The organism is Pedobacter sp. R20-19 (assembly GCF_000708265.2).
In the GTDB taxonomy this organism is placed as follows: Bacteria; Bacteroidota; Bacteroidia; order Sphingobacteriales; family Sphingobacteriaceae; genus Pedobacter.
Genome location: NZ_JCKI01000010.1, coordinates 1 through 57,671, shown reverse-complemented (window position 1 = coordinate 57,671; position 57,671 = coordinate 1). Strand labels below are relative to the sequence as shown.

At 36.8% G+C, this 57,671-nt stretch carries 54 protein-coding genes (1 of these 54 running past the window's edge); 25 read left to right on the top strand and 29 right to left on the bottom strand.

The genetic code is table 11. The annotated features are described in order from the left end of the window. The 5 genes from AN34_RS20670 to mdh all read right to left on the bottom strand — a co-directional run. Positions 1–421 carry the 5' portion of a response regulator transcription factor gene (locus tag AN34_RS20670; RefSeq protein ID WP_029288863.1) on the bottom strand. The gene continues 257 nt to the left of window position 1, outside the view, so only the first 421 of its 678 coding nucleotides appear in the window; its start codon is at positions 419–421; the stop codon falls past the left edge of the window. Between the two features lie 185 nt (positions 422–606). Beyond that, positions 607–1,143 (bottom strand): SRPBCC family protein, encoded by a 537-nt coding sequence (locus AN34_RS20665; RefSeq protein ID WP_029288861.1) that lies wholly within the window; start codon positions 1,141–1,143, stop codon positions 607–609. A gap of 55 nt (positions 1,144–1,198) precedes the next feature. Then, entirely contained in the window at positions 1,199–1,591 is a 393-nt protein-coding gene (locus AN34_RS20660; RefSeq protein WP_029288859.1) for a group III truncated hemoglobin, read from the bottom strand. Positions 1,592–1,664: 73 nt separating this feature from the next. After that, complete coding sequence (locus AN34_RS20655; RefSeq protein WP_029288857.1) at positions 1,665–2,090, bottom strand: aspartyl protease family protein; 426 nt, start codon at positions 2,088–2,090, stop codon at positions 1,665–1,667. A gap of 281 nt (positions 2,091–2,371) precedes the next feature. Continuing rightward, the gene (mdh, locus tag AN34_RS20650) at positions 2,372–3,310 is read right to left on the bottom strand and encodes a malate dehydrogenase (RefSeq protein ID WP_029288855.1); all 939 of its coding nucleotides are present in this window, start codon (positions 3,308–3,310) and stop codon (positions 2,372–2,374) included. Between the two features lie 228 nt (positions 3,311–3,538). Here mdh and dnaE point away from each other — a divergent pair, with 228 nt between their 5' ends. From dnaE to AN34_RS20615, 7 genes are all read left to right on the top strand, one after another. After that, positions 3,539–7,972, top strand: a complete 4,434-nt coding sequence (gene dnaE, locus AN34_RS20645; protein WP_029288853.1) for a DNA polymerase III subunit alpha — start codon at positions 3,539–3,541, stop codon at positions 7,970–7,972. Between the two features lie 167 nt (positions 7,973–8,139). Continuing rightward, on the top strand, positions 8,140–8,460 hold the full coding sequence (trxA, locus tag AN34_RS20640; RefSeq protein ID WP_010602362.1) for a thioredoxin: 321 nt from the start codon (positions 8,140–8,142) through the stop codon (positions 8,458–8,460). 99 nt (positions 8,461–8,559) lie between these two features. Next, complete coding sequence (locus AN34_RS20635; protein WP_029288850.1) at positions 8,560–9,774, top strand: PQQ-dependent sugar dehydrogenase; 1,215 nt, start codon at positions 8,560–8,562, stop codon at positions 9,772–9,774. Positions 9,775–10,005: 231 nt separating this feature from the next. Continuing rightward, positions 10,006–10,923: a DUF58 domain-containing protein gene (locus AN34_RS20630; protein ID WP_029288848.1), complete on the top strand. Its 918-nt coding sequence runs from the start codon at positions 10,006–10,008 to the stop codon at positions 10,921–10,923. Positions 10,924–11,053: 130 nt separating this feature from the next. Beyond that, complete coding sequence (locus AN34_RS20625) at positions 11,054–12,790, top strand: thiamine pyrophosphate-dependent enzyme (protein ID WP_029288845.1); 1,737 nt, start codon at positions 11,054–11,056, stop codon at positions 12,788–12,790. 20 nt (positions 12,791–12,810) lie between these two features. Continuing rightward, on the top strand, positions 12,811–13,272 hold the full coding sequence (locus AN34_RS20620; protein ID WP_029288843.1) for a redoxin domain-containing protein: 462 nt from the start codon (positions 12,811–12,813) through the stop codon (positions 13,270–13,272). 6 nt (positions 13,273–13,278) lie between these two features. Further along, positions 13,279–13,797 carry a thioredoxin domain-containing protein gene (locus AN34_RS20615; RefSeq protein ID WP_029288841.1) on the top strand — a complete coding sequence of 173 codons (519 nt, stop codon included), beginning with the start codon at positions 13,279–13,281 and terminating at the stop codon, positions 13,795–13,797. Between the two features lie 178 nt (positions 13,798–13,975). Here AN34_RS20615 and hppD read toward each other — a convergent pair whose 3' ends face one another. Further along, positions 13,976–15,106 (bottom strand): 4-hydroxyphenylpyruvate dioxygenase, encoded by a 1,131-nt coding sequence (hppD, locus tag AN34_RS20610; RefSeq protein ID WP_029288834.1) that lies wholly within the window; start codon positions 15,104–15,106, stop codon positions 13,976–13,978. Positions 15,107–15,213: 107 nt separating this feature from the next. Then, positions 15,214–16,371 carry a homogentisate 1,2-dioxygenase gene (locus AN34_RS20605; protein ID WP_029288832.1) on the bottom strand — a complete coding sequence of 386 codons (1,158 nt, stop codon included), beginning with the start codon at positions 16,369–16,371 and terminating at the stop codon, positions 15,214–15,216. A gap of 365 nt (positions 16,372–16,736) precedes the next feature. On the opposite strand from AN34_RS20605, the gene AN34_RS20600 reads away from it, so the two are divergent. The 3 genes from AN34_RS20600 to AN34_RS20590 all read left to right on the top strand — a co-directional run bounded on the left by AN34_RS20600 (position 16,737) and on the right by AN34_RS20590 (position 19,691). Further along, on the top strand, positions 16,737–17,732 hold the full coding sequence (locus tag AN34_RS20600) for a fumarylacetoacetate hydrolase family protein (RefSeq protein WP_029288831.1): 996 nt from the start codon (positions 16,737–16,739) through the stop codon (positions 17,730–17,732). A 446-nt stretch (positions 17,733–18,178) separates the two neighbouring features. Beyond that, positions 18,179–19,066 carry a flavin reductase family protein gene (locus AN34_RS20595; RefSeq protein ID WP_029288830.1) on the top strand — a complete coding sequence of 296 codons (888 nt, stop codon included), beginning with the start codon at positions 18,179–18,181 and terminating at the stop codon, positions 19,064–19,066. A gap of 22 nt (positions 19,067–19,088) precedes the next feature. Beyond that, complete coding sequence (locus tag AN34_RS20590; RefSeq protein WP_029288828.1) at positions 19,089–19,691, top strand: YdeI family protein; 603 nt, start codon at positions 19,089–19,091, stop codon at positions 19,689–19,691. A 2-nt stretch (positions 19,692–19,693) separates the two neighbouring features. Here AN34_RS20590 and AN34_RS20585 read toward each other — a convergent pair whose 3' ends face one another. The 11 genes from AN34_RS20585 to AN34_RS20540 form a co-directional block, all read right to left on the bottom strand. After that, positions 19,694–20,242: a C40 family peptidase gene (locus tag AN34_RS20585; protein WP_029288826.1), complete on the bottom strand. Its 549-nt coding sequence runs from the start codon at positions 20,240–20,242 to the stop codon at positions 19,694–19,696. Between the two features lie 112 nt (positions 20,243–20,354). Next, the gene (locus tag AN34_RS20580; RefSeq protein WP_029288824.1) at positions 20,355–20,717 is read right to left on the bottom strand and encodes a hypothetical protein; all 363 of its coding nucleotides are present in this window, start codon (positions 20,715–20,717) and stop codon (positions 20,355–20,357) included. A gap of 69 nt (positions 20,718–20,786) precedes the next feature. Then, positions 20,787–21,488 carry an SDR family oxidoreductase gene (locus tag AN34_RS20575; protein ID WP_029288821.1) on the bottom strand — a complete coding sequence of 234 codons (702 nt, stop codon included), beginning with the start codon at positions 21,486–21,488 and terminating at the stop codon, positions 20,787–20,789. Positions 21,489–21,588: 100 nt separating this feature from the next. Further along, positions 21,589–21,951, bottom strand: a complete 363-nt coding sequence (locus tag AN34_RS20570; protein WP_029288817.1) for a type II toxin-antitoxin system VapC family toxin — start codon at positions 21,949–21,951, stop codon at positions 21,589–21,591. Then, a complete protein-coding gene (locus AN34_RS21745; RefSeq protein ID WP_157263375.1) occupies positions 21,938–22,105 on the bottom strand; it encodes a hypothetical protein in 168 nt (55 codons plus the stop codon). The genes AN34_RS20570 and AN34_RS21745 overlap by 14 nt, the downstream gene beginning before the upstream one ends. A gap of 95 nt (positions 22,106–22,200) precedes the next feature. Then, a complete protein-coding gene (locus AN34_RS20565) occupies positions 22,201–23,979 on the bottom strand; it encodes an aromatic amino acid hydroxylase (protein ID WP_029288815.1) in 1,779 nt (592 codons plus the stop codon). Between the two features lie 134 nt (positions 23,980–24,113). After that, positions 24,114–24,626 (bottom strand): GtrA family protein, encoded by a 513-nt coding sequence (locus AN34_RS20560; RefSeq protein WP_029288813.1) that lies wholly within the window; start codon positions 24,624–24,626, stop codon positions 24,114–24,116. Positions 24,627–24,736: 110 nt separating this feature from the next. Beyond that, a complete protein-coding gene (locus AN34_RS20555) occupies positions 24,737–25,435 on the bottom strand; it encodes a CAP domain-containing protein (RefSeq protein WP_029288811.1) in 699 nt (232 codons plus the stop codon). A gap of 129 nt (positions 25,436–25,564) precedes the next feature. Beyond that, a complete protein-coding gene (locus AN34_RS20550; RefSeq protein WP_029288810.1) occupies positions 25,565–26,329 on the bottom strand; it encodes an SDR family NAD(P)-dependent oxidoreductase in 765 nt (254 codons plus the stop codon). 65 nt (positions 26,330–26,394) lie between these two features. Then, complete coding sequence (locus AN34_RS20545) at positions 26,395–26,799, bottom strand: AraC family transcriptional regulator (RefSeq protein ID WP_029288809.1); 405 nt, start codon at positions 26,797–26,799, stop codon at positions 26,395–26,397. 344 nt (positions 26,800–27,143) lie between these two features. After that, positions 27,144–28,787 (bottom strand): glycine--tRNA ligase, encoded by a 1,644-nt coding sequence (locus tag AN34_RS20540; RefSeq protein WP_029288808.1) that lies wholly within the window; start codon positions 28,785–28,787, stop codon positions 27,144–27,146. 290 nt (positions 28,788–29,077) lie between these two features. On the opposite strand from AN34_RS20540, the gene AN34_RS20535 reads away from it, so the two are divergent. The 9 genes from AN34_RS20535 (at position 29,078) to AN34_RS20495 (ending at position 37,559) form a co-directional block, all read left to right on the top strand. Then, positions 29,078–29,998, top strand: a complete 921-nt coding sequence (locus tag AN34_RS20535; RefSeq protein WP_029288806.1) for a glycerophosphodiester phosphodiesterase family protein — start codon at positions 29,078–29,080, stop codon at positions 29,996–29,998. A gap of 98 nt (positions 29,999–30,096) precedes the next feature. After that, entirely contained in the window at positions 30,097–30,804 is a 708-nt protein-coding gene (locus AN34_RS20530; protein WP_029288804.1) for an ATP-binding cassette domain-containing protein, read from the top strand. A gap of 97 nt (positions 30,805–30,901) precedes the next feature. Continuing rightward, on the top strand, positions 30,902–31,603 hold the full coding sequence (locus tag AN34_RS20525; RefSeq protein WP_029288802.1) for an outer membrane beta-barrel protein: 702 nt from the start codon (positions 30,902–30,904) through the stop codon (positions 31,601–31,603). A 122-nt stretch (positions 31,604–31,725) separates the two neighbouring features. Then, positions 31,726–32,454, top strand: a complete 729-nt coding sequence (gene gldF / locus AN34_RS20520) for a gliding motility-associated ABC transporter permease subunit GldF (RefSeq protein WP_029288800.1) — start codon at positions 31,726–31,728, stop codon at positions 32,452–32,454. Beyond that, positions 32,451–34,136 carry a gliding motility-associated ABC transporter substrate-binding protein GldG gene (gldG, locus tag AN34_RS20515; RefSeq protein WP_029288798.1) on the top strand — a complete coding sequence of 562 codons (1,686 nt, stop codon included), beginning with the start codon at positions 32,451–32,453 and terminating at the stop codon, positions 34,134–34,136. Before gldF ends, gldG begins: the two co-directional genes overlap by 4 nt. A gap of 33 nt (positions 34,137–34,169) precedes the next feature. Then, positions 34,170–35,294, top strand: a complete 1,125-nt coding sequence (gene dnaN, locus AN34_RS20510) for a DNA polymerase III subunit beta (RefSeq protein ID WP_029288796.1) — start codon at positions 34,170–34,172, stop codon at positions 35,292–35,294. A gap of 80 nt (positions 35,295–35,374) precedes the next feature. Further along, positions 35,375–36,052 carry a DUF4397 domain-containing protein gene (locus AN34_RS20505; RefSeq protein WP_197285574.1) on the top strand — a complete coding sequence of 226 codons (678 nt, stop codon included), beginning with the start codon at positions 35,375–35,377 and terminating at the stop codon, positions 36,050–36,052. A 102-nt stretch (positions 36,053–36,154) separates the two neighbouring features. Continuing rightward, positions 36,155–36,808 carry a DUF4397 domain-containing protein gene (locus AN34_RS20500; protein ID WP_157263374.1) on the top strand — a complete coding sequence of 218 codons (654 nt, stop codon included), beginning with the start codon at positions 36,155–36,157 and terminating at the stop codon, positions 36,806–36,808. A 67-nt stretch (positions 36,809–36,875) separates the two neighbouring features. Continuing rightward, entirely contained in the window at positions 36,876–37,559 is a 684-nt protein-coding gene (locus AN34_RS20495; RefSeq protein ID WP_036677761.1) for a DedA family protein, read from the top strand. A gap of 46 nt (positions 37,560–37,605) precedes the next feature. Here the strand turns inward: AN34_RS20495 and AN34_RS20490 are convergent, their stop codons facing one another. The 4 genes from AN34_RS20490 to hscA all read right to left on the bottom strand — a co-directional run bounded on the left by AN34_RS20490 (position 37,606) and on the right by hscA (position 42,778). Then, the gene (locus tag AN34_RS20490; protein ID WP_029288788.1) at positions 37,606–38,562 is read right to left on the bottom strand and encodes a zinc dependent phospholipase C family protein; all 957 of its coding nucleotides are present in this window, start codon (positions 38,560–38,562) and stop codon (positions 37,606–37,608) included. 36 nt (positions 38,563–38,598) lie between these two features. After that, positions 38,599–39,720, bottom strand: coding sequence for a suppressor of fused domain protein (locus tag AN34_RS20485; RefSeq protein ID WP_051666768.1), 1,122 nt, complete (start codon positions 39,718–39,720; stop codon positions 38,599–38,601). Between the two features lie 111 nt (positions 39,721–39,831). Then, positions 39,832–40,863, bottom strand: a complete 1,032-nt coding sequence (locus tag AN34_RS20480; protein ID WP_029288784.1) for an Atu2307/SP_0267 family LLM class monooxygenase — start codon at positions 40,861–40,863, stop codon at positions 39,832–39,834. 58 nt (positions 40,864–40,921) lie between these two features. Then, a complete protein-coding gene (gene hscA / locus AN34_RS20475) occupies positions 40,922–42,778 on the bottom strand; it encodes a Fe-S protein assembly chaperone HscA (protein WP_029288782.1) in 1,857 nt (618 codons plus the stop codon). Between the two features lie 261 nt (positions 42,779–43,039). On the opposite strand from hscA, the gene AN34_RS20470 reads away from it, so the two are divergent. Further along, positions 43,040–45,772 (top strand): TonB-dependent receptor domain-containing protein, encoded by a 2,733-nt coding sequence (locus AN34_RS20470; RefSeq protein WP_029288780.1) that lies wholly within the window; start codon positions 43,040–43,042, stop codon positions 45,770–45,772. 45 nt (positions 45,773–45,817) lie between these two features. Here AN34_RS20470 and AN34_RS20465 read toward each other — a convergent pair whose 3' ends face one another. The 3 genes from AN34_RS20465 to AN34_RS20455 all read right to left on the bottom strand — a co-directional run bounded on the left by AN34_RS20465 (position 45,818) and on the right by AN34_RS20455 (position 50,873). Continuing rightward, positions 45,818–46,963 carry a PepSY domain-containing protein gene (locus tag AN34_RS20465; protein ID WP_029288778.1) on the bottom strand — a complete coding sequence of 382 codons (1,146 nt, stop codon included), beginning with the start codon at positions 46,961–46,963 and terminating at the stop codon, positions 45,818–45,820. Between the two features lie 4 nt (positions 46,964–46,967). Next, positions 46,968–49,448: a TonB-dependent receptor gene (locus AN34_RS20460; protein WP_082468485.1), complete on the bottom strand. Its 2,481-nt coding sequence runs from the start codon at positions 49,446–49,448 to the stop codon at positions 46,968–46,970. 201 nt (positions 49,449–49,649) lie between these two features. Beyond that, positions 49,650–50,873 carry a glycosyltransferase gene (locus AN34_RS20455; RefSeq protein WP_029288774.1) on the bottom strand — a complete coding sequence of 408 codons (1,224 nt, stop codon included), beginning with the start codon at positions 50,871–50,873 and terminating at the stop codon, positions 49,650–49,652. 159 nt (positions 50,874–51,032) lie between these two features. Here AN34_RS20455 and AN34_RS20450 point away from each other — a divergent pair, with 159 nt between their 5' ends. Continuing rightward, complete coding sequence (locus AN34_RS20450) at positions 51,033–51,614, top strand: tRNA-(ms[2]io[6]A)-hydroxylase (RefSeq protein ID WP_029288772.1); 582 nt, start codon at positions 51,033–51,035, stop codon at positions 51,612–51,614. A gap of 55 nt (positions 51,615–51,669) precedes the next feature. Here AN34_RS20450 and AN34_RS20445 read toward each other — a convergent pair whose 3' ends face one another. From AN34_RS20445 to AN34_RS20430, 4 genes are read right to left on the bottom strand one after another with little or no spacing between them, the layout of a single operon-like run. Beyond that, positions 51,670–52,746, bottom strand: coding sequence for a DUF3810 domain-containing protein (locus tag AN34_RS20445; protein ID WP_029288770.1), 1,077 nt, complete (start codon positions 52,744–52,746; stop codon positions 51,670–51,672). Further along, positions 52,746–53,006: a Txe/YoeB family addiction module toxin gene (locus tag AN34_RS20440; protein WP_029288769.1), complete on the bottom strand. Its 261-nt coding sequence runs from the start codon at positions 53,004–53,006 to the stop codon at positions 52,746–52,748. Before AN34_RS20440 ends, AN34_RS20445 begins: the two co-directional genes overlap by 1 nt. A gap of 3 nt (positions 53,007–53,009) precedes the next feature. After that, positions 53,010–53,207, bottom strand: coding sequence for a DUF2683 family protein (locus AN34_RS20435; protein WP_029288768.1), 198 nt, complete (start codon positions 53,205–53,207; stop codon positions 53,010–53,012). A gap of 33 nt (positions 53,208–53,240) precedes the next feature. Beyond that, on the bottom strand, positions 53,241–54,575 hold the full coding sequence (locus AN34_RS20430) for a dihydroorotase (protein ID WP_029288767.1): 1,335 nt from the start codon (positions 54,573–54,575) through the stop codon (positions 53,241–53,243). Between the two features lie 228 nt (positions 54,576–54,803). On the opposite strand from AN34_RS20430, the gene AN34_RS20425 reads away from it, so the two are divergent. The 4 genes from AN34_RS20425 to AN34_RS20410 all read left to right on the top strand — a co-directional run bounded on the left by AN34_RS20425 (position 54,804) and on the right by AN34_RS20410 (position 57,478). Beyond that, positions 54,804–56,150, top strand: coding sequence for a DEAD/DEAH box helicase (locus AN34_RS20425; protein WP_029288766.1), 1,347 nt, complete (start codon positions 54,804–54,806; stop codon positions 56,148–56,150). Positions 56,151–56,155: 5 nt separating this feature from the next. Next, the gene (locus AN34_RS20420; protein ID WP_029288765.1) at positions 56,156–56,428 is read left to right on the top strand and encodes a hypothetical protein; all 273 of its coding nucleotides are present in this window, start codon (positions 56,156–56,158) and stop codon (positions 56,426–56,428) included. Between the two features lie 106 nt (positions 56,429–56,534). Continuing rightward, positions 56,535–56,870 carry a gliding motility protein GldC gene (gene gldC, locus AN34_RS20415; protein WP_029288764.1) on the top strand — a complete coding sequence of 112 codons (336 nt, stop codon included), beginning with the start codon at positions 56,535–56,537 and terminating at the stop codon, positions 56,868–56,870. A 185-nt stretch (positions 56,871–57,055) separates the two neighbouring features. Then, positions 57,056–57,478 (top strand): hypothetical protein, encoded by a 423-nt coding sequence (locus tag AN34_RS20410; protein ID WP_029288762.1) that lies wholly within the window; start codon positions 57,056–57,058, stop codon positions 57,476–57,478. The last annotated feature ends 193 nt before the right edge of the window (positions 57,479–57,671 follow it).

Genomic DNA, 57,671 nt, shown 5'->3' with positions numbered 1-57,671 from the left:
TTGCGCTGAGGTTGATTTGTAAATCAGCAATGCTTATAATTTGATCGAGGTTAACCGTGCCATGATAACGCCTCAAAAGCATTCTGATTCTGGCAAAAAGCTCGGCAAATTTAAAAGGCTTAATCAGGTAATCATCTGCACCATTGTCTAATCCATTAACTATATTTTCAGTAGTGCCTAAAGCGGTAAGCATGATTACTGGCGTGGTGGGTTTAAGATCTTTAATGATTTTACAAAGTTCAAGACCATTTATGCCGGGTAACATAATGTCTAGAATAATCAGATCGAAATGATTTTCAGTGGCCATTTGTTTACCAATTAAGCCGTCGGGAGCAATACTCACGGTAAAACCTTCATCAGTTAAACCTCTTGAAATTACTGAAACCACACTTGGTTCATCTTCTACTACTAATAAATTCATCTAGGGCAAAATAATTGTAAAAATTGCGGATTTACAAAATTTAAATTCACGTAATTTTTCAATATAATCGTTTTTGATGAAAAGAAGGCATAATCACTTGCCATTTTATATTAAACTTTTGAATAAAGCCCTCTTGATTCTACCATTCTCTAATTTTGCTTAAATTTTAAATTCTGAAAAATAGATCAAATGCCTTTTTCTGATTTGTTTTTTAAAGATTTTAATCCGTTTTCAAAATCTTTACCAATCATGGTATCCATACTCACAAAAACACACATCCATTTACTGATCATATTATGGTCTCCGCTCATTGTCCAGGTTACTTTGTTGCTATTTCCTTCTGGTGTGATCTCGAATTTAGTATCGGCAATACTCTCAAAAGGCTCTAAAAATTTAAGTTCCATATCAACCAGTCTATTTGGTGTAACGGTTAAGATTTTCATGTAACCTGATCCAGTCTCTTTACCCTTCCATTCGTATAGGTGATTTGGTAACATAGGTTTTCCGGAAAACTTTACTTTTGCTGATGGTTCCATTTTTGCCCAGGGATTCCATTTATAGAATTCATTAAAATCGGCAATGTTTTTATAGATAATATGATCAGGTGCATTGATGACTATAGTGCGGTTAACCGTGTAGTTTTTCGGGAGGAAGAACGAACCTACCACAAATACAACAGCCAATACAATAACAATGCAGAGCAGGACTTTTAAGAATTTCATATTAAGTTTATTTGGTTAAATAAATTTAATATAAAGCGCTCAAAATCAAAGCATTTTAAATAATGTTAATTTTTGATTGAGGAGAGTTAATTTTGAAGTGCATCAAATCAGCAATAGATTGTGCTTTTTGCTTAATTGTTTCGGCATTTGCGCCTGCGAATAATTCATCAACGGTATTAAAGAAAATCATCTTCCAGGTCTTAAATTCTTCTTCTTTCAGCGGTGCTTGCTGATTTAAAGAGAAGTGCGTCAACATCGGGTTGCCTTTATAAATGGCTTTGCCAAAGAGAATGCTTTCCCAAAAATCGTACATTTTAGGCAAATGGTGAGACCAGTCTACCTGCGCCACCTGGGTAAAGATAGGGCCAATGGTTTGGTTATCTTGTACTTTACTGTAAAAGCGATCAACTAAAAGGATAATGTCAGTTCTGTTTTCAATGTCTTTCATGAGGCCAATTCTGCTGTAACAAATATCCTGTAAAATGAGGTTTAAAAAGTGATGTCCATCATTATGGTATAAACTATTTATAAAGCCTCAATAAAAGTTTACTATAGTGAATAATGGCTTTATATTGCATTAGGATATCGCCGCCAATAATACCAATGATGGGTGGGTGGCCAAATTGCTGGTAAGTTTCAGTAACCGATTGCAAATCAAAAGCAACCGTTTCGTAATTTTTTATTTTTAAAGTGCCAATTCTAATTTCGGGGATAGTTGCTTGTATTGTAGTAGTAGTGGTAAAAAGTGTTGCAGCGTTTATTTCTTCTGATACCTGAAGTGTTTCGGAGAGGTGTTTTTCTATGATGGCTTTATCAAATACGCTTCTGGATGCACCTGTATCTAATACTGCGAAGTGCGTTTCGTTAAAAACAATAATTTCCACCAGAAGGTGGAAACCATCATCTTGTAGGTTTATGAGTTTAAGTGGTATGGATATTGATTTCATTTACGATTTTTACCATATAAGGCGCCTAAATTTTAATCATCTGGTATTCTTAGATTTCTGAGGTGTTTGATTTATATTTTTTTACCATATAAGGCGCCTAAGTTTTAATCATCTGGTTTATTCTTAGATTTCTAAGGTGCTTGATTTATATATTTTTACCACCTAAGGCGCCTAAGTTCAATCCTTTGGTATTCTTAGGTTTCTAAGGTGGTTGATTTAGTTTTTAACAACTAAGGCGACTAAGTTTTATAACTTAATTACTTAGGTAGTTAATCATGAGATCAAACTAATTTCATTTCTGAGAGTACACTATTCATATTTCTAACAGCGTCTGCGCTTTTATTAAATGCTGCTTGTTCGGTTTCTGTTAATTTAAAATCGATAATTTTTTCCCAACCATTTCGTCCGATGATTACGGGAACACCCAGGCAAATATCTTGCTGGCCATACTCACCTTCTAAAGAAACACAGCAGGTAAATAGTTTTTTCTCATCGTGAACAATGGCTTCTACTAAAGCTGCACCTGCTGATCCGGGAGCATACCAGGCCGAAGTGCCAATTAATCCGGTTAGTGTTGCGCCACCAATCATCGTATCAGCTGCTACCTGATCAAGCGTAGCCTGATCTAATAAGTTACTTACTGGTAAACTTTGGTAAGTTGCCAGGCGGGTTAAAGGGATCATTGTTGTATCACCGTGACCACCAATTACGAAGCCTTGCAAATCATTTGGATTACAATCTAAGGCCTGTGACAAATAAAATTTGAAACGGGAGCTATCTAAAGTTCCGCCCATACCAATAATACGGTTTTTAGGTAGTCCTAATGATTTTAGAGCCAAATAAGTCATTGTGTCCATCGGATTACTGATCACTATAATAATCGCATCCGGAGAAAATTTCAGGATGTTTTCTGCCACACCTTTTACAATGCCTGCATTAATTCCGATTAAATCTTCACGGGTCATCCCTGGTTTACGAGGCAATCCCGAAGTGATCACCACAACATCCGAACCAGCCGTTTTACTATAATCATTAGTTACACCGCTGATTTTTGTATCGAAACCCAACAGCGTAGCCGTTTGCATCATGTCAATTGCTTTACCTTCGGCAAAACCTTCTTTGATATCGAGTAAAACGAGTTCATTTGCTAATTCCTTCCGGGCAATATTATCTGCACAGGTAGCACCAACAGCGCCTGCACCTACAACCGTTACTTTCATATAGCTATATTTTAATGGTTTGCTTAAATATTAATCGAAGGTAGAAATAAATATAAGGTTAAAGAATCCTTTTAGAAAACTTTATTGCGCTAAACCTTACAGGTTTTAAAAACCTGTAAGGTTTATTTAGAAGTTTTGTTGATAATTTGCTGACAACATCCGCCTTCAAATTTCCTATTTTTGAAAAACCGTTATAAATCCCGAACGGCTAATTCTTGACAATACAATATGTACTTAATTTTTGATACAGAAACCACAGGTTTGCCCCGCAATTACAATGCGCCAATTACCGATACCGATAACTGGCCACGTTGTATTCAGATTGCCTGGCAACTGCATGATGAGATGGGGAAGATGGTTGAACATCAGGATTATTTAGTTAAGCCAGAGGGTTTTAATATTCCTTATGATGCGGAACGCATTCACGGAATATCTACTGAACTTGCCGATGAACAAGGAATTACTTTAGCTGAAGTGTTGGAGAAATTCAATACTGTGTTATCCAGAGCCAAGTTTATCGTAGGTCAGAATGTTGGCTTCGATGTAAATATTATGGGCTGCGAGTTTTACCGTTTTGGTATAGAAAACCGCATGGCAGAAATGCCTGTGTTGGATACTTGTACAGAAGTTACTGCCGATTTATTAAAGTTGCCTGGAGGTAGGGGTGGAAGGTTCAAATTGCCAACACTAACGGAGTTACATGCTTATTTATTTGGTGTTCCTTTTAATGAAGCGCACAACGCAACTGCCGATGTGGAAGCCACTACACGTTGCTTTCTGGAGCTGATCAAAAAAGAAGTTTTTAAAAAGGAAGAGTTACTGGTTGATGCAGAATATTTTCCACGTTTCAGAGAAGTCAATCCGGAGTCAATCCCGAGCTTTGGTATTCAGCATGTCAATCTAAAATCAGCATCTGATGAGATTCGCAAGCGACTTCAGAAAACTGAAGGTGGTGGTGTTTCTAAACAGGAAATTGAACGAAACAAGCATGAACTTGAATCAGCAACTTTTGTACACCTGCATAACCACACTCAATTTTCAGTTCTGCAAAGTACCATCAGTATTCCGGCATTGATTAAGGCTGCTGCATCGTTAAAAATGCCTGCCGTAGCCATGACAGATCATGCCAATATGATGGGTGCCTTTCATTTTGTTAACAATGTTTTAAACCATAATAAAGCTGCCGAGGCCAAAAATGCTGCTGCGATTGAGGCTGGTGAAAGACCAACAGAAATGGTGATGACACCGATTGTTGGTGTAGAGTTTTTCGTATGTAACAACCACTTAGATAGAACTACAAAAGACAATGGCTACCAAATGGTGCTGCTGGCGAAAAATAAAGCGGGATACCATAATTTAGCTAAAATGTCATCCATTGCCTATACCAAGGGGTTTTATTACGTTCCCAGAATTGACAGGGAAGTGATTGAGCAATATAAAGATGATATCATTGTGCTTTCCGGAAACCTTTCTGGTGAGATTTCTAATAAAATCTTAAACATGGGTGAAAATCAGGCAGAGGAAGCTTTGATCTGGTGGAAGGAACAGTTTGGAGATGATTTTTATATCGAGGTGATGCGCCACAGTCAGGAAGATGAAGATCGCGTAAATGCATCCTTAATTTCATTGGCTAAAAAGCATGAAGTTAAATTGGTTGCAACCAATAACACCTACTATATTAATAAGAAAGATGCTAACGCCCACGATATTTTATTGTGTGTAAAAGACGGCGAAAAGCAGGCTACACCAATTGGTCGTGGACGTGGCTACCGTTATGGCTTACCTAACCAGGAGTATTATTTCAAATCGGGAGCGGAAATGAAAGCTCTTTTTGCTGATTTACCAGAGGCCATTTTGAACATCCAGGAAATTGTTGATAAGATTGAAACCTATAAGCTTGCCCGTGAGGTATTGTTACCGAAATTTGATATTCCTGAACAATTTTTGGTAGCAGAAGATGAGGTTGATGGTGGAAAACGTGGAGAGAATAAGTTTTTAAGGCACCTTACCTATGAAGGTGCAAAAATCAGGTACGGTGAACTTACACCGCCAATTATTGAACGTTTAGATTTTGAGCTGGCTACCATTGAGAAAACTGGTTATCCGGGTTATTTCCTGATTGTGCAGGATTTTATTGCTGAAGCACGCCGCAGAGATGTTTCGGTTGGCCCAGGCCGTGGTTCGGCAGCAGGTTCGGTGGTAGCCTATTGTTTATGGATTACCAATATTGATCCAATTAAATATGATTTGCTTTTTGAGCGTTTCCTGAATCCGGATCGTGTATCCATGCCCGATATTGATATCGATTTTGATGACGAGGGCCGTGGCCGTGTAATGGAATACGTAATTAATAAATACGGTTCCAGTCAGGTGGCGCAAATCATCACTTACGGAACAATGGCGGCTAAGTCATCTATTCGTGATACAGCCCGTGTGTTGGATTTGCCACTGTTTGAAGCTGATAAAATTGCGAAGCTGATTCCAAATATGAAGCTCGCTAAAATCTTTAACCTCGACGAAAAGAGTTTAAAGGATGCTTTGAGACCTGATGAATACGAGCGTGTTCAGGAGTTAAAAGCGATGGGCTTGCTGAAAGACTTAAGTGCCGAAACCATTCAACAGGCACAGGTTTTGGAAGGCTCATTAAGAAATACAGGGATTCACGCCTGCGGAGTAATCATCACCCCGAGTGACATTACCAATTTCGTTCCGGTAGCAACCGCTAAAGATTCTGATTTATATGTTACCCAATTTGATAACTCCGTTGTAGAAAGCGCTGGTTTATTAAAGATGGACTTCCTGGGGTTGAAAACCCTAACCCTCATCAAGGATACGGTTAAGCTGGTGAAGAAAAGGCATGGGATTGACCTTAATCCGGATAATTTCCCGATTGATGATGTGATGACTTATGAACTCTTCCAGCGCGGTGAAACCATTGGTATCTTCCAGTACGAGAGTCCGGGGATGCAGAAGTATATGAAGGAATTGAAGCCAACCGTTTTTGACGATTTAATTGCCATGAATGCATTATATCGCCCAGGGCCAATGGAGTATATTCCGAGTTTTGTTCGCCGTAAAAATCGAGAAGAAGACATTCAATACGATTTAGATGCCTGCGAGGAATACCTAAAAGAAACCTACGGGATTACCGTTTATCAGGAGCAGGTGATGCTTTTATCGCAAAAGCTGGCAGGTTTTACCAAAGGTGAGGCCGATGTTTTGCGGAAAGCTATGGGTAAAAAACAAAAGGATGTTCTGGATAAGATGAAGCCTAAGTTTGTGAAACAGGCAGCAGAAAAGGGCCATAATGCAGCAACTTTAGAAAAAATCTGGAAAGATTGGGAAGCGTTCGCTTCTTATGCCTTTAATAAATCTCACTCTACCTGTTATGCCTGGATTGCTTATCAAACAGCCTATCTAAAAGCGCATTATCCGGCAGAATATATGGCTGCGGTGCTTTCCAACAACATGAGTGATATTAAACAAGTGGCTTTCTTTATGGAAGAATGTCGCCAGATGGGCGTAGTTGTTTTAGGCCCGGATGTAAATGAATCTGACCTTAAATTTTCGGTAAACGCCAAAGGAGAAGTCAGGTTTGGTATGTCTGCAGTAAAGGGTGTTGGTGAGAAAGCAGTAGAAAGTATCATTGAAGAAAGAACCTCAAATGGCGCATATGCTACAGTATATGATTTTGCCAAACGTTCCAATACCCGGATCGTAAACAAAAAAGCTTATGAAAGTTTTGTGTATAGCGGTGCATTTGATGCCTTTGGCGGACATCGGGCACAATATTTTTACATCGGACCAAATGATAAGATGAATGGCATCGAAAAAATTATCAAGTATGCCAACGATTTCCAGAATAATGAAAATACCTCACAAGGGTCGTTATTTGGGGGCTCTAAAGCAGATCTGATTCTGGAACCTTCGTTACCGGTTTCGCCAGAGTGGGCATTAATGGATCGCTTAAAATATGAGAAAGATGCGATTGGAATTTTCCTTTCCGGGCACCCTTTGGATAACTACAAACTAGAACTTGATAGGTTTTGTACACATGGTGTTAAGCAATTAAGCATCATTAATAAGGTGCGAATGGGAGATACTAATGAAGATATTTTAGCGGAGTTTGCTAAACTGCAAAACCGTGAACTATGTGTTGGTGGATTGGTGGTAGCAGCTTCACAAAGAATAACTAAAACAGGTAAACCATTCGGAACATTTGTATTTGAAGATTATGATGATGCTTGCGAAATGGCATTATTTGGTGAAGATTTTCTTAAATTCAAATCATTTCTTACGGAAGGATATTTCTTGCAAATAAGAGGCCGTGTTGGAGAAAGGTTTGGAAAAGCGGGTGACTGGGAATTTAAAATCACGGCAATCAATCTGATGTCTGAATTAAGAGATAAATTAACCAAAAGTTTAACCATACAGGTGCCAATTGAGCGGGTAAATGAGGAACTCATGAGGGAAATTGAACTTATTTTAGCAGACAATAAGGCAAATTCTGATCAGCAGAACTGTCAGCTAAATTTTGCAGTTTTTGATAGTGAAAAGCAAATTATGCTGGATTTGTCATCGAAGAATCTAAAAATAAATCCTAACAATAAGTTTCTAGAACAATTGCTGGGACTTAATGTTGTTAATTACAAATTGAACTAGGTTTCTGGTTGATTAGTTGGTTGTTGCTTAGGTGTATACCTATTATGGAATATATTCCATCATCCAATTCACTAAAAAACCAACAAACCATAAGAGTGTCAAATTGACATTACGTTATAGCTGGTATAACAATTGAATACATATATTTGAACATAAAAAAAATAATTATGGCATTAGAAATCACCGATGCAAACTTTGAGGAGCTTGTATTAAAATCAGATAAACCCGTGTTAGTAGATTTTTGGGCAGAATGGTGTGGCCCTTGTCGCATGGTTGGTCCTGTTGTAGAAGAAATCGCTAAAGAATACGATGGTAAAGCAGTAGTTGGAAAAGTAAACGTTGATAACAACCCTCAAATTTCAATGCAGTTTGGTATTCGTAATATCCCGGCCTTATTATACTTTAAAGACGGTCAGGTTGTAGATAAGCAAGTTGGTGCAGTTCCAAAATCAGTATTGGCTGATAAATTGAACAAACAATTAGCTTAATTATCATTTAAGTTATTTAAATATACCACCCGAATTCGTTACAGAGTTCGGGTTTTTTATTGCGTTATTTTTTTGTTTATTTAATAAAAATATTGAATCATGCCTATTAATCTATTCAACAACAAAACATTAGGAGTTATAATTGCAGGTTTAGCCTTAAACAGCATGAACATCGCCTGCGTTTCTGCTCAAAATCCGGTAGAAACAGGGAAGCCTACTGCAGATTATAAACCAGCCTTTGTAGGGCAAACCAGAATTGCAGGTGTAAAAACAGAAACACCTTTATCTGTTTCAATCATCAATGAGAAACTAGAAAATCCCTGGGCCATTTCGGTTCTTCCTAATGGCGGATTTTTAATTACCCAAAAGCAAGGATCAATGGTGATTTTAAGTGCTGATGGAAAACTGAGTAAAAAGATTGACGGGTTACCAAAAGTAGATGCCTCTGGTCAGGGTGGATTATTGGATGTTACTTTAGATCCAGATTTTGCTAAAAACAGAATGCTATATTGGGCCTATGCAGAACCTCAGGCCAAAGGTTCATTGTTAGCCATCGCTAAAGGGAAATTATCTGCCAGTGAGACGACGATAGAAAATCAAAAGGTAATTTATCGGGCTACACCTGCCCACACAGGTAAACTTCAGTATGGTTCAAGAATCGTTTTTGATAAAGATGGAAATCTGTTTGTGAGCACTGGGGAACGGTCTGATAAAGAAATCAGGGTTCAGGCACAACAACTAAATTCTGCTCTTGGTAAAATTTTGCATTTAACTACAGATGGTAAACCTGTACCCAATGGGCCATTTGCTGGTAAAGGGGATGCAAGACCAGAAATTTATGCTTATGGACTGCGTAATCCTGATGGGTTGGCGATTAATCCACAAACAGGAGATCTATGGGAAGCTGAGTTTGGACCACGTGGTGGTGATGAGATTAATTTAATTAAGCCGGGTAGAAATTATGGTTGGCCAGTAATTACGTATGGAATTGAATACAGTGGCAAAGCTGTAGGGGATGGTATTCAGCAAAAGGAGGGAATGGAACAACCTGTTTATTATTGGAATCCAGTAATCTCACCAGGTTCGATCACTTTTTACAATAGCGATAAAATCCCGGCCTGGAAAGGCAATTTGTTTGTTGGTGGCTTAAGTGGCTCGCATATTATACGCCTGGTGATTAAGGACAATAAAATTGTTGGCGAAGAAAGGCTATTGGAAGGAAAAGGCGAACGCTTCCGCGATTTAGTCGAAAAAGACGGTGCGCTATATGCCGTAACCGATAATGGAAAACTTTATAAAATAGCAGCAAAATAAGTTTCGGCAGGTGAAGACACCAGCCGTTAGAATCTAAGGAACCAATCTTTTTCTTTTTCTATTGGTTGGTGTCTCGCCGACCAAAATATTAAGGTGAAGACACCAGCCGTTAGAATCTAAGGAACCAATCTTTTTCTTTTCTATTGGTTGGTGTCTCACCGACCAAAATATTAAGGTGAAGACACCGGTCCTTAGCATCTAAATAACCAATCTTTTTATTAGCTTTATCCTATGCAAGCTGTAAAATATGATCAAGAAACTAGTTTTGGAAACCTGGAACTGCTGGCAAGCCAGGTGGTAGAAGGTTTTATTACCGGGTTGCACAAAAGCCCGTTTCATGGTTTTTCTGTAGAATTTGCAGAGCATCGCCAATACAATAATGGTGACAATGTGAAAAATATCGATTGGAAACTCTACGCCAAAACAGATAAATTATATAGCAAACGTTTCGAAGAAGAAACCAATCTTCGCTGTCAGTTCGTGGTTGATGTTTCATCCTCCATGTATTTTCCTGAACCGAAATTTAATAAGCTAACTTTCTCCATTCAAGCTGCTGCATCACTCATGTACTTGCTGAAAAAACAAAGGGATGCTTTTGGGTTAAGCCTTTTTTCAGATGAAATCTTATTAAACACCCCTGCTAAATCAACAACGGTTCATCAGAAATTCTTGTTTGCCAAACTTGAAGAATTGTTGGAAACACCAAAAGTTAATGCTAAAACAAATTTAAGTGAAGCACTTCATCAGGTTGCTGACCTCATTCACAAACGGTCGCTGGTGGTTATTTTTAGTGATTTGTTTAATACACAAACCAGCCCCGAGCAAACCGATCAGTTTTTTGCTGCACTGCAGCACCTTAAGTTTAATAAACATGAAATTGTAGTTTTCAATGTGGTTGATCAATCTAAAGAAGTAGCTTTTGAGTTTGAAAACCGCCCCCATCACTTTATTGATATGGAAACAGGCGATACCATTAAAGTACACACCAATCAGGTAAAAGAAAACTATATTACAGCAATAGCTTCTTACAGGCAACAAATATTTTTAAAGTGTGCACAATATAAGGTAGACCTGATTGATGCAGACATTAACGAAGGTTTTTATCCGGTACTTCAAGCTTATTTAATCAAAAGACAAAAACTTGGTTAGTTTTTTGAACCTCAACCAGATCAAAAATTACATAACATTGTAAATCCATCCAAACAATAGCATCATTTTTAAAGTATAAATAGTAATCATATTTAACTGAGGTATTACCTCAACTTTAAGAATAAAACATATGGCTAAAAATGTTGCAGAACAGCTGGTAGAGATGCTGGTTGAAGCTGGCGTAAAAAGAGTTTATGCGGTTACAGGCGATAGCTTGAATTATTTTAACGATGCTGTTAGACGAAATGGAAAAATCAAATGGATTCATGTTCGAAATGAAGAAGTAGGGGCATTCGCTGCCGCTGCTGAAGCCGAATTAGATGGATTAGCTTGCTGCGCAGGCAGTTGCGGACCCGGACATGTTCATCTGATTAATGGTTTATATGATGCACATCGATCTCACGTTCCGGTAATTGCAATTGCCTCAACTATTGATACCGGACAGTTTGGGATGGACTATTTTCAGGAAACCAATACCACCAGATTATTTGATGATTGCAGTTCTTACAACCAGATTGCCACAACCGCAGCTCAGGTACCCAGAATGTTTCAGGCCGCTATCCAGCATGCTGTTCATCAAAAGGGTGTAGCCGTGTTTGGTTTACCAGGTGATGTGGCTCAAATGGATGCAATAGAAAGTGAAACTTCTATGCAACTCTTTAAAAGCAGACCACTAATGAGACCACAGGACAGTGATCTCGATTTATTAGCCAACTGTTTAAATCAAGGAAAAAAAATCACCATTTACTGTGGTATTGGTGCCGCTGAAGCCCACGATGAAGTAGTTGCCCTGGCAGAAAAATTAAAAGCCCCTGTTGGTTTCTCCTTTCGGGGAAAGATGGGCATACAATATAATAATCCTTACGAAATTGGAATGACTGGTTTATTGGGGCAACCATCTGCCTATCACAGTATGCATGAATCAGATGTTGTATTACTGTTGGGGACAGACTTTCCTTACCAGAACTTCATGCCAGAAAAAAATAAAATTATTCAAATTGATGAAAGCCCGGAAAGATTAGGCCGAAGGGCGAAACTTCATATGGGTTTGTGTGGCGACATTAAAGATACTTTATCCGCTTTGCTTCCATTGATCAGCTTGAAAACAGATGATAGTTTTTTAAAGGCACAGCTCGATTTTTATGGAAAAGTGAAGGAAAACCAATTGAGCTATGTGAAAGACAGGGGAGAAGAAAATAAAATTCAACCTGAATTTGTAGCAGATACCATTAACCGTTTAAGTAACCAGGATGCGATTTATACAGTAGATACGGGTATGTGTTGTGTATGGGGAGCCAGGTTTATTGATGGTACCGGACAAAGGAAGATGTTGGGTTCTTTCAATCATGGATCAATGGCCAATGCTATGCCGATGGCTATTGGTGCGGCGCTTGCACATCCAGGTAGGCAGGTGATTGCACTATGTGGTGATGGAGGTTTATCAATGTTGCTGGGCGATCTGGCTACCATTAAACAATATAATCTGCCTATTAAAATTATTGTTTTTAATAACCGTGCCTTAGGCATGGTGAAGCTCGAAATGGAAGTAGACGGATTGCCTGATAATGAAACAGACATGATCAATCCTGATTTTGAGTTAGTGGCACAGGCTATGGGGTATAAAGGTGTGACTGTTAGTCAGCCAGATGATGTTGAAATTGCCATTGCAAATGCTTTTGCAGAAGATGGACCTGTTTTATTAAATATTATGACTAACCCAAATGCTTTGGCAATGCCACCTAAAATAGAATGGGAACAAATAAAAGGTATGACCGTTTCTATGACGAAGTTAATGCTGGGCGGGAAAATGAGTGAGGTATTTGACACCATAAAATCTAATTATAAACATTTAAGTGAAGTTTTATAACCTTAAATAAACATAAAATAATGTTAGAAAAAGGAACGGTAGCACCAGATTTTGAATTGAATGCTACACCAGATCAAAAAATAAAATTAAGTGATTTTAAAGGCAAGAATGTGATTCTAGCTTTTTATCCGGCAGATTGGAGTCCGGTGTGCGGCGATCAAATGGCGCTCTATAATGAAATGCTGAAGTATTTTAGTAAGCACGATGCACAGATGATTGGTATATCTGTAGATAGTACCTGGTGTCATAATGCATTTCAGCAGGATAGAAAACTGCATTTTCCGCTTCTGGCTGATTTTGAGCCGAAAGGCGAGGTTTCGAAAGCCTATGGTGTTTATGATGATGAAGTAGGCGAAAGTAAAAGGGCACTTTTTGTTATTGATAAGGATGGAAATATTGCCTGGAGTTATTTATCTCCAACAGCGGTGAACCCGGGTGCAGATGGAATACTGGATGCTTTGGAAAATATAGACAAAAAATAAAATATCATGAGCACATTAAAACCAGAAGTAGGAAGTAATGATCACGTTACAGGGGCTGCTTCGGCAGCAATAACCATTGTAGAATTTGGCGATTATCAGTGTCCGCATTGTGCGCATGCTTATCCCATTATAAAGGAAATTGAGCAAACCTTTGGTGATCAGATCAAGTTTGTATTCAGGCATTTTCCTTTACAAGAATCTCATGAATTTGCATTTCAGGCAGCTGTGGCAGCTGAGGCAGCAGCACTTCAGGGTAAATTCTGGGAAATGCATGATGCCATTTATGATAATCAGTATCGCTTAAGTGACGACCTTTTTTCGGAACTTGCAGAAACCATCGGATTGGATATTGAGCAATTTGAAAAGGATATTCAAACCGAGACTGTAAAGCAAAAAGTAGAAGATGATTTTGAAAGCGGTGTGAGAAGTGGTGTAAATGGAACACCATCTTTCTATGTAAATGAAACCAAATTCGACGGCGGTCCTGAAGATTTATTTGAAATGCTGAAAGAGAGCGCTGAATAAAAACAAAAAACCTCATGTATTTTGCAATACATGAGGTATCAGATAAGGGTAACCGGAAAACTAAAAAACTAATTATGAAGTTTTTAGAATTTAACAAAACGGAAATCGCTTCTGGTGTTTTGTTATATCAAAGGTGCACTTCATTTATGAAGTTTTAGTGAAGAATTGATTTTACAATTTATAAATTCCCTCTTAACTCCTGTTCGCGTTCTAATGACTCAAATAAGGCTTTAAAATTACCGGCACCGAAGCTTTGTGCGCCTTTCCGCTGAATAATTTCGAAAAATAAGGTAGGCCTGTCTTCTACTGGTTTAGTGAAGATTTGTAGTAAATAGCCTTCTTCATCACAATCAACTAAAATACCCAGGCTTTCTAATAAAGAAATTTCTTCATCTATTTTGCCCACACGTTGTGGCATCATATCATAATAAGCTTCAGGTGGGGCACTTAAAAATTCCACACCACGAGATTTTAATTCTTTAACTGTTTTTACAATATCTTTAGTGGCTACGGCAATGTGCTGAACGCCCTCACCTTCATAGTATTCTAAATATTCTTCAATCTGCGATTTCTTTTTGCCTTCCGCAGGCTCATTAATCGGGAATTTTGAAAAACCATTACCGTTGCTCATCACCTTACTCATCAATGCAGAATATTCAGTATTGATTTGTTTATCATCAAAAGATAGAATATTTACAAACCCCATTACATCTTCATACCATTGAACGGCTTCGTTCATCCGGTTCCAGCCTACATTGCCTACACAATGATCAATGTACTGCAATCCGGCATCTGCTGGTTGGTAATCACTTTCCCAAACCCGGTAACCAGGCATAAATGTACCGCTATAATTTTTCCTTTCTATAAACATATGAATCGTTTCGCCATAAGTGTAGATGCCACTCATTCTTACTTCACCCTGCTCATCTGTCAGCGTTTTTGGCTCCATGTAAGGTTTAGCACCCCTTTTTACTGTTTCTTCAAACGCACTATAGGCATCATCTACCCAAAGGGCCAGCACTTTAACACCATCTCCATGTTTTTTTACATGCTCCGAAATCGGGTGATCTGATTTTAAAGCTGTCGTCAAAATCAGTTTGATTTTTCCTTGCTGTAAAACATATGATGCCCGATCACGAACACCAGTTTCCGGACCAGCGTATGCTAGGCTTTGAAAGCCAAATGCGGTTTTGTAATAATGAGCAGCTTGTTTGGCATTGCCAACATAAAACTCAATATAATCTGTTCCGTTAATGGGCAAAAAATCTGGTGCCTTTGATATTTTTTCTGCGAAAGTTTGTGTTTCCATTTTTGTGCTATTTTCTAAGATCGACTTTTCGATCCCTAATAATGTTTTTAATTAATGTGTCGCCATATCGTAAAACAGACTCACGACTTTTGATTGACAACTAACGACTAAATCTGCCAGCTTTTATGGTAATTTTCGTCTTCAATATCCAAGGCCTCCTGCGTTAGCATCAGCGGTTTAAAAGGGTCAATCATAACGGCCAACTCATCTGTACTTTCCTTACCTATTGATTTTTCAACCGTTCCGGGATGCGGTCCATGTGGGATACCACCCGGATGAAGTGTAATTTGTCCCTTCACTACACTTTTTCTGCTCATAAAATCACCGTCTACATAATAAAGTACTTCATCGCTATCTACATTACTGTGGTTATAAGGTGCGGGGATAGAATCAGGATGGTAATCGTATTTACGTGGCACGAAAGAACAAACAACAAAATTGTGCCCTTCGAAAGTTTGATGTACCGGAGGCGGCTGATGCAAACGCCCGGTAATTGGCTCAAAATCATGAATAGAGAAGGCATATGGATAATGATAACCATCCCATCCCATATAATCGAAAGGATGAGTACCATAGATATATGGATAGATTAAGCCTTGTTTTTTAATCAGGACTTTATAATTGCCATATTCATCATGTGTTTGCAGGTTTTCAGGTAATCTTAAATCGCGTTCGCAATATGGCGAGTGTTCCATTAATTGCCCATATTGATTTAAATAGCGCTTAGGGGGGCGTAAGGGACTGAAGCTTTCTACAATAAATAACCTGTTTTGTTCCTGATCGAACTCCATTTGATAGATGGTGCCACGGGGAATAATCAGGTAATCACCATAACCAAATTTAATTTCCCCAAAGCCAGTTTTCAATTTCCCTGAGCCTTCATGGATGAAGATCATTTCATCTGCCTGACTGTTTTTATAGAAATAATCCGTCATGGATTTTCTTGGTGCAGCCAACACGATATGTAAGTCGCTATTTACTAAAACAGGCTTCCGGCTTTGAAGATAATCATCTTCTGGCTTAATTTTGAATCCAATTAAGCTTGTATGTTTCAAGTGTTTTTCACGGGCGATTGTCGGCTCAACACTGTAGGGTTCACCTAAATGTTTTACAATAGTTGGCGGGTGGCAATGATATACAAGCGAGTATAAACTTGAAAAGCCTTCAGTAGAAACCAGTTCTTCAGCATAAAGTTTTCCGTCTGGTTTGCGAAAAACCGTGTGTCGTTTTGCGGGTATCTGCCCTAATTTATGATAAACAGGCATATGAATTGATGTTAGGTTAGAAATAAAATCTAAAAAGAACTAATAATTAAAAACGTGATGGCGTTTAATTAAAAAGAAAGGTGCTGGAAGCTTACAAAGAATATTGGGCCATGATTAATTTAGATAGCATTTTATAGCGACGTGCAGCGATGGCATCGTTTACTAAATTGATATGTAATGCTTTTAAAATCATGGTTTTGATGTTGCTAAAATAAGTATATTCTTCAACAGGAAGAAATATTTGATCATTTATTTAAGATGATAATCAATCACTTAAAATTGATGAGGGATATTTTAACCTAGCTGAGTTCATTTTGAACGCAGTACCTTTTTACTATATTTACCCCATATTTTAACCAAATCATATGAAATTCGTATCCTATAAAACTGAAGACATTGTTCATTTAGGCCTTTTTATAAACGGACATATTTATAACCTGAATAGCTGTGATAAGTTGCTGCCAGATAATATGAATGAATTTTTGCAGGGTGGAGAGGTATTAATGGAAAGGGCAAAAAAAGTAGATGCTCAGATAAAAGACGGAAGTTTGGAAGCAAAAGAAGAAATCTTTTATGAAATTTTAGCACCAGTACCTAACCCCACCAGTTGCCGTGACGGATATGCATTCAGACAGCATGTTGCAGCAGCTCGCCGTAACCGTAAAGTAGACATGATTCCGCAGTTTGATGAATATCCGATTTTCTATTTCACCAATCATAATGCTATTCAAGGTACGGGAGAAATTGAATGCATGCCCGATCATTTTGAAAAACTCGATTTTGAACTGGAACTGGCCATTGTAATTGGTAAAAAAGGAAGAAATATTAAAGCTGCAGATGCAGATGAATATATTGCAGGTTATATGGTGATGAATGATATGAGCGCCAGAACCCTGCAAATGGAAGAAATGTTGTTAAATTTAGGCCCTGCAAAAGGAAAAGATTTTGCAACGGTAATTGGTCCATGGCTGGTTACACCAGATGAATTGGAACCCTATAAAGTTTCGGCAAAGGATGGCCATGTTGGGAATGCTTATAATTTAAAAATGACGTGTAGGGTAAACGGCATTGAAGTATCTAAAGGCAATGCCGCAGATATGGATTGGACTTTTGCAGAGATTATTGAGCGTTGTGCTTATGGCGTAGATATTCTCCCAGGTGATGTAATCGGATCTGGTACGGTAGGAACAGGATGTTTCCTTGAGCTTAATGGCACAGGGTTATTACACGATCCAAATTACCAGGTACAATGGTTGCAACCCGGAGACGTTGTAGAAATGGAAATTACAGGCTTGGGTGCCTTAACCAATACCATAACTAAAGTTGATACTGATTTTTCTATTTTAGCTTTAAAAAAATAGTTTTTTTGGAAGAAGAAAAGTAAATAACACAGAAAATAGAGAATAGATAGTAAAAAATGGATTGGAAGGAAATGAGAAGTAAAAACTTTGCTACATTGTTAGAAATAGATTCACTTTTATATTGAACAAATTTATTGTCTAAAATAGAAATAATCCTAAACACTCTTATTCATTCTAAACTTCTAATCCCATATCAATACTAACCTCTTTATAATAAGAAGAAAGCAAAAAAAATAAACTAGAGATGTGGAAATAGAAAAAAATAAGGAATCGTTTAAAAGACAATACCGAGTATGGAGTAGAAGGGGTTGTCAGGAGTAAATTTCATATTTATTTTTAAGAAATGCATAGCTAACAACACTCTTTATGCTAACCACTTTAGCTGTGTTCCATTTTTACCCCTAACCCACACTAACCTCTAACCCATACTAACCCCTTTAATAGAAATGTTAACTTTAAAAACTGAAGATTTATCTGCCGTACAACTACAGGATTATCTGCAGTATGCCATTGCACCAAGACCAATTTGTTTTGCATCAACCATAGATCATGACGGAAACATTAATCTGAGTCCGTTCAGTTTTTTTAATATGTTTAGCACCAAACCGCCCATTTGTGTTTTTTCACCAGCACGGCGGGTACGTGATAATACTACCAAGCATACGCTTGAAAATGTACTGCAGGTTAAAGAATGTGTCATTAATATTGTCAACTATGATATGGTGCAGCAGATGAGTTTGACGAGTACAGAATATGCGAAAGGAATAAATGAATTTGAAAAAGCTGGTTTTACCATGCTAAAATCTGATTTAGTTAAGCCACCAAGAGTAGCAGAAGCACCAGTACAATTTGAGTGTGTGGTGAATCAGGTTATTCCATTGGGTGATCAACATGGTGCCGGAAACTTGATTTTAGCCGAGATCAAGCTCATCCATATCAATGAAAATATTCTGAATGGCGATGGTAAAATAGATCAACACAAAATAGATTTGGTTGCCCGTTTAGGTGGGGATTGGTATTGCAGGGTTACCGAAGATAATTTATTTAAAGTAGCGAAACCTCTTGCAAAGCTAGGTATCGGTGTAGATGCCTTACCTAAATCTGTACGCCTATCCAAAGTGTTAACAGGTAATGATCTGGGTATGTTAGGAAATGTAGAACATCTGCCAGGTGATGATGATGTTGATTTGATCGCACTAAAGCCAGAAGTTAAAGAAGTTTTAGATGCCACAATTGGTGATGCTACAAACAGGGAACGTGAGCTCCATGAATTGGCTAAAAGCCTTTTAAAGCAAGGAAACATTGAGTTTGCATTAAAAGTTGTTTTGCTTTAAATTTATTTTAAAATCCAGGTCTATGCATACTACCGTTCAAGTTGATCAATACATCATCAAATCTGCACCATTTGCTATCCCAATACTAGATCATTTGAGAAATTTGGTTCATCAGGCTGATGCCAGGATAGAGGAGAAGATAAAATGGGGAATGCCATTTTTTGATTTTAAAGGTCCGGTGTGCCATATGGCGGCCTTTAAAAATCATTGTGCTTTTGGCTTTTGGAAGGGAGCTTTAATTGAAGATGAATTCAATATTTTTAAAGAGCGTACCAACGCTATGGGGATGTTGGGTAAAATCAAAAGTTTTGCAGATTTGCCTGCTGATGAAATCTTGATTGCCTATATCCAGCAAGCCATTCAGTTAAATGAAGATGGGATTAAACTTCCTGCTAAACCTAAAGCAAGCCCACAACCACTTGTTATTCCGCAATACTTTATTGATGCTTTGCAAGAAGATTTTGTAGCGATGGATGTGTTCCAAAACTTTAGTATTTCCAATAAAAAGGATTATATAATCTGGTTAGAAGAAGCTAAAACTGAAAGTACGAGACAAAAAAGACTAGCTACAGCAATAGAATGGATGAGCGAAGGTAAAACAAGAATGTGGAAATATAAAAAGTAGGGCTAGATTATACTTACAATTTTCATAAAACGATTTCTGTAATGGCCATTTAGTTCTGTAATGGTTACACTGTGCGCTTTTCCTGAAGAGGCATGGATGAATTTAATTCCGTTTTCATCGATAGAATAAACAATTCCAACATGGCCAATTCTTCTTATTTTAGAATTGCTTCCCGTAAAAATCAATACATCGCCAACTTTAGCATTTTCTAAAGTAGTTTCTGTTCCAGCTCCACTAAATTCTCTTGATGAGCGTGGAACTTTAAAGCCAAAGTTGCTAAAAACATAACTTACAAAACCAGAACAATCAAAACCAATTTTAGGGTTGCTGGTGGCATAGCGATAACGTATTCCCAGCATGCTTTTGGCAAAATCAATTAAAGATTCTGAATTTGCTGAAGCACCATCTTTAAATGTTGTTGAAGTATTTCTCGGTAAAGTGGCAACTAATTTTTTAACGAGATCCTGATATTGGGCAGGGATGATGTTTTGAGCATTCACTGCGCTTGCAGACAAAATGAAAAACAGAATGGCAAATGTTATTTTCTTCATATGTTGGTTGGCAAGATATAAAAAAAATATAATGCAGCCTTCAAATGTGGAAAACTCGTTAAAACAAAAAGCCCGGATGAAATGTCCGGGCCTGATTAATTATTTGTTTTAATTAAATGCTTGGGAAAAAACCTTGAGCTTTATCTCCGATTACCGGAAGTGGTTTTAACTGATTATTATTTGCACTCACTGCACCTAAAATAATAAAGATGATGTAGACAATATAAATCATATAACTCAAATAACCTAAAAGCGCTACCGGAAAAATAGCCAACAGAATAGTGATAACTATATTAACTACAATAATAGCTAAATGCAACAATAGCGATTGCCTTAGGTGGTAACTAGATAAAGCCGTTTTATTGTCTTTATACATGGCGAAGTATGAAATAAGCCAGCCAATTAGAAAGATGTAACTTACAATTGCGGCACTTTTACCCGTGTCAGTTGGATTGAATTTTGTGTTTGTTTCCATGATTTATTTAAATTAGATTTTAGTCAGTAACAAATAACTAGCGAAACTGTTGTAAAAACTTAAAAATATTTATGGAGTACTTACAGCGACCGGTAAAACCTTTCCATTAAAATATTTATGTCCGGTTTTTGCAAAATCGGCAACATATTTTCCCATTTCAAAAGCCATTACAGGACTTTGGTAGCCAGGAAATGCAGCTTCGAGCATTTCTGTCTGCGCTGATCCTAAGGCTAAGCAATTTAATTTAATTCCTGAATCAGCGAGTTCAAAAGCAAGGCATTCTGTTAAGGTATGAAGTGCAGCTTTACTTGCAGAATAAGCTGAAAGCCCTGGGAATTTTACGCTACCCTGAAAACCACCCATGCTTCCGATGTTTACAATATGGCTACCACTTTGCATTAATGGAAATACATGCTGAATCATTCTGAAATGACTAATTACATTGCTTTGCAGCATTTCGGCTAAATCTTGTTCTGTTGTTTCTAAAAAAGGCTTATTTATTAAAGCACCTGCATTGTTGATCAACATATCGATTTTACCCAAATGTTCTTTTAAAAATGGAATAAGTGCAGCATAATCATCGTTAACAATGTCAAATTCTACTGGCAAAAGCGTACAATCAGGATTAATCCCCTTAGCAATTTCCAGGAGTTTACGCAATTTATCTGCCGAACGGGCAATGGCAACAATCTTATTTTCTTTCTGTAAACTAAACTCTAATGCAGTTTCAAATCCTATTCCGCTACTCGCTCCGGTAATTATAATGTTCATTGGTAAGGTATATTATAGATAAAAATTTAATGTTCTTGAATTTTATGAGGCATTGATATTAACCCTTTTAAATCGTTGAAGCTTAAATTACTATGGTATTTTAAATCAGAATTAATTCAATATCATTGATAGATTTGAATCCCTGATCAGAAGTTACTAAAGGTATCTGCAAAAACTTTGAAGTAGCAGCGATGATTGCATCAGGGATTTTAACCTTAAAGCGCTGTCTAATGCTTATGGCGATGTTCTTAATTTCAGAGTTCAATTCCATGATAACACAATCTTCAAGAAGAGATTTTAAGCTCAATTTATCTTCTTCCTTTAATAAATGCCAGCCAAGTAGTTCAATTTCTGAAATCACGGATACGATTGCAGTACCGTCTAAAAAGGGTTCAGTTTTTTCAAGTCCTTCATGAACATTAATCAGGAAGTTTGTATCTGCTACAAAACTAAATGAACTCATTTCTTATTTTTTTCTGGTAGTCTACTCCATCTAAACCACGTTGTAACTTACCAAAGTGCTTACGTAAGGTCTTTTTCACACCCATTTCAGATACTTTTTTTATTGCATCTTGAACTTTTTCTTTCGTAACAGGTTGTTGGATTTCAATTATCATTCTCAAATTTACTTAAATAATATCAAATTTCACAGATTGATATTTGGGCAGACTATTAACCTTTTTTAGTTTTATTGATGTTTATATCCTCAAAATTAATTGGTTAATAATTGGCTCACTGGATTTTTAATCACATGCAAACCATCGTTAATAAGTTTTTTATGATCTGATTCTTTTCCCGCTTTTATTTCCAGATAAACCTGGATTTCCTTTTCCAGCTGATGATAAATCTTCTTATGAAAAACAATCTCTAAAATCTCCAAAGCACAGAGCCAGTCTTGCCGGTGATTTCGTTTTAACTGATCGAAAATTTCAGTGAGTGCTTCCAGGTTTTCGCCACTTTCACGAATCTCTCTTACCTTTTTATACAATCGATGCAGTTGCAAAGTCTTTTCATCGTAAACAATTTGATGTGTTTTTTCTTCGCTGATTAATGTGATCTCTTCAAAAGCATCTTTATCTGCTGCACCATTAAATACAGAAACAATAGTCTCACCAACAGCCATGTCATAATTGCCCCACTCAGGTTTAAAAAGAATATTACCGTTGCGCTCGTTTACTGTACAATCTATAAATGTGATTAATATAACCTTTCCGTTTTCTCTTAAAATATCAGTAATTCTGCCATCAACCATGATGCCACTGTTAAAAACCATTTGGGTTCTACTGTCATTCTTGTTTCCTAATGTCCTGATTTCCTCATCGCTATAATCCTCTAATCGCTTTTTTGAGTCCTTTAGCTTTCCAACCGGAGAAGAAAACCCATCTGCATGATATTGTTTTCCATGACCAGGAAGCTGTTTGCCATTAAAGGCAAGGGCCGATGCGCCTGTTGTTTTGATAAAAGTAACATCGTCTGATAAACCAATACCCATATCAGTAATCACACCACTCACTTGTAAACCTGAGGAGTAAACAGCCGTTGTTACATTTTTACAGGCAATGGCCTTCATAATGCTTTCTGCTCCGCCACGGCGAAAGGCCATGGTATCAGCAAATTGTTCCAATACATCAATTAGGTTCTGGAAAGTTTCTGTAACGAAAAGTTGAGGCTGCGTTTTAGTGATATCGTATTGATAATTGATGGTATCTATGTTGTACCATAATTTTTCAACTTCCTTGTTCATACAAGAAGCACTTTCTCCAATGGATGAAAGCAAACCTGCACCATAAATCTTTGGATCTTCCAGCGTCCCAATTAAACCGTATTCAACAGTCCACCAGTGTAATCGACCAAGCAAAGCCATTTCAGAAGGCTCACCCATATTTTCGCTGATCATACGCAACGCCTTTTCTGCCTTAGCTATTTGATATTCATCTGCATCAATTGCCTCCTTTAATATGGATAACTTTCTAATGGCTTCATATAGTTCAAAATCTTTTGCAGAAAACATCGCTTTAGCACCAATAGAGCCAAAATAGCTTAAGTAACTATTGTAATCCGTATCTGCAATAATAGGGGCATGGCCGGCACTTTCGTGAATAATATCCGGTGCTGGTGTATATTCAATGTGGTTAATTTGCCGGATATCTGCTGCAATAACCAGCACCCGATAGGCTTGATACTCCATAAAAGCAGCTGGTGGTATAAAGCCATCAACTGTAACGGCACCCCAACCAATTTTACCCAGGTTATCATTCATGGTTTGCAAATCGGGAATAAATTCGATGCTTAAACCTGCTCGCTGTAAACCTTTAATATATGGATAATAAGCCACATCCTTTAAATAGCTATAATTCTGACGCATGACGTAGCGCCATACGGCCTGATCTATCGGGGTGTATTTTTCGTAATTCTGATTAACAATAAATTGCTTTAAATGATTAGGTAATTTTGCTACCTGCGCATTATTAAAATCATTAAAATGGCTCATCGTGTTCATGAAAATAAGTTGGTTAATAGCTAAGTTATGATGTTAACCTTACCTAAACAAGAAAGCTGTTGCCAAAATTAACAGCCTGGCGTAATAAATGGTTTAAGCAGAATTTAAAGTATTAAAAATCTGGTTTAATGCTTCGGAGACTTTGGACTTTGGCCAAGTTTTTTTACACTAAAAGTGAAATAATGTTGGTATAAATAGCTAAACAAGGCCATTAATACCGAAACAGCTATTCTGGAAAGCATGGCCAGCGTTGGGTAATCCCTTAACAGTTCCAGTAAAAACTTAAGCAAAACATAGTTGGCAAGGATATTAATAAACTGAAGATTTAAAAAACGGAACAATTGAACACGTCCCTTTAATTCGCTATGTGTAAAAATGACATACTTGTTCAGCAAGAAACTTGTTGGAATGGCCACTGCATAATCTACCAGAAGAGATGCGGTTTCCCTTTGTAGTACGATAATCCCAAAGTTTACTTCTGACGTTTTAAAAATAAAAAAGTATGCAAAATAATAACTTAAAATGCCTAGTAGCAATGTGCCGCCGCCAGTTGCCAGATACCTGAAATTATGTGTAGAGATAAAACTTTTAAAAGGGGGATGAAAAAAATCTATAAAGGCGAGAATAACTTTACGCATTATGGTTTCAGGTAGTTTGGATGCAAAGGTAAATTAATTTTTATACTGTTGCTTTTACAAAATAAAAAGTATAACATTAGAATTACTCATTTGGCTAAAATCATTGTAATTTAAAAGTTTTCATTGGAAGGAAGATTCATTTTCGGGTTTGCAACATAATCAATCACTGCACACCAATGATAAGATGGATGTTGTTGGATGCTAATGCCCACAATGTTCAATTTGCTTTTCTGATCAAGAATAGTAAATCGATGGCCGAGCGATGGCACACCACAATCTAAAAGTAAATGACAAACAATGTCTAAACCATCTGAATAACCAAAATCGATATTTTCACTCATGGTTTTGTTTGGGTAATACCTGGAAATTCTTTTTGAAAACTTGTCGCCGTTACTGCTTTCATGTGTATCCAAATTATTTTTGTTTAAATCCATTGCATGGTTACGACTTACCGTTGATAATTTCTCATCTGAATAAAACATGGGCAGATTTTTTATGCCACGCAAATGCGTGAGTAACGATAAATAATAAGGGTTGTTTTTCGAAATTTTAAGGTCATTGTAATTGCGGTACTTGCGGACTTTTGAATTATAATCGCTGATGTAATCTTCTAAAAAAGTATCGTAAAATTTTTCCCCGTCAATGCGTACTAAATTCATATACAGCACAATGTTTTTCTCTTCATAAGTTAAATAAGGAGCATTTGCTGCGGTATTAGCTTTTCGGAACTCAGCATCGGTCCATTTTTGAGCCATTGCCCCGTTTACAAAACATAGGGATAAAAATATAGGGAGAAGTATTTTTCGCATCGCATGGCTTTGGTGGATAACGCCATTTGATTTTATTTATTTCCTCTGCTTCAAAATAACCACCAAGCTACAGCGCATTAGGTATAGAATGATGCTTCCGTATCTTGGTGGTTAATTTATGGGAAATGTTTATAAAAACATACCACCAGAAGCTTCAATGCGCTGTGCATTAATCCATCTGGCTTCTTCCGTACAAAGAAATGCAACTACACCACCAATATCATCTGGTAAACCAACCCGACCTAATGCTGTTTGAGCTGCAATTCCGGCATTCATTTGTTCGTTATCTCTAACTACACCGCCGCCAAAGTCAGTTTCTATGGCACCAGGAGCAATAATATTTGATCTGATTCCTCTTGCACCCAATTCTTTTGCCTGATATCGGGTTAAGGTTTCCATAGCACCTTTCATTGCCCCGTAAGCTGCATAGCCAGGTAAAGAGAAGCGGGCTAATCCTGATGATATATTAATAATCGCACCACCATCATGCAGAATAGGTAAAACTTTTTGTGTCAGAAAAAACGGACCTTTAAATTGGATATTAACCAAAGTATCGAATTGATCTTCTGTAGTTTCTTCAAATGATGCATGGATACCAATACCTGCGTTATTTACGATGAAATCAATTTTATCAGCATTAAAAACAGTATTCAATGTTGACTTTACTTCAGTAATAAAAGGATTAAAAGTTTTACTGTCTGCTACATCAAGTTGCAATGCTGCTGCATTTACGCCGAGCTGCTTAATTTCCTCAACAGTATTTTCAGCATCTTCTTTTTTGGTTTGATAGGTAACAATCACATCAATACCTTTTTCGGCGATTTTAATCGCAGCATTTTTTCCTAGTCCACGGCTGCCGCCAGTAACCAAAGCAATTTTATTTTGTTTTTCCATGTTCTTTTAATTTGATAAACAAAGTTAAATGGAAAGTGATGGAAAAAATGGTGACAGCTTAAGTATTATGCAGTAATTATTTCTTTATCTAACAAAGACATTAAATATGCTTCCCGGTATTGCTTAGGTGTTTGGCCGGCAAAATGTTTAAAAAACTTAGTGAAATTTGAAGGATCGTAAGTTAAACTTCTGGCGATTTCTGAAATGGGCGTGTTTGCATTTTGTAACATGGATTTCGAAATTTCCATCAAACGTTCTTCGAAAAAAAAACATGGAGAATATCCGGTAGCTTCTTTTATGGTATTACTGAAGTGGGTTGGATGAACATGAAGTAATTCAGCAAAATCCCTAACCTCGAACATTTCTGTTGTTCTGCCAGAAACAATATCATCAAGATGTTTATCTAATTCTTTCAAATAATCAGCCGTAATTTCATGGCGGCGGGCAAAGAATTTTTGAGGAAGTTTCATCTAACTATATAATTAAGGACGAAACAAAGGTAATTTACAAATAATCAGTTTAAACACTAAAAATGTAATCATAGCCTTTTTGACTTTTGAATTACCGCTAAAAATCAGATTTAGTTTTAAAACAATTTATGAAGGCCACTAATCATGGAATTCATCAACTTACGAAATTTCGGAGACCTGAGCGCAGAAGAATTTCGTCAGTTTAACGATAAAACCTTATTGGACATCATTGGTTGGCGAGCCAACAAACAAAAAAAAGTCGCAGGTTTTGACCTGCGACTAAATATAATAACCTAACTAAGGTATCCTTAGGTTTCTAAGGTGGTCAAAGTAAGGTGGTAAAATTATGCGAGTAACGTCTTCCAGCTTACTGCCTTACCAATAATATCGCCTAAATCTGCAATAGCTACACGTTCTTGCTCCATGCTGTCGCGATGACGGATGGTAACGGTATTGTCTTCTAAACTCTGGTGATCTATCGTTAAACAAAATGGTGTACCAATGGCATCCTGACGGCGGTAACGTTTACCTATGGCATCTTTTTCTTCATAAATACAATTGAAATCGAATTTTAAAGTATCCATAATTTCTCGTGCTTTTTCTGGTAAACCATCTTTCTTGGTTAGCGGGAAAACAGCCACTTTATATGGTGCAAGAGCAGGGTGCAGGCGTAATAGTGTACGGCTGTCCTGTTTATCTGCTGTACTCAAATCCTGCTCCTCAAAAGCATTAATCATGGTTAGCAAAAACATCCGATCTAAACCAATTGAAGTTTCGATTACATAAGGAACATAATTTCCATAAGGTTTACCCTCTTCGTTTAAATCATTATCGAAGTATTGCATTTTCTTACCCGAAAACTCCTGGTGCTGTGTTAAATCGAAATCTGTACGGCTGTGAATACCTTCTACTTCTTTAAATCCAAAAGGGAATTCAAACTCAATATCAGTTGCCGCATTAGCGTAATGTGCCAATTTAACGTGATCATGATAGCGGTATTTCTCAGGAGATGTTCCTAAAGCTTTATGCCATTTTAAACGGGCATCTTTCCAGTATTCAAACCATTTTTTATCCTCACCAGGGCGAACAAAAAATTGCATTTCCATTTGTTCAAATTCACGCATGCGCATAATGAACTGACGGGCAATAACCTCGTTTCTGAAAGCTTTACCAATTTGTGCAATTCCAAAAGGAATTTTCATCCTTCCTGATTTCTGCACATTCAAAAAGTTTACAAAAATACCCTGCGCTGTCTCCGGACGAAGATAAACTTCATCGCTTCCTTCTGCCATGGCACCAAATTGTGTGCTAAACATCAGGTTAAACTGGCGAACATCTGTCCAGTTAGACGTTTTAGAAATTGGGCAAATAACTTTATAGCCAACAATTAAATCCTTCAACTGCGCTAAGTTTTCTGATTTAAGCGCTAAGTTCATTTCTACTTCAAGTGCTAAACCTTTTTTAACAAATCTCCAGCTGGCTTCATCTACAAATGGATATTTTGCATTATCCAAAATTCCATCTTCATCCTTAAAACTTGGAATCCAACTGGCTTGTCCTTCATCACTTAAACCTAATATTTCTTGTTGAAATTCTTCAAATTTGGCCTTGTTTTCTGCACTGAAATTTGCCAATTCTGAATATAGTTCATCAATTTTGTTTTCCAGCAACTGGTCTGCACGGTAGCGTTTGTTGGAATCCTTGTTATCAATCATCGGATCGTTAAATCCATCTACGTGACCACTTGCTTTCCAAACTTTAGGATGCATAAAAATTGCAGAATCTATCCCTACAATATTTTCATGCATCTGTACCATGGCTTTCCACCAGTAAGATTTAATATTATTTTTTAACTCGGCACCCAATTGTCCGTAGTCATAAACAGCACTTAAGCCATCATATATTTCGCTGCTTTGAAATACGAATCCGTATTCTTTTGCATGTGAGATTACATTTTTAAATTGTTCGTCGTTATTCTTTTGAGCCATAATGGAGGCAAATATAATAAATAAGGTAAAAGGTGAGCGGTAAAAGGTAAAAGGTTTTTGAGTGAGATGTTTATGTGGTTTAGAAAAGCCCTTTAAGAAATTTAGGGATAAAGCAATTTTAATGTTAATCGTTTTCTACGGCCCCGCTGTACACTTTACTTCGTTGCACTTCATGTTCGCTGCCATCGGGTTTAGGTGGCAAAAATTGTAAATCTCTTTGCGTTTTAACGCATGGAGTTAAGAATTCCATTTCACACTCTACATCATCCATTTTTTCCTATTTTTGAAACATGAAATTCCATCATCTCCTTTTACTCGTTTTCACATTCTTATTTGCTTCATGCAAACAGGATGAAAAAGTTTATCACTATATTAAATTTAAAAATACCGCACAATTATATCAGTTTTTGAAGTGGACACCAGAAAATCGATACCCATTAATCAGTGCGCACCGGGGTGGGCCAATGCCTGGTTTCCCGGAAAATTGCATTGAAACTTTTGAAAACGCAACACAGTATAATCCAATGGTAATTGAATTTGATATTGCTTACAGCAAAGATTCAGTGATGGTGATTATGCATGATGATCAACTAGACAGAACCTCAACAGGAAAAGGACCGATTGGAAATTATACTTATGAACAACTGAGAGCACTTAACCTGAAAGATAATGATGGTAAAGAAACCAGTTTCAAAATCCCTACTTTAGATAGCGTATTGAGCTGGAGTAAAGGAAAAGTGCTGCTCACAATCGACTTAAAAAAGGGCGTTTCTTATGCTAAAGTGATTGAAAAAGTAAGGCAATATAAAGTAGAAAGCAATTCAATTATTATCACTTATAATGCGAATCAGGCGCAGGAAGTTCATCGCCTTGCACCTGAACTCATGATTTCTGCATCAGTTCAGAAAAAATCAGATTTAAAAAGACTTAACGATTTAGGGATACCGAATAATAGAATTGTTGCCTTTGTGGGGGTTTCAGCTCCCGATAAGGAATTTTATCAGTTTCTGCATGGTAAAGGAATTACTACGATATTAGGAACAATGGGTAATATTGACAAAAGCGCAATAGCCAGTCCAGCCAGAAACATATACTATCATTTAATTAATAATGGAGCAGATATTTTATCAGGTGATAATTTGTCTCAGGCATCAGAACAGTTTAATAAATTTAGGTACAACAAAAAGCTGAGTTCAGATTATATAAACTAAATCTCTTGTCATTGTGGCGCAAAGCAATTACTGCTTTGTTACCAGGATCAAGACTGATTTAAAATTTTAAGGCCTTTAGGGTTAAATAAAAAACAAAAATGAGCATTTCAGTAAAGAATCTTTCCAAACATTACGATCAGCAAAAAGCTGTTGATTCAATTAGTTTTGAAGCACATCCTGGACGTATTTTAGGATTTCTTGGTCCGAATGGTGCAGGTAAATCTACCACCATGCGCATGTTAACTGGTTATTTGATGCCAACATCTGGCAATGCCGAAGTTTCAAATCAAAATATTATTAGCCAGCCTATTGAAGCTAAAAAGCATATTGGTTATTTACCCGAAAATACACCGCTTTACACTGAAATGTATGTTAAAGAGTTTCTCCGTTTTGTTGGAGAGACCTATAAATTAAATAACATCGCAAATCGGGTTAATGAGGTGATTAAACTCGTTGGTTTAACGCCCGAACAACACAAGAAGATAGGGATGCTATCTAAAGGTTATCGCCAAAGGGTAGGGCTGGCACAAGCCATTATTCATAATCCTGATGTTTTAATCCTGGATGAGCCTACTTCCGGGCTTGATCCTAACCAATTGGTGGATATTCGTGCTTTAATTAAAGAATTAGGAAAAAATAAAACCGTAATTATTTCTACGCACATTATGCAAGAGGTTGAAGCCATTTGTGATGACATTATCATTATCAATAAAGGTAAAATTGTAGCCAATGATTCACTTAAAGGCATTAAAAAAGCATATCATCAAGACTCACTGGAAGAAATTTTCAGAAAACTTACTGCCTGATTTAGATTTAAGTTAACTAATAGATTTTTATTTATTAATCCAGTGTTGATCTGCTTTTAAGGTTTTTTTCATAACTTTCTTTCCTCTAAAATAACTTATGAAAAAGCTCTTCACTACACTATCTATCCTGGTAATATCTTTTTGTGCATTCTCCCAAACCAATCAGGTTAAATTTGGCATCAAGGCTGGCGTTACTTTTCCAACCATATCTGCTAATGGCGGTGCATCTGCCTATGATGGACCTGAACCTCCGGATTATAAAACGAATACATCTTTTTATTTAGGTGGTACAGTTGATATACCTGTTTCGGCAGTATTTTCTATTCAACCAGGTTTAACATTAATTGGAAAAGGAGGTAAAGCCCAGGTTTATAATTCAAATTTTGAACCTGGATCAAATCTATATATTTTCGAAGGTTCCTATAAATTAAATACAATGTATTTAGAAATTCCTGTAAATGCAGTTTTTAGTTTTAATATTGGTGATGGTAATATCTTTTTTGGAGCTGGCCCGTATTATGGATTTGGAATAGGCGGTAAAATAAAATTAGATGGTGTTGAAACTAGGGGAGATATTAAGGCAAATGAAAAATCAGCGCGAAACGTTAAATTTGGAAATGATGAAGATTTTAAAAGAGGAGATTTTGGACTTAACTTTTTAGCAGGTTATCAATTAAAAAATGGATTTAATATTCATGCGGGTTATGGCTTGGGTTTAACGACAATAACTGGCGAAAATATCAGGTTTTACCAAGAAAAAAACAGGGTATTATCAGTTGGTATTGGCTTCTCATTTTAAGAAGTACAAATAAATGTTATCGGTTAACAATGATACCTATAGTAAAGTTCTTTAACACGATTACCAACTTCGCTTCATTAATATGCCCGAATATTTAATTAACTTCGGCGTTTTAACGTGGTATGTACGCAGTTTTTAGACGCGAATTATTCAGTTTTTTAAGTTCAATGGTGGCTTACATCACCATTGGTATTTTCTTGCTTATTTCCGGGCTGTTGCTCTGGTTTTTTCCAGATACTTCAATTTTGGATTATGGCTATGCAGAAATGGGTGGTTTCTTTAGCCTGGTGCCCTATTTGTTTATGTTTTTAATTCCAGCCATTACCATGAGATCCTTTGCCGAAGAACGTAGGGAAGGAACATACGAACTACTGATCACCAGGCCCATTACAGTTTCTCAGATTATTGTTGCGAAGTTTTTAGCCAGCCTGGTGTTGGTGTTTTTCTCTTTGATTCCAACATTGGTTTATTATTATTCCATTTCAAAATTAGGTTTTCCTGAAGGAAATATTGATACAGGAGCAGTAATTGGTTCCTATATAGGTCTATTTTTTCTAGGAGCAGCTTTCACCGCGATAGGTATTTTTGCTTCTGCGCTAACCAAAAACCAGGTGATTGCTTTTGTCATTTGTGCAGCTTTATGTGCCTTTGCATTTTTAGGTTTTGATTATACCAGTCAGTTGCCCTTTTTGCAAAATTTCCAAAATAGTATTTTAAGCTTCGGAATAAATCAACACTACACCTCAATGAGTAGGGGGGTATTAGATACCCGAGATTTAATCTACTTCATTACCCTTACCATGCTTTTATTAGTGTTCACTAAAGTGATAATAGGAGGGAAACGATCATGAAGAAAGGGAATAAATTACTGAATTTATTATGGGTATTGGCCATTATTGTTGCAGTTAACATTCTTGGGCAATATTTTTTTTATCGTTTTGACTTTACTACTGATAAACGATTTACTTTAAGCGATAAAACGAAATCCATACTGGCTAAAAATAAAAAGCCTATCGTGGTTACTGTCTTTTTAGATGGTGAGTTGCCACCAGCTTTTAAGCGCCTTCAGGCTGCTGTAAATGATATCTTAACAGATTATAAGGCCTATTCAAATGCAGATTTAAAAATTGTTTTTGTAGATCCGCTGGCTGGACTGAATCAGTCAGATCAGGATACGGTGATCAATAATCTTTATGAAAGGGGAATTGAAGCGACCAATTTAAGCGTTAAAACTGATGCAGGGCTCACACAAAAATTAGTGTATCCCATGGCCATGATCGAAACAGACAATAAGGAGTTTCCCGTTAAGCTATTCCAGAATTTAGATACACGTGGCAGTTATGAAGACAACATTAACCGGGCCATTGAAAACCTGGAATATGTTTTCACTGCAAGTTTAAAAAAAGTGATTGATGGAAGAAATCCACGGATTGGATTTACCGAATCAAACGGAGAACTGAATGATTTACAAGTTGGGGATGCCATTCGTTCGCTTTCTACGAGCTATGAAGTTGGCCGTGTAGATTTAAATACCATTGATAAGGCGGGTTTGGATAAGTTGAACATGATGATTATTGCTAAGCCGACCAAGCCATTTTCGGAAACTCAAAAATACAAAATCAATTATTTTGTGATGAATGGGGGGCGTGTACTATGGAGTATTGATCAGGTAAAAGCAGAGCTGGATAGTTTGAGGCAACATAGTGGACAGATGGCCACCAATAGTAACCTAAACCTTGATGACATGCTTTTTATGTATGGAGCAAGAATTAACTATAACCTGATTGCTGATCCGGCAAATTGTGCCGAAATTCCAGTTTCGACAGGTATGGTGGGGGGACAAAGCCAAATGAATTTATTGCCATGGATTTATTATCCCATTTTACTGCCGGATACGAGCCAAAGCGTGGTGAAAAAGTTAGATGGGGTGAAGTCTGAATTTCCAAGTACAGTAGATAGTATCGGTGTTAAAGGATTAAAAAAGTCATTCATTCTTAATACTTCCGCCTTTAACAAGGTTTATACTACACCCAAACCGTTTAGTTTACAAATGATCAGCGAGCAATTAGACCCAAGGGCATTTCAAAGTGTGCCACAGCATGTCGGTTTAATAATGGAAGGTAGTTTCCCATCTGTATTTGCTGGCAGGCCATTGCCGGATGGAATCTCTGCACCGTTTACCTCAGATTTAAAAAGTAAACTAACAAAAATGATTGTTATTGGCGATGGTGATGTTTTTAAGAACCAGGTATCAGAAAGAGATCATTCGCCTTTTCCTTTAGGATTTGATCGCTTTAGTCAGAGAACTTATGGCAACAAGGCATTGCTGTTAAATATTGTTGATTATTTTACAGATGAAGATAACCTGATCGTTCTTAGAAATAAGGAAGTAAAAATAAGGTTGCTGGATAAATCTAAAATAAAACTTGAAAAAGCCAGGTGGCAATTCATTAATATTGTAGTTCCTTTGTTATTGTTAATATTCTTTGCGATTTTTCAACATTATTACCGCAAATACAAGTACGCTAAATAATTTTTATATTTTTGAAGAAGACTAAATGATATCATGAGATTTATTGTATCCACATCAACTTTATTAAAACACCTACAAACTGTAAATGGTGCATCAAGCAGCAGTACAGTTTTACCTATACTAGAAAATTTTCTTTTCGAAATTAAAGAGGGAAACTTAACGATCTCAGCTACCGATTTACAAACCAGCATGACTACCTCATTAGCTGTAGAATCGAAGGAAGAAGGTAAAGTGGCTGTTCCATCAAAAATTTTATTAGATACCCTTAAAACATTACCAGATCAACCAATTGCTTTCAATATTGATGACAGTACTTTCGCAATTGAAATTAGCGCTGGTGATGGTAAGTATAAATTAAGTGGTGAAAACGGTGATGATTTTCCTAAAATTCCAATCGTTGAAAATGCTTCTTCGGTAAATTTACCAGCATCCGTTTTAACAGAAGCCATTACTAAAACAATTTTTGCGGTTAGTAATGATGAGTTGCGTCCGGCCATGACAGGTGTATTTTGTCAGCTATCTCCTCAACACATTACCTTCGTAGCAACTGATGCCCATAAATTGGTTCGTTATCGCCGTATGGATAGCAAAGCTGATAAAGCGACATCATTTATTCTTCCTAAAAAAGCACTAACACTTTTAAAGGCTGCATTGCCATCAACAGATATTAATGTATCAGTAGATTATAATGCAACAAGTGCATTTTTTAAGTTTGATAACATTAATTTAGTGTGTCGTTTAATAGACGAACGCTATCCAGATTATGAAGCAGTGATTCCTCAAAATAATCCTAATAAATTAGTAATTGATAGAGGCTTGTTTCTAAACACCCTCCGCAGGGTAGTTATCTTTGCTAATAAAACTACACACCAGGTTAGGTTAAAAATTAACGGTAGCGAACTTAATATCTCTTCTGAAGATTTAGATTTCGCTAATGAAGCGCATGAGCGTTTAAGCTGCCAATATGATGGTGAAGACCTTGAAATTGGATTTAATGCTCGTTTTTTAATTGAAATGCTAACCAATTTAAGTGGCGATGAAGTTACTTTAGAACTTTCAACACCAAACCGGGCTGGCTTATTGATTCCTCAAACTAACGATGAAAATGAAGATGTGCTGATGTTAGTGATGCCAGTAATGTTAAATAATAGCTACTAGTCTACTAAGATTTTAGTTAAATATAAAAAATGGCTTGGTTTTTGACCGAGCCATTTTTGTTTATAACCAAACCAACCAATATGAAAAGCCATTCTACTTTCTCTCTCTCCTTTATTTTTTTGGCATCTTTAATCTTTATTTCTTTTTATTCTTGTAAAAAAACTGATCCAAACGTAGAGGTTAAAGGTGAATCAAAAGTGAAGTTAGTGAATGCTATTCAAGCAGATGCAGTTCAGGATATTTTTATTGATGATGAAAAGCTTTCAAATGCGGCACTTGCTTTTTCAGAATCAACAGATTATATGAAGCTGGTTTCTGGAAGCAGAGATGTTAAATTTATAGGCAATAGTAGAGTTGAAACAAAAGCTTCTATAAAATATACACCATCAATTACCTATACTACCTTTTTGATCAGCGACCGTTCGGGAGCCAGGGAAATTGTATCTTATGAAGACAACTTAAGTAATACAGAATCTGGAAAAGCCAAAATTAAACTCATCAACCTAACGCCATATTTCACAACAGGTATTAATGTAAGTGTGCAAGCCGGATCACTCTTTGTAAATGGATTACAGTATAAAGAAGCTTCAAGTTATTTTTCTGTGGATGCTGATTTAAACCTAAGGTATAACGTAGTGGGATCTGGAATTACCAAAACATTAGATAATTCTAACTTTCAGGCAGGTAAAATTTATACCATTTGGTTCAGTGGCAATACAAGTGCAACTTTGCAGGCACATGTCATCGCAGATAATTAATTATCAGTTTTATATGCTTTCTCTTATCTTTACGTTTTAATTGAGTTATACCTGTTTATGAAGAATAAATTTTTCCTATTTCCTAAATTGTTTCTTTTATCCTTGGCAACAATTTGTATTAGTTCCTGTATAAAAAATGATAATTTTATTAAGGGTGATGCAAAAATCAGGATATTTCAAGCTTCTATTCTAGATACCACTCAAAATTTTTTCCTTAACGGCCGGCAGTTGGGATCATCAACTACTTATGGTACAAATAGCAGCTATATTGTAGAGCCCGGAGATTCATCTTATAAAATTAGTTCGAGAATTTTAGCTTCTACGTCTGATCTGGCTAGTCTGGATAACCAGCAATTGTCAATTGGTAAAAATTATTCAGTTTTTCTTACCAAAGATAAAGCTTCATCGCCATCAAGTTTGATGTTTATGGAAGATGATGTTAAAATTGGTACTGATAGTACAAAACTGGTATTTTTAAACCTAGGTTATACACTGGGTTCGCCAGTTTTGGTAACAGATACAGGTAAAGCTTTTTCGCCATTTAGCCTGGCTTATGGTGAAAAATTTACCCGCAAAATTAAGGTAAATAAATCAACGAAGATTTCGTTCACTATCACGAGTGTAACTCCTACAAATCCTAAGCCTGTTGTTACCGTTCTGGATTCGACGACATTATTAAATGGAAAAATTTATACCGTATTAATTGATGGTTCGAAGGTAGGGGATTTACAAAAACGTTTAGTTGCAAACAACTAATAAATTAAATTCAGTTATCGCTCGTTAATCATTTTCATATTCATACTTTTGCCCAAAATTAGATATATTGGACTTACTACATCAACTTCTGGATTTCATACTTCATATAGACGTTCATCTGGCACAAATCGTTAACGATTATCAAACCTGGACTTACTTAATTCTATTTCTGATCATTTTCGCCGAAACGGGTTTAGTTGTTTTACCATTTTTACCTGGCGATTCCTTGCTTTTTGCAATGGGGGCATTAATTGCTGGCGAACATGAAACAGGACTAAGCATTTGGTTAATGTTAGTGATATTAATTGTAGCTGCTATTTTAGGAAATACTGTAAACTTTAAACTCGGAAGCGTATTAGGAGCTGGCGTATTTAAAGAAAAGAATAAAATTCTTAAATTAAAGTATTACGAACAATCTCATGAGTTTTTTGAAAAACATGGAGGTAAAGCCATTATTTTTAGTCGCTTTTTGCCAATTTTCAGAACTATTGCACCTTTTGTAGCAGGAATTGCTAAAATGCCATTTGGCCGGTTTACCTACTTTAACATCATTGGTGGTGTAGCATGGATTGTCGCCCTACTATTGGGTGGTTATGTATTGGGACAGATTCCAGTCATTAAAAATAATTTTGAACTTGTTATTGTGTTTATCGCAGTAGTTACTTTCGTGCCTGCAATATGGGCTGCTGTTAAAAGCAGGCTTCAACCAAAGAAAATCGAAGAGATTATTGAAGGAGAGGATAAAAAATAAATTAAAAACAGCAGCGGCGAGAATTTTCTCGCCGCTGCTGTTTAAACTAAATTTCTCTTCCAATAATTAAACCTTGCTGATATTTCCTTTCTGCATCTGATTCCTCTTCTTTTATCTCTGGTTCAAGTTCAATCTTAATTAGATTCTTTAACTCAGGCTGGCCGGCATCTACCCACGCAGAAAACCAAAAGTTTCCGATTTCCAATATGGCCGAACGCATCTGTTTTTCTATCATATGGTTCATTTGATCATGATAGGTTTTTGAATACAGGCTAGAATACTGTTTTAAAACTACATTGTTCCGCTCAGAAAAACTGTACTTTTTATCTGAGGGAAATGAAGCGTTAAGTTTTGCCTCAAATGTTAAAACAGTATCTACCAAACTGTGTGTATGCCTGATTATCTTCCAGGCTTCTTTCAATGGATTTTCAATATAGCTGGCTTTACCCACAATGAAATTATAGTTAGTTGAAAATAATTCAGGCAAGCGGCTTTCCCAAAAGGCATGAATTCCAATCTGATGAGTGAGTTGTCCGTTATGATTAGAAGTGGTATGTAAAGGTACATGAGCATCGCCAATGTAGTGACCTAAGTCTGCAGAATATTTGAGGATTTTAATAGAATCCCTTGTTTTAAAAGCTTTAATTAAGCTATAATAGGTTCGCTGAATTTGCCAGGGAAGAATTCCGTTTGAATGCAAGGCCTTTGATCCGTATCTGGCCAGTGCATCGTTCCATTTTTCCGGAATACTATCTACCCAAGGCTCATAATTTTCTACATCAAGGTAGTGCCGGGGTGCTTCCAGCGTATCGGCATATCTGCGCTTATCAGGATCTACGGCATGCTCAGTTATATATTTGAGATTTTTTTTATAAAAACCAATCATGCCTGAAGGCAAGGTGAAAACTGCAAGGTTGTTGATTCTTTGGTGCGCAAAGAAGCCCCAGGACGTACATAGAAAAAAAGGGATGATTAACGCCAGTATTATCGTTAATCTTTTCATACCCTAATATAAAAAAAATATCGCTGGTAATTATTCTTAATTTAAATCAATTTCATTTCGATGGATATTGAAAATTTCTGACCCTATATTATTTAATTTTTCGCTGAATAACTCAAATCCATTATCCATAATGTAATTTCTTTCATTTTCAGTAATGGGGATCATCCATAAAATATTTACTTGACTATCCCGGTAATCATCAAGTTCTATATCTGGTAAATGATTTAAATGCTTTACCAGTACGACGGATGTAATTTTGGTATTGCTCAGAATATTAAATGTAATGGTATGTCCGTTCCCAAACCAGGAGATTCTTTTCCATGGAATGCTCGCCTGTCCGCTGATCCAACTTCCAATCAGGTTAAGTTCTTCCTGAGGTAAACCTGAGTCTAGGAGTAGGCCCAATTCGATTCTGTTAATCTCGTTAGGATGTTCACTATACATTTCTACACCCGGCATAGGTAGTAGTGATAGGCCTACGGTTACAAATACATCCTTCACTTCTCCTTTCTTCAAGAATAAGCCTCGTGGTGGCCATTCATTGCCATCTATAGCAAAATATTGATCGCTATTACCTAAATTATTTTCATACTGTTGAAGCAATTGAGGTTGAATAATTTGAAATGGATTAATTTCCTGATCCCACAATTGCCAGTATTCTTTTGCCTTTGCAATTCTTCCTAACAAAATATTAGAAGATTGAAGTTCCCAACAATATTCTCCTTCTCCAGCACAATCTCTGGCATAACCCGAAAAACCATTAATACCTGCCCATGATGGAATGATGGCTATAACTTCTCCCTTTTCCAGTAAAGCTGCGGCGTCTCCTTCTTCAAACCAAACAATTTCTAAATCGTCTATCTTTAAAGGCATTTGTCCTTCCGGAAACTTGCAGTATGCTTTGCTTAACATGGGTGGAACACCTTCCTCCATTTGTTTTAAATCTGTATCTATTGGTGCTTCATCCAGATTTCTGATCCAGCATGCTTTAACCCCGAAATCGGAATCTTCATCGCCCCACAAATAAAAATAAGCAACCTGATTATCCTGCTCAACAATAGCAGTAATCGGACAATTCGGACTTCTCAATTCTAAGAGTACTACTGGCTCTTCTCTTTTTGGAGAATCAGAGGAAAATAATTTTTTTAAAAAACTCATTTGATCATCTTAATTTTTAACATTTGAAATAAACCGGTTTAAAAGCGCAATAATCAAAGCGATTAAGATTTAAAGCAAGACCTTTTCACGATATGCATCAACTGTTCTGATTTATTTCTGTAAGGCTTTTCTAACAGCAGGTGCAATTTGATTTCCGAAGATCTCTATAGATTTCATCATGGCTGCATGAGATGGGCCACCGACATCCATATGTGCTGAGAAACGGGTTAAGCCAAACGTTTCTTCCATGGCTAAAATTTTATCAACGGATTCATTTACATCACCAATAATTAAAGCGCCATCAGGGCTCCTGCCAGCTTCAAACTGATTTCTTTGGAATGGGGCCCAGCCACGGGTTTTTCCAATCCTGTTCATTTGAGCTGAATATAATGGGTAATAATAATCTGATATTTCCTGGCTATTTTCTCCGAATAAGGAATGCATGTGTACGCCAACTTCAAACTTAGCCATGTCATGTCCATAAGCCTGATAAACCTTTTTGTAGTAGTCGAAAAGTGGCTTAAATTGATTTGGTTGACCACCAATGATTGCAAACATTACGGGTAAGCCTAATCTACCGGCGCGTTCTACAGATTGTGGCGTTCCACCAACAGCAACCCAGATTTTAAGATGATCATTTACTGCCCTGGGAAGGATCTCCTGATTGACCAATCCTGCTCTGAATTTTCCATTCCAATTAATTTTTGGAGTGCTATTAATCTTTAAGAGTAATTCGAGTTTTTCTTCGTAAAGTTCATCGTAATCCTGAAGATCGTAACCAAATAAAGGGAATGACTCTATGAAACTTCCACGACCTGCCATGAGCTCAGCCCTGCCGTTTGAAATTAAATCTATAGTTGCAAAATTCTGGTATAATTTAACAGGATCTGAAGAACTTAAAACAGAAACTGCACTGCTTAATTTGATATTTTTAGTGACTGTAGCTGCTGCAGCTAAAATAATCTCCGGACTGGAAACCGCATAATCAGGGCGATGGTGCTCACCAATACCATAAAAATCAAGACCAACCTGGTCCATCAATTTAATTTCTTCTATAATTTCCTGAAGCCTTTGTTGTGCGGGTTGAACTTCTCCTTTTGCATTAATTTGCAAATCACCGAACATACCAATACCTAATTCCATAATGCTAAAATTTATTACAAACCTATAAGATCTTAAAGACTTTATAGGTTTCAAAATATTATTCTATTTTCTTGCCCTTCATTGCGGTAGAAATCGCTGCATCCATCACACGCTCTGCAAATGGACGGGTAAATTCATTTAAGTCATCAGCCTTTTTAAGAATAGTATCTTTATCTGCACTGGCTAAAGCAGTTTTCAAGTCTTCGATATGAACTTTAGTTGCTGAAATTTCTTCAGCTGTTAAATGTTCGGCATGTTTCTCAATAAACCGTTCTGCGGTATATAATAGTTGTTCACCTTCACTACGCGCCTCAATAAGCATACGCTGTTCCACGTCGCTTTTGGCATGGGTGATGCTATCAATCAACATTTTCTCTACAGTGTCATCACTTAAACCATAACTTGGCGTGATTTCAATTTCCTGTTTCACACCAGAACGTAATTCAATCGCCTGAACAGTTAATATCCCATCTGCGTTCAATAGAAAGTTAATATCAACTTTAGGTAATCCTGCAGGCATCGCCGGAATGCCTTTTAAATCAAATTCAGCCAATTTACGGTTTTCTTTTACCAGATCCCGTTCGCCCTGATAAACGGAGATTTTCATGTTTACCTGTCCGTCAATAGATGTGGTGTACTGGCGACCTGCTTTAGTTGGAACTTTACTGTTGCGGGCAATAATCACATCCATTAATCCACCCATGGTTTCAATGCCTAAAGATAGGGGTGTTACATCCAACAAGAGAATATCAGAACGGTTTCCGGCCAATACATCAGCCTGAATGGCTGCGCCCAATGCGACCACTTCATCCGGATTAATATTGTCTTGCGGGGTTTTGCCAAAGAAATTTTCTACCTGTTGTTTTACAAATGGAGTACGGGTGGAGCCACCAACTAAAATCACCTCATCAATATCACTAGCCGTAAGTTCTGCATCTTTTAAAGCATTTTTACAAGCGGTGATGGTTTCTTCCACTTTTGATGCAATCAAGTTTTCAAAAGTTTGCTTATCTAGTGTGCACCAGATTTCGCCAACTTTTTCATTGTATAAATTTTGGGCAGACAATGCTTTTTTCGCTGCTTCGGCTTGTAAGCGCAAGGTTTGCATCAGAATATTATCTTCTGATAGGACCTTGATATCTAAATTATTTTTCTCTATCCAATGGTTTAAAATAGCGTTATCAAAATCATCGCCACCTAAATAAGTGTTTCCATTGGTGGATAAAACCTCAAAAATTCCATTCTGAATCTGGAGAATAGAAACATCAAAAGTTCCTCCACCCAAATCGTAAACTGCTATAGTTTTTTGTTGAGATGGATCTAATCCAATCCCATAAGCCAAACTAGCTGCAGTGGGTTCATTTACAATGCGCATCACATCCAGGCCAGCAAGTTTTCCTGCATCGCGGGTGGCTTGGCGCTGACTATCGTTAAAGTATGCAGGAACAGTAATCACGGCCCGGTTAACAGGTGTTTTTAAAGCATGTTCTGCTCTGGCTTTAAGCTCTTTTAAAATTTCGGCCGATAGTTCGATAGGGGTATAAAAACGATCACCTGCATGAATTTTCACCAAAGCATCGCTATCATCATCAATAATTTTATAGGAGAAAATAGCAGCATGTTCAGCAACATCTTTATAGGAGCGGCCTAGCAATCTTTTAACTGAAAATATAGTGTTGGCTGGATCGGTCGTTAAATATTCTTTCGCTTCGTTACCTACAATAGCCTCATTCTGGCTGTTAAAATAAACCACAGATGGTACCAATAGTCCTTTTCCAGCATCGTTTATAACTTGTGGATTTTTATCAGGATTGATGAAAGCTACCAAACTATTGGTTGTGCCTAAATCGATTCCGACTATGATTTCTTCCTTTTGAAATGAACCTGTAGCAAGGTTGATTGATATTTTCGCCATAGCAACAAAAATATGCTTTTTAAATAAAGGTTATGTCATTCATTTGTTAGCAAGAATACATCTGCCACACCAATTTTCTCGAATGTTTTTAAATGTTAACCATACAAAAAAAAGTCTCAAAACTGCTAAATTAAATATACTTTTTTATGCTTAATTGTGAAGAATACGTTTATTAGGTTGATTTTTTCCTATTTTATTAATTGATTTTTCGTTCAAATAAATGTTTTTTAATTTATATTGCTTATATCTAACAAAATAAATATGAAAAAACGATTACTTTATGTTTTAATGTGGGCTTTTATGCTCCCTATTACCACCTTAGCTCAAAATTTGGTTAAGGGGAAGGTTGTGACTGTTAAAGGAGAAGGAATTATTGCCGCTTCTGTTAAAGAAAAAGGAACTGGAAAGGGTGCAATTACAGATCAAAACGGAGATTTTCAAATTTCAGTTTCTAATCAGGCCACATTGGTGATTAGTGCCATTGGTTATGAAACCAAAGAAGTTGCTGCGGCAATGGCTTCATCAATTACACTGGCTGAAGGTTCTCAAAACCTCGGCGATTTCGTGGTGGTTGGAACACGTGGTAAAGCTCGCTCTTCTATGTTAACACCGGTTCCTGTTGATGTAATTAAAATTAACCAGGTTAACATGCCTACAGCAAAAATGGATTTAACCTCTATTTTAAATGCCGCTTCTCCATCTTTCAATTTTAATAAACAAAGCGGATCAGATGGTGCCGATCAAATAGATTTAGCAACGCTTAGGGGTTTAGGACCGGATCAGACTTTGGTTTTGGTTAATGGTAAACGCCGTCACCAAACGGCCTTTGTTGCCGTATTTGGAACTCGGGGCAGGGGAAATTCAGGAACGGATTTAAATGCCATTCCAGAATCCTCAATAGATCGTGTAGAGATTTTAAGAGACGGAGCCTCTGCACAATACGGATCGGATGCCATTGCAGGTGTAATTAACCTGATCTTAAAGAAAGATGTTGGTGTTTTAAGTGTCAATACCGGTTACTCAGGTTATTATGATCCAAGAAATAATACTTATTATGCTAAAGAACTTGGTCAGTATCGCCATGGTGGCGCAATAGATGGCAATGCATTTTCATTAGGTACTAATTATGGTGTAGCGCTCGGGAAAAATAATGGTTTTATTAATTTTTCGGGAAATTTTTTCGCCAATGGTAAAACATTCAGGCAAAACCTGAATACAGATTTAAGTACGAAAGATGGCTTGCCCATTAATACGGTAAGAAGATCAACGGGAGATGGGTCGGTAACTTCAGGAGGTTTGATGTATAATATGGAATTGCCCATTGCACACACCAAAACAGTTATTTATTCTTTTGGTGGTGGTAATATAAAGGCCTCCGATGCCTATGCTTACACTAGAAATTTATCAGACAGACCGGAGCGTTTTCCTGATGGAGTTACTGGAAATCCAATTTTACAAACTACAATAGATGGAGAAACTTATTTTGATCCGATCATTCAGACTAAAATCCAGGATCTGTCTTTTGCAGCAGGAGTAAAAGGCGTTTGGGGTAAAGACTGGAATTGGGATTTAAGCAATACATTGGGACGTAATAACTTTCATTTTTATGGTGATCAAACTTTTAATGCTTCTTTGGGTGCGGGTAAAACTCATTTTGATGATGGAGGATTTTCATTTTTGCAAAACACGGTTAATTTTAATTTAAGTAAATCAATACCAGACGTTGCATCAGGATTAAATTTAGCATTTGGCCTGGAACATCGATATGAAAATTATCAAATCTATGCAGGTGAAAAAGATTCCTATGCAAACTATAATCCTAATAAGGCTACCGGCGCACAAGGCTTTCCGGGTTATCAGCCAGGTGATGAAGTTGATGCAAGCCGATCTAACGTTGCCGCTTATGTTGATGCAGAATTAGATGCTACTGATAAATGGTTGATTGGTGTTGCGGTGAGGGCAGAAAATTACAATGATTTTGGCTTTACCAGTAATTACAAATTTGCCACCCGTTACAAGTTGACCAACAATTTTAATATCCGAGGATCTGTAAGTACTGGTTTCAGGGCACCATCGCTACAGCAAATTAATTTTAGCAATACCTTTACAAATGTACAAGGGGGTAATGTTTTTGAAGTTAAAATTGCGCCAAACTACAGTCCAATTACCAAAGCGGCCGGAATTCCTGATTTAAAACAGGAGAAATCTGTGAATGCAAGTTTAGGATTTTCATGGAAACCTATACCGGAGATTAACGTTACCCTGGATGGTTATCGCATCAATATTAAAGATAGGGTGGTATTATCAGGTCAGTTTGATGAAAGTATACCAGCTTTAAAACCCATACTTAATCAATTGAATGTAGCACAGGCACAGTTCTTTGCAAATGCAGTAAATACTACGAATTATGGTTTGGATTTGGTGGTAGATTATACCAAGCGATTTGATGATAAAAGTATCAGGGTTTTATTTACCGGAAACTTAAATCACTTAAATATTGATAAAATTAATATTCCAAATGCGTTAAATGGTTCTTATGAAAATCAACAGGCATTTTTTAGTGATCGGGAACAAGCTTACATTAAAGCATCTGCTCCTCCTGTGAAATTGGGCTTAAATTTAGATTATGGTTTTGGCAATTGGATGGTTGGAACGCACTTTTTATACTATGGTAAAATTTCTATTTTGGGTTATGGCTATGAAAATACTTACCCACCATTGGTTGCACTAGATAATGATCCGGCGACAACCGTATTGGAGCAATTTAATTATTCAGGTAAAATGGTTACCGATCTTTATGGTTCTTACAAAGTGTCAAAAAGGATGACCATATTTTTTGGTGTAGATAATGTATTTAATGTTCACCCAGATTATGGCTATGTTCAAGGGGCTAAATTGTCGGCTTATGATGGTGAGACAGGTGGTGCGTGGGATGCTGTTCAAATGGGTTTTAATGGACGTAGATTATTTACCAAACTCGCTTTTAATTTTTAAAAAGAAAGAAAGAAAACATCAATGTTGAAGGGGCTTTTGATCAAATCAGAAGCCCCTTTTTTTCTTTTTCCCCCACCAAATCAAAAATCCGGTAGTGGGTAAGGTTGCAATAATTAACGCTGCCAAAAATGCCAGTATTTTGGTGGGCCAGCCAAATAAGCCTCCATCATGGATGTCGAGATTTGAATTGCGCCATTTTAAGCCCAACGGCTTATTTTGATGTAACATTTCATCAGTAAGTATACCTGTGTTTGGATTGAAGTAAAAATAATTTAATCCCCGCCAGGCATCTCCTGATTTAATCATCTGAACGGTAGCCATCATACTTGTTTTTTCTTCTTCAGGATAATTCAACATGATCGTTTTGTAATTTCCTTCGTTTAATTTGATCAGGGTATTTAAAGCAAGATTACTAGCCGATCTTGTTTTATGTTCACCCGGATATGGTACGTATTCTTTTAAAAGATTTGGCTTTTTAGTTGTACCCAAGGATTTATAAATTCCCAATTCCCACCATTTAAATGACCATACCAGGCCTGTGACTACAATCACCAGGGCAAAGGGAATCACATAAAAACCGAACGTACTGTGCAAGTCCCAGTTAAGCCGTTTAAACTTTGCGTTCCACTTAATCGTCAAGCGTTGCCTGATGGTTTTTAACTTTTTAGGAAGCCAGATGATAAATCCTGTAATAATAATTAGGAAAAACATAAGGACAGAAGAACCGACGATAAAACTTCCAATGGGCTTTTTAAATAGCAGATATTGATGAATGAGTCTTACTATGCTGAAAAATTCATATTTAAGATTGATGACGCCGAGAACTTTACCATTAAACTGATCGATATATACATCTTTACTGTAGGCTACCTGATCAAGATAGAAAATGGATTTAGATTTTTTATTGCCTTTAGCGGCTGAAAAAACATAAGTGTATTGATCTGATTTAACTTCTACACGGTTAAATTTCTCATTAACAGGAAGTGCTTTTTGAGCCTTTTCTTCTAAAATATACAAAGGCAAGGGTTTACCCGTTGCCTTTGTATAAACTATATCCTGATGGAAAAAATTAAATAACTCCTCTTCGAAAACATATATACAGCCAGTGATGGCCACAATAGTAATGATCACACCACTAATTAGGCCAAGCCACAAGTGTATTAAAGCGGCAGTCTTTTTTAATTTTTTCAAAATTCTAATTGAAAGTATAACCCAAAGTGAATAAATAATTAGATGGCGTACCTGGGAAAAGTCTTAAATAATCATATCCACCAACCCAGTGCACTTTATTGGTAATATTATTCATATTAAACTGCACTTGTACCTTACCCACATTATAATAAAATGCAGCATTAAATAAAGTATAACTTGGAATGGTTTGGGTTGCATCTATCGATAGGATTCTAGAGTCTACACAGTTTGAACCACCACCAATACCTAGACCTTTTAATATACCGCTTGTGATGCTGTATTTTGCCCAGATATTTGCGGTATGGTGTGGCGCATTAGGCTTTTGCCTGCCAATCTCTGATGCTACCGGGCTATCTGTGATAGATGCTTCGTTATAAGAATAAGAGGCCAGGATACTAAGTTGAGGAATAATGCGGCCAATAATATCAAACTCAATACCTCTTGAGCGTTCTTCGCCAACTGAGCGTAAAAGATCAGGCTGTCCTACCACATTCGCATTATAAAGTACATTCTTTTGTTTAATTTGATAGATGGCTGCTGATGCAGTCAGGCGTTCATCAAGCCAACTGGTTTTAGCACCAAATTCTATCATATTACTTTTTAATGGATCAAATGGTCCGCCGGCATTAGGATTGGAAATAGCAGAAGCCGTTTGTGGTGTGTAGCCCATTACATAGGTTCCGTAAAGATTAATGTTTGTAGTGGCAGAGTAAACCAGGCCAAATCTTGGCAATAAAGCTTTAGAGTTTGCCGTAGCTTGCGTAGGCTTAAGGTAGTTTGAATAATCAGTATAATATTCGTATCGTAATCCCAGCAAAGCTTGTAATTTTCCAAATTTGATATTATCCTGAACATAACCTGCATTTAAGAAATAATAAGTTGGATCATATGCGGCCTGGGTAAAAAAGTTTTTACTATCATCCTGCATGCGTTGTGATCCCATAACGTCGTTTAGGTTGAATGATGGCACATTCGGTACCAGTAAATTGTTCACCACAAGAAACCGTTTGATATAATTGGTAGGGTCTTTATCGTATTCTGATTTCACAAAGCTAATGGCACCAGTATTTGCTGCATTGCGATAGTTAGTCGCCGTAAGTTGTGAGGCACCCACCGGAAGTTTTTCACTCGCATAATCATATCCGGCTACAATGGTTTGTTCAATTTTTCCGGTTTTGAGTTTATAATTAATAAAGCCAGAAAAGTTATCAATATACCTTTTACGGATGCGGTTAAAAATTTGCATGGCAATTAGGTTATCAACTGCTTTTCCAGTAGCATCTAAAGCATAGGTATTGGCACTTCTATGTTCGTACAAATCTTCGCTGTATCCAGTCTTCATATAAGAAGCCGTAAAGTTGAGGTTTTCACTGAAGCGGTGATTCAAAGAAAGTGAAACATTATACGTTTTTTCATTTAAGTGGTCATTTCCTGTATTTAAAGAAGTTGACTGTGGAGTGGAGTAAAGGTTCCCATTTCCAAATACCGATTGACCACGATCTAAACGGCTCTTAGAATCATTATAAACCAGATCAAAATTTAAACTGGTATTTTTTGATGGAAGAAAAGTAAGCGATGGGGCAATAACCAGGTTCTTGTCGAATTGCATATCGCGGAAAGAGTTGGCATCTTCATAACCAAAATTTAAGCGGTAAAGTAGTGTACTGTCTTTATTTGCGGGGCCTGTAACATCACCCAATGCACGGAAAGTATTATAACTTCCCATAGAAAGGCTTAGCGATTTACGTGTTTCTGCCAAAGGTTTTTTAGTTACCCGGTTAATTACACCTCCCGGGCTTGCATTGCCATAGAGTGCTGATGATGGGCCTTTTAAAACTTCTACACGTTCCAGGTAATTGGCTAAGGGCTGTTTCCAAAAACCAGTGCTGGTGCGCATGCCATTAATTAACTGGGTATTGCTGCCGCCGTTTATTCTAAAGCCACGGATGGTAATATCATCATAAAAAGTAAACTGATTAACACCGCTGAAGTTTTTTACCACTTCACCTACGCGTACGGCACCTTGATCTGCTATCAGTTCCTTACTTGCATAAGATACTGATTGTGGCAAATCCTTCAACAGAATTTCGGATTTGCTACCAATGAAAGTAGCCGTATTTTTGTAGGTTTTCTCTTTTCGACCGGTAATTTCAACTTGCTGTAAATCTGATTTAGTAGGTGAAAGACTGATGTTTATCGTAACTTTTTCCCTATTCAGGTTGATATTTCTGCTAGCAGTAATATAGCCTACATAGCTGAATTTAATTGTTAAAGTGGCCTTTGGTACTGATAAACTGAAATTTCCCTGATGATTAGTGGTGGTTTTTTCGCTGCCATTCTCTGTATATACATTAACCCCAGGGATAGCATCACCAGATTCGTCAGTTACTTTACCATTAACAGTCATCTGTTCTTGGGCAGAAGCCAGGGCATAAACGCCCATAAAAATGATCAGAAATGATATTTTTTTGTAGAAATTATACATCGGATTTGTTTGGTTTTATTTAGACTAATTTTAAATAATGCGCAAATCTAAAATATATTTCTGAAATGTTACAAACAGAAGAAAAATAATTTGAAGTTGGGTACTGTAAGAGTGGTTAGATAAGACAGGTGTGAAGTGGAGAGAACAGGTTGCATAATGATTTTTTACAATGTATTTACAGCATGGTTTCCCAGTATTGAACTATTTTTTGTTTTTTTCTTCAATCCACAAAGACATGTACTTGGTACTTTGGGCCGTATGATGGTTCAAAATCTGACCGATAAAATTAATGTTTCGATGTTCAGTTAAGTTTAAATTTTCCATTATAGCTATAAAATCATCAGCGAAATGCAAAGCAGCATATCTTTTATTAATGATTTCAATGCCATTTTGTTGTGCATTAAGCCATGTTATTTGATCTTGATAAAGTATAATTGCTTTATCTATAAAAACATCCATTTCATCTGCGATAAAGCCGCTCCAATCCAGCGTACCTTTCATTGCCTCGGCGCCAACGGTGGTGGTAGCCGATGGCGTTCCGGTAAGCATAGCATCAATAAATTTTCCTTTCACTCCTGCGCCAAATTGAATAGGCGCAAGTAGAATTTTATGTTTTGCAATGGTTTGTTGCGCATTTTTGGCCCGGCCCTTTATAAAGAATCTTTCTTTTTTATTTTCCAGTTGCAGCACTTTTTGTGTGGCATAAGCACCATAGATATTTAAATTTACCCCAGGAAGTTTTTTACTTAAAGCTGGCCAGATCGTAGTTTTTAAAACTTGGACTGTGTGCCAGTTGGGCTCATGCAAGAAATTTCCAATGAATACAAAATCTGAGCGATCTTCAAACGGAATCCATTTTGATATAATTTCTGCCGTGAGTTCTTGTTCTAAAAAAGGCAGGTAGTATAAGAGGGAAGTATCAATTTTAAATTTCTTTTTCAAAATTTCCATTTCGACTTCTGAAATGATTAGGGATATATCACACCTTAAAATAGCAGCTATTTCACGTTTTGCCGTGTCAGAAAATAAATCGATTTCGGTTTGTTTTTTACTGCTTTGCTGACGAGCACTTCGCAGGCAATGTAAATCTTCAGTATCTAAAATCCTCAATGCATCCGGACATTCATTTTGAACCCTCCATCCATATTGTTCCTCAACCATAAACCGATCGAACATCACGATTTGTGGATCTAGCGATTTTAAAAACGAATTGAAGCTTTCGTCATTCAATTTTATTTCCTGCTCGATAACACCTGTCATAGAGAAATCGTAGCTAAAGTCACTTTTGGTAGCGGCTGATGCAAAAGTAATTTGATAGCCTTTGCTTGAGAATAAATCAACCAGTTGGACCATTCTCGTTCCAGCTGCCGATGAATTGGGCTCTGGCCAGACTAATCCAATAATCAATAACTTTTTTGCATTCATATTTTTATACCTGCAAAATAAGTTCTTTTTTTTTGCTCGGGCAGATAAAAGTGATTTTCGCAGATTTAGAGGATAAATCTGCGTTTATCCTCTAAATCTGCAGGAGATATTAAACGTATGTTAAATATTCTTAATTTTGCAACTCAATCACATCACCACATGCTAGGATTAAAATTATTGACTGACCCACGTTGGGCAAATATTGCGGAATCAAACTTAGAAGAGATTTTATCTGATCATGCCTGGTGCGAACAAAAAGCAGCATCAAATGCCATTACGCTAATTACTCAAAATTCAGAACACCAGGATTTGGTTGATGAATTAACGGCTATTGCAATAGAAGAAATGCAGCATTTTCAAATGGTTATCGAAATCATTAAGCAAAGAGGCTATACTTTAAGCCGCGAAAGAAAAGATGATTATGTGGGCCGTTTGGTCAAGTTTAGTAAAAAAGATGGAAGCCGCAATCAGGCCTTTATCGACAGGCTTTTATTTGCCGCAATGATTGAAGCGAGAAGTTGCGAACGTTTTCGTGTACTTTCATTAAATATTAAAGATATAGAACTGGCTAAGTTTTACCATGAATTGATGGTATCTGAAGCTGGTCATTACACTACATTTTTAAACTTCGCCCGTAAATACAGTACCGATGTTGATGTAGATAAACGCTGGAAAGAATGGCTGGATTTTGAAGGCGAGTTGATTCAGAGTTTCGGTAAGAAAGAGGCGATACATGGGTAACAGTTGAAAGTTACAGGTTATATGTTAAAAGTTATAAGTTTAGGCTATTAGACTTTTAACCTTTAACTTTCAACTCAATCTTGTGTATATTCCACAGCCAAATCACAATATCCTGATAGCTGTCGATTCCTTTTTTCTGATTATTAAGTTTTAAAAAGCGATCGAAAGTGGCATCCATGTATCCGAACATTTGTCCGTTATATTTACGCCAAAATTCTTTTTCGATTTTAAAGTCGGCCAGAACTGCGGGAGATAACTGATCATGAAGTTGCAGATAATCATCAGGTGATTTCATTCTGATTTCAAATAAGATATACCTCAGCATTTCATAATTTGCCGAATATTGATAATTCACATCTGGACTATTACTAGCCGTTAAATAACCTAAAAGATTAGCCTCGTCTTCATAAGAAATCCCCAATTGATGTGCAATTTCATGGCATGAAACATAAGGCTTAACGAAATCTGGTAGATTCATGTTCATGTTGGCCTCACCTGTTAATGGCGCATAATACCCCTCAATACCTGCTTTGCTAATCATCCATGGATTTAAAACCGCTTTTAAACAAGGGTTTGAGTAACCAAATAAAGAATTTTTCCGCTCCATTAATTCATAAGCTTTCGCAGAATTAATTTCTAGGGCATCGATGGAGTAAGCTGGAATTTTGGTTTGTTTCAGTTTTAAATCATTGGTCTTTTTTACAAAGTAATCACCTAATAAAACCAATTCTTTTACACTATATTTTTCATTTCCAATGCCTAATGCTTCACTCACACTTGGTCGGCTATAATTTAAACCCCAAACAATTTTAAAGACGATGTAGAGAATTAAGAAGAAGTTTAAAATTTGCAACGGAACGATAATTCTATGTGCTCTTTTTAAAGCATTTCTTTTTTTGAAAAATATGATGATTTTGTAAAGCACAAAACCAATTAGTAAGGCATAAACAATATCGCCAATAGCAAAAGGAAAAATTGAGGAGATAAATCTTAATAACGAAGAAATATAAGGATAGATGCCTATTGAATAATATTTATTAACTTGGGCAGGGAATAAGCCAAAGAGGAAGATTAGCAGCGCTATGCTGAATATAGCGATAGCTTTAAAAGCTGTTTTTTTTATTGAGGTCATTATTTGTAATGGCCTTTTAAAGAATATATATAAATAACATCTTCTGTAACTTCATATATAATCCTATGTTTTTCGTTAATTCTTCTCGACCATTTTCCAGAAAATTCATGTTTTAGCGCTTCTGGTTTTCCTATTCCATTAAATGGGTCTTCAAGAATTGCTAGTATTAATTGTTCAATTTTCTTTTGTATGACTTTATTGCCAGATTTCTTCCAAAATTTGATATCTAATAAAGAGTCATCAACATATTGAATTTCCATCTTCTATTTCCACAAATCTTCAATAGCAATTTTAATACCCTTACCAGCTTTTATTTGCTCCTGACCTCTTTTTATTTTAGCAACAAATTCCGGATTATAGGAGCTCTTTTCTGTTTTAAAATCAATTTTTAAAGCTTTAGCAAATGCTTTCAACGCATTGAGTTGTTCCTTGTTTTTAGGATGTAATGTTAAAGTTTCCATTTTGATGTTGCTTAATAAACAAATATAACAAATCTATCTCTCAAAAGTCAATCGCTTACCGATCTGATCTGTTGTGAATTTACCTTTCTGATATGCCAGATTACCCGATACAAAAGTATGTGTGATGCTGGCCTGGAAAGTATCGCCATCAAACGGACTCCAGCCACATTTATAAAAATTATTAAGCTTTGTCACTTTCCATGAATCTTTTAAATCTACCAACACCAAATCAGCCCAGTAACCTTCGCGGATGAACCCCCGCTTTTCAATATCAAAACAGATGGCAAGGTTGTGGGCAGTTTTCTCCACGATTTTTTCCAAAGAAATTTTGCCCTGCAAGTGCATTTCCAACAGCGCGGGCAATGCATGCTGAACCAATGGTCCGCCAGATGGCGCCTGAACATAAGGCAACTGTTTTTCTTCCAGCGTGTGTGGTGCATGATCAGTAGCAATAACGTCGATATTGTTATTTAGAACACCCTGCAGCACTCCTTTTTGGTCATCCACAGTTTTTACAGCAGGATTCCACTTAATGAAATTACCTTTTGTTGCATAATCTAGATCGTTAAACAAAAGGTGATGAATACAGGCTTCTGCTGTTATTTTTTTATCTTTTAATGGAATGGTATTGTCAAATAAGGCTATTTCTTTAGCTGTTGAAATGTGAAGAATATGTAAACGTGTTTGGTAGCGTTTTGCCAATTCCACAGCTAAAGATGAAGATTTATAACAAGCTTCTGCACTGCGAATCAGTGGATGCATATCTATGGTTAAATCATCACCGTATTTTGCCTTAAATTCTGATAAATTTTGGCGGATGGTTGCTTCATCCTCACAGTGTGTGGCCACTAAAATAGGGGCCTGACTAAAAATATTTTCTAAAGTCTTTTCATTATCTAACAGCATATTCCCGGTTGATGAACCCATGAAAACTTTAATGCCACAAACACTTTTAGGGTCGGTTTTTAAGACCTGATCTATATTATCGTTACTGGCACCCATGTAAAACGAATAGTTGGCTAAAGAAGTTTCCGCGGCAATAGCATATTTATCAGCCAGTAATTTTTGTGTTAACGTATTGGGAACCGTATTTGGCATCTCCATGAAAGACGTAATGCCTCCTGCAACGGCAGCCATACTCTCTGTAAATATATCTGCCTTATGTGTTAAGCCTGGCTCACGGAAATGAACCTGATCATCAATCATTCCTGGTAAGAGAAATTGTCCTTCAGCGTTAATTTCTTTAGCATTTGGTGCCTCTAAATTTTGACCAATCTTGGTAATAAGACCATCTTTAATTAATACATCAGCAACAATTTTTTGTCCTTCGTTTACGATTGTAGCCGCTTTTATCAGATAAGCATTCATGGGTTCAAAGGTAAAAATAGATTTGAGAAGTTAGATACGAGATTTGAGAAGTAACAAATAGATTTAAGCACAAGTGTAACGAAGTAAAGCGAATAGCAGGACCACCATAGTTGAGGAATTACTGAAATTGCTTTACCCCTAAATCCCCTAAAGTAGACTTTGGATTTATGAATGAGTTTAAAACTTACGCCTTCAAACCCTCAACCTTAATCACTATCTTTGTGCGCTATGGCAAAATCGTTCGAAGAATTTAAGTTAAACAGGCAAATTTTAAATGCAGTTGCCGATGCAGGTTATACTGTTGCCACACCGATACAGGAAAAAGCAATTGCTCCGGTGTTATCCGGACAGGATATTTTTGGGATTGCAGAAACTGGTACAGGTAAAACGGCAGCCTTTGTTTTGCCTATTCTAATGCAATTGAAATATGCTCAGGGCGATAATCCACGGGCTTTGATTTTATCACCTACTCGGGAGTTGGCCATGCAAATTGCAGAGCAGGTAAAATTATTTTCTACTTATACAGATTTGCGTTCGTTGGTGATTTTTGGTGGAATTGGTCCGAAAACACAAAAAGAAGAGATTGCAAAAGGGATTGATATTCTGATTGCTACGCCGGGAAGATTCTTGGATTTATATCTTGCAGGAGACATTAATACACAAAGTTTAAAATTTCTGGTACTGGATGAAGCAGATAAAATGATGGATATGGGCTTTATTGGCTCTATTCATAGGATATTGGAAATTGTACCTCGCAAACGCCAAAATTTGCTTTTCTCTGCAACGATGAGCGAATTGGTGCAGAAAATTGCAGGTGATTTTTTAAATAATCCATTGGTTATTGAAGCTTCAGCACAGGCTACACCTGCGGCTAATGTAACACAGGCATTATATTATGTTCCGAATTTTAAAACGAAAATAAATTTATTGCAGCATTTGTTAAAAAATGATGAGGCTTTTTCACGCCTGATTATTTTTTGCAAAACAAAAACGGTTGCTGATAATATTTTCAGTTTTATTGAGCGTAGATATGGTGCACAAAATGTTCGTGTAATTCATGCTAATAAGGGGCAAAATACCCGTATTAATTCTATCAATAGTTTTAAAGAAGGGAATATCCGGGTGCTTGTTGCCACAGATGTTGCCAGTAGAGGAATTGATGTGAGTGACGTGAGCCATGTGATTAACTTTGATGTTCCGATTATTATTGAAGATTACGTACATAGAATCGGGCGGACAGGTAGGGCTTTTGCGAAAGGAGATGCCATTACCTTCGCTACTGATGCGGAAAAATATTATATCCGTAAAATTGAAAAATTAATTCGCCAATATATTCCTGTTGCTGAAATTCCGGAAGGAGTGTACATTGATGAAACGCCTTATGAGGAACGCCAGCAAATTGCCAAGGAAATTGATATGCAGAAGCGTAAAGAAGACCCTGATTTTAAAGGCGCTTTCCATGAGAAAAAGCATGCTGCCGCCATAGAAAAGAAGGTTCGTGAAAAGGCCAAGGCAAAAGCAGGAAAAGAAGTAAAATCATTTAAAAAAGGTAAACGTTTCGATAAGAAAAAGTAGGGAATATGAAGCTGAGGATTACGCCCCTTAATATTATTGGCGCTATTGGATTAGGATTGGCGGCCTTTACTATTTTAAGTCCGAAGGATCATGCGCCAAGACATGTAGATTGGAGTGGTTTTTATCTGTTGATACTCGGATGTTTAATTCTGGTCACTTTCATCACTGATTTGATCTTTCGTTTTACACTTAAAGATTTAAAAAAAATCTGGATGGTAGAATCAATTTTTATAGTCATTACCGCAGTGTTAATGCTAATCATCCAAAGGATCGCGTAATTAAACCGTAAAAATATTTTTGCTGGCTTTTCAACAGTATAATCAAGTTAAAAAATCAGCATCTTTGAGCCATAAATTAAAACCTTGGAATCTCCACAATCATTGTATGAAGACAGCAGAAATTAAATTAACAGTTGAATTAGACGAAGCCAATAACCCAGATAACATCCTTTGGGAAAGTACAGATTCGGGAAATGCAGATAAAGTACCAGCAAAAGCAATGTTCTTATCCGTTTGGGATCATAACTATAAAAACACTTTAAAAATTGATCTTTGGACTAAGGATATGCCTGTTGATGAGATGAAACGTTTCTTCTACGAAACCTTACAAACCATGGGCGATAGCTTTTTGAAGGCCACTAATGAAACACTAATTGTAGAAGATTTACGTGATTACTGTGCACACTTTGCGGAGAAGATGGGAATTGTGGAAGGACAGTAGGCGGTTAGGCGGTTAGGCGGTTAGGCGGTTAGGCGGTTAGGCGGTTAGGCGGTTAGGCGGTTAGGCGGTTAGGCGGTTAGGTTAAAATGCCAGACAAGTTAACCAAAAAAAACATCCAAACAATTTAAAAATATCTGTGTATTCTTTATATCTCTGTAATCAAATCGCAGGAAATCATTTTTATCATGTTAATATTAAATAAATTCAGAGCCTTTGTAGGTGTTTTACTTTGTCTTATTGCAGGGTTTTGCCCAATGTTAAAAGTGCCAATAAAAGGAAACTGGAATCTGTATCAATCTGATGCCCGTTTGTTTCTAATCACCTATGCCATTCTTGTTATTTCAGTACTTTTTCTTTTTATCAGGAAGGCTGGAGCATTTAGGTTCATGAGTTTAGTTATGGCTATCTGGTATGTATTGGCTTTGGTAGCAGTTTATTTCACAGCTAATAATTATACAAAATATGGCTTTGCCAATAAATTAATTGGTAAAGTTGTTCATTTCCAATGGGGATGGATTGTGCTACTGGTTGGTGTTTTATTTATGCTTTTTAGTACCAAACGTGGCGATAAGATTATTGCAACAAGCAATCCTGATTTATTAAAATAAGTTTCTTTATTAAATTATAATTTTTTATTCAAAAAATACCCCGAAGCTCTGCTTCGGCGGTCACAGCTGAAAGTTTGAAAACAAAGAGTTTTCATCGGGTTGGGTGATAAAATAAGTATTTTTGTTTATGAGTGATCATATTCACAAGAGTCATAACAAAAGTTTGCTGCTTTATCATTTGGTCTGTCCGATT

Excerpts from the sequence above, each read along its gene's own strand:
- AN34_RS20665 (WP_029288861.1), bottom strand. The coding sequence starts at position 1,143 with ATGAAATTCTTAAAAGTCCTGCTCTGCATTGTTATTGTATTGGCTGTT.
- AN34_RS20660 (WP_029288859.1), bottom strand. The coding sequence starts at position 1,591 with ATGAAAGACATTGAAAACAGAACTGACATTATCCTTTTAGTTGATCGC.
- AN34_RS20655 (WP_029288857.1), bottom strand. The coding sequence starts at position 2,090 with ATGAAATCAATATCCATACCACTTAAACTCATAAACCTACAAGATGAT.
- mdh (WP_029288855.1), bottom strand. The coding sequence starts at position 3,310 with ATGAAAGTAACGGTTGTAGGTGCAGGCGCTGTTGGTGCTACCTGTGCA.
- dnaE (WP_029288853.1), top strand. The coding sequence starts at position 3,539 with ATGTACTTAATTTTTGATACAGAAACCACAGGTTTGCCCCGCAATTAC.
- trxA (WP_010602362.1), top strand. The coding sequence starts at position 8,140 with ATGGCATTAGAAATCACCGATGCAAACTTTGAGGAGCTTGTATTAAAA.
- AN34_RS20635 (WP_029288850.1), top strand. The coding sequence starts at position 8,560 with ATGCCTATTAATCTATTCAACAACAAAACATTAGGAGTTATAATTGCA.
- AN34_RS20630 (WP_029288848.1), top strand. The coding sequence starts at position 10,006 with ATGCAAGCTGTAAAATATGATCAAGAAACTAGTTTTGGAAACCTGGAA.
- AN34_RS20625 (WP_029288845.1), top strand. The coding sequence starts at position 11,054 with ATGGCTAAAAATGTTGCAGAACAGCTGGTAGAGATGCTGGTTGAAGCT.
- AN34_RS20620 (WP_029288843.1), top strand. The coding sequence starts at position 12,811 with ATGTTAGAAAAAGGAACGGTAGCACCAGATTTTGAATTGAATGCTACA.
- AN34_RS20615 (WP_029288841.1), top strand. The coding sequence starts at position 13,279 with ATGAGCACATTAAAACCAGAAGTAGGAAGTAATGATCACGTTACAGGG.
- hppD (WP_029288834.1), bottom strand. The coding sequence starts at position 15,106 with ATGGAAACACAAACTTTCGCAGAAAAAATATCAAAGGCACCAGATTTT.
- AN34_RS20605 (WP_029288832.1), bottom strand. The coding sequence starts at position 16,371 with ATGCCTGTTTATCATAAATTAGGGCAGATACCCGCAAAACGACACACG.
- AN34_RS20600 (WP_029288831.1), top strand. The coding sequence starts at position 16,737 with ATGAAATTCGTATCCTATAAAACTGAAGACATTGTTCATTTAGGCCTT.
- AN34_RS20595 (WP_029288830.1), top strand. The coding sequence starts at position 18,179 with ATGTTAACTTTAAAAACTGAAGATTTATCTGCCGTACAACTACAGGAT.
- AN34_RS20590 (WP_029288828.1), top strand. The coding sequence starts at position 19,089 with ATGCATACTACCGTTCAAGTTGATCAATACATCATCAAATCTGCACCA.
- AN34_RS20585 (WP_029288826.1), bottom strand. The coding sequence starts at position 20,242 with ATGAAGAAAATAACATTTGCCATTCTGTTTTTCATTTTGTCTGCAAGC.
- AN34_RS20580 (WP_029288824.1), bottom strand. The coding sequence starts at position 20,717 with ATGGAAACAAACACAAAATTCAATCCAACTGACACGGGTAAAAGTGCC.
- AN34_RS20575 (WP_029288821.1), bottom strand. The coding sequence starts at position 21,488 with ATGAACATTATAATTACCGGAGCGAGTAGCGGAATAGGATTTGAAACT.
- AN34_RS20570 (WP_029288817.1), bottom strand. The coding sequence starts at position 21,951 with ATGAGTTCATTTAGTTTTGTAGCAGATACAAACTTCCTGATTAATGTT.
- AN34_RS21745 (WP_157263375.1), bottom strand. The coding sequence starts at position 22,105 with ATGATAATTGAAATCCAACAACCTGTTACGAAAGAAAAAGTTCAAGAT.
- AN34_RS20565 (WP_029288815.1), bottom strand. The coding sequence starts at position 23,979 with ATGAGCCATTTTAATGATTTTAATAATGCGCAGGTAGCAAAATTACCT.
- AN34_RS20560 (WP_029288813.1), bottom strand. The coding sequence starts at position 24,626 with ATGCGTAAAGTTATTCTCGCCTTTATAGATTTTTTTCATCCCCCTTTT.
- AN34_RS20555 (WP_029288811.1), bottom strand. The coding sequence starts at position 25,435 with ATGCGAAAAATACTTCTCCCTATATTTTTATCCCTATGTTTTGTAAAC.
- AN34_RS20550 (WP_029288810.1), bottom strand. The coding sequence starts at position 26,329 with ATGGAAAAACAAAATAAAATTGCTTTGGTTACTGGCGGCAGCCGTGGA.
- AN34_RS20545 (WP_029288809.1), bottom strand. The coding sequence starts at position 26,799 with ATGAAACTTCCTCAAAAATTCTTTGCCCGCCGCCATGAAATTACGGCT.
- AN34_RS20540 (WP_029288808.1), bottom strand. The coding sequence starts at position 28,787 with ATGGCTCAAAAGAATAACGACGAACAATTTAAAAATGTAATCTCACAT.
- AN34_RS20535 (WP_029288806.1), top strand. The coding sequence starts at position 29,078 with ATGAAATTCCATCATCTCCTTTTACTCGTTTTCACATTCTTATTTGCT.
- AN34_RS20530 (WP_029288804.1), top strand. The coding sequence starts at position 30,097 with ATGAGCATTTCAGTAAAGAATCTTTCCAAACATTACGATCAGCAAAAA.
- AN34_RS20525 (WP_029288802.1), top strand. The coding sequence starts at position 30,902 with ATGAAAAAGCTCTTCACTACACTATCTATCCTGGTAATATCTTTTTGT.
- gldF (WP_029288800.1), top strand. The coding sequence starts at position 31,726 with ATGTACGCAGTTTTTAGACGCGAATTATTCAGTTTTTTAAGTTCAATG.
- gldG (WP_029288798.1), top strand. The coding sequence starts at position 32,451 with ATGAAGAAAGGGAATAAATTACTGAATTTATTATGGGTATTGGCCATT.
- dnaN (WP_029288796.1), top strand. The coding sequence starts at position 34,170 with ATGAGATTTATTGTATCCACATCAACTTTATTAAAACACCTACAAACT.
- AN34_RS20505 (WP_197285574.1), top strand. The coding sequence starts at position 35,375 with ATGAAAAGCCATTCTACTTTCTCTCTCTCCTTTATTTTTTTGGCATCT.
- AN34_RS20490 (WP_029288788.1), bottom strand. The coding sequence starts at position 38,562 with ATGAAAAGATTAACGATAATACTGGCGTTAATCATCCCTTTTTTTCTA.
- AN34_RS20485 (WP_051666768.1), bottom strand. The coding sequence starts at position 39,720 with ATGAGTTTTTTAAAAAAATTATTTTCCTCTGATTCTCCAAAAAGAGAA.
- AN34_RS20480 (WP_029288784.1), bottom strand. The coding sequence starts at position 40,863 with ATGGAATTAGGTATTGGTATGTTCGGTGATTTGCAAATTAATGCAAAA.
- hscA (WP_029288782.1), bottom strand. The coding sequence starts at position 42,778 with ATGGCGAAAATATCAATCAACCTTGCTACAGGTTCATTTCAAAAGGAA.
- AN34_RS20470 (WP_029288780.1), top strand. The coding sequence starts at position 43,040 with ATGAAAAAACGATTACTTTATGTTTTAATGTGGGCTTTTATGCTCCCT.
- AN34_RS20460 (WP_082468485.1), bottom strand. The coding sequence starts at position 49,448 with ATGTATAATTTCTACAAAAAAATATCATTTCTGATCATTTTTATGGGC.
- AN34_RS20455 (WP_029288774.1), bottom strand. The coding sequence starts at position 50,873 with ATGAATGCAAAAAAGTTATTGATTATTGGATTAGTCTGGCCAGAGCCC.
- AN34_RS20450 (WP_029288772.1), top strand. The coding sequence starts at position 51,033 with ATGCTAGGATTAAAATTATTGACTGACCCACGTTGGGCAAATATTGCG.
- AN34_RS20445 (WP_029288770.1), bottom strand. The coding sequence starts at position 52,746 with ATGACCTCAATAAAAAAAACAGCTTTTAAAGCTATCGCTATATTCAGC.
- AN34_RS20440 (WP_029288769.1), bottom strand. The coding sequence starts at position 53,006 with ATGGAAATTCAATATGTTGATGACTCTTTATTAGATATCAAATTTTGG.
- AN34_RS20435 (WP_029288768.1), bottom strand. The coding sequence starts at position 53,207 with ATGGAAACTTTAACATTACATCCTAAAAACAAGGAACAACTCAATGCG.
- AN34_RS20430 (WP_029288767.1), bottom strand. The coding sequence starts at position 54,575 with ATGAATGCTTATCTGATAAAAGCGGCTACAATCGTAAACGAAGGACAA.
- AN34_RS20425 (WP_029288766.1), top strand. The coding sequence starts at position 54,804 with ATGGCAAAATCGTTCGAAGAATTTAAGTTAAACAGGCAAATTTTAAAT.
- AN34_RS20420 (WP_029288765.1), top strand. The coding sequence starts at position 56,156 with ATGAAGCTGAGGATTACGCCCCTTAATATTATTGGCGCTATTGGATTA.
- gldC (WP_029288764.1), top strand. The coding sequence starts at position 56,535 with ATGAAGACAGCAGAAATTAAATTAACAGTTGAATTAGACGAAGCCAAT.
- AN34_RS20410 (WP_029288762.1), top strand. The coding sequence starts at position 57,056 with ATGTTAATATTAAATAAATTCAGAGCCTTTGTAGGTGTTTTACTTTGT.